The organism is Variovorax sp. SG517, from assembly GCF_013376045.1.
GTDB lineage: Bacteria > Pseudomonadota > Gammaproteobacteria > Burkholderiales > Burkholderiaceae_C > Variovorax.
Map to the genome: position 1 here is coordinate 781,232 of NZ_JABMJG010000002.1, position 55,796 is coordinate 837,027.

Consider the following 55,796-nt stretch of genomic DNA (forward strand, 5'->3'; position numbering starts at 1 on the left):
CTTGTTGCGATGGCCGAAGATGTACGGAGCCATCTTGGGGTTCCAGAAGCGGGTTTGGTGACCAAAATGGACACCTGCTTCCAGCATTTCGCGCATGGTGGTAGACATTGAAATTACTCCAAAGGTTGGGTCTAAAATCCAGCCCGTTTTGCGCTCTTTGGATCGAGTCGCAACACCTTGATTGGGCCGGTTTGCGGATGTGTCTGGCTGGGATGCAACGAAAGCCGTTGCCCGACCAGCGAAACCCAAAGAGTATAGCACGGCCGCCGCCCCCTCCCCTGAACCAAGCCGTTGCCCTGACGGCCCCTGCAGCCTCCCCATGAACGACCTTCACGCCACCCGTCTCGACCTTCTGGCAGGTGGCACCGACGCACGCACCGAAATGGAGCGCGCCATCGGCATCGCCCAGTCGCCGGCCTGCGCCCACGCATTCACCCGCACCATGTTCGACGAGGCCCGCCAAGCGGCGGCCGCGTCGGATCCGGGCAGCCGACTTGCAGGCCTCGCCTTCACCGCCAAAGACCTGTTCGACGTCGAGGGCCAGCCGACGCCCGCCGGCTCCGCCGTTCTGGGTCACGCTCCGGCCGCCAAGGCCGATTCGCCGGCCGTGGCCCGGCTGCGCGCGGCAGGCGGCGTGATGACGGGCCGCACCAACATGACGGAATTCGCCTTCTCGGGCGTCGGCGTCAATCCGCACCACGGCACGTCGGCGAACGTGAGCGACTCCGCCGTGCCGCGCATTCCGGGCGGCTCGTCGTCCGGCGCGGCGATCTCGGTGGCCAGCGGAGCCGCATTCATCGGCCTGGGCTCCGACACCGGGGGCTCGATCCGCATCCCGGCAGCCCTGAACGGCATCGTCGGCTTCAAGAACACGGCCCGGCTGACGCCCACGGCCGGCGCGCTGCCGCTCTCGACCACGCTGGACACCGTCTGCGCCATGACGCGCTCGGTGCGCGACGCCATCACCGCGCACGAGATCCTCGCCGCGCGCCGAGTAACGGCTGGCAACGCACCCCTCGCCGCCTACAGGCTGGCGGTGGTGAAGAACGTGTTCTTCGACGGCATCGAAGCCCCGGTGGCCGCCGCCTTCGAGCGCTCGCTGAAGACGCTTCGCGCCGCCGGCGCCCGCATCGTGGAAATCGAGCTGCCCGAGCTCGCCGAACTGGCAGGCATCAATGCCACCGGCGGCTTCTCGGCCGCCGAGTCGTACGCCTGGCACCGGCTGCTGCTGGAGCGCAGCGGCGCGGGCTACGACCCCCGTGTGGCCCAGCGCATCCTGCGCGGCGCCGCCATGAAGGCGCATGAATACATCGACCTGATCAATGCCCGGCGCGACTGGATCGCCCGCGTCGAAGCCGCGCTCGCGCCGTTCGACGCAGTGCTGTCACCAACCGTGCCGATCACCGCGCCGCCCATCGCCAGCGTGGCGCCGGGCGCCGAGCGCGACGAGGAGTTCTTCCGCGTCAACGCCCTTCTGCTGCGCAATCCGTCGATCGTCAACATGCTCGACGGCTGCGCCATCTCGCTGCCCTGCCACGCCCCCGGCGAACTGCCGGTCGGCCTGATGCTGTGGCACGCCGCGCTGCACGACGACGCCATCCTCGCGGTGGCGCTCCAGACCGAGCGCGCGCTGCAAGAATAAAGGCCGTCGCGTCCGCCTCTGCGGGCGCCAGCCATCTCTTATCTGAACACTCAATGAAAATCGCGATCGTGGGCGCCGGCATCATCGGCGTCACCACCGCCTGGGAACTGGTTTCCGACGGCCATGAAGTGACCGTGTTCGAGCGCCGCGGCGCCGCCGCCGAGGAAGCCAGCTTCGCCAACGCCGGCGTGGTCGCTCCCGGATACGTCACGCCATGGGCCGGTCCCGGCATGCGCGGCAAGGTGCTGCGCTCGCTGCTGTCCTCGCACGGCGCCATCAAGCTGCGCTGGCCCCTGGGCTCGCGCGACCTCGGCTGGCTCTCCCGCTGGCAGAAGGCCTGCAAGCTCGAAACCTACCTGGCCAACCGCGCGCGCATGCAGCGCCTGGCCTTCTACAGCCGCAACCGGCTGCACGAAGTGACCGAGGCGCGCGAACTCAGCTACGAACGCAGCGACGGCTACATGGTGCTGCTGCGCTCCAAGCGCGACAAGAAGCTGGTGCAGCCCGGCCTGGACGTGCTGCGCGCCGCCGGGAGCGTCTTCAAGGAAATCGACGCCGACGAAGCCCGGCTGATCGAGCCCGCCCTGAATCCCGACACCCCGCTCGTGGGCGCCATCCACCTGCCCGAGGACGAGGTGGCCAACTGCCGCCAGTTCGCGCTGCTGCTCAAGTGGGAGGCCGAGTCGTTCGGTGCGCAGTTCCATTTCAACTGCGACATCGCCCCGCTGAGCCGCGCGGCGCCCACCTCGCTGTCGCTCGCCAGCGGCTCAGACCCGGTCCGCTACGACGCCGTGGTGGTCTGCGCCGGACTGCAATCGGCCGCGCTGCTGCGCCCGCTGGGCCTGCGCATCCCGATGGCGCCGGTCTACGGGCATTCGGTGAGCGCGCCGATCCGCGAGCCGCTCAATGCGCCGCGCAGCGCGGTGATGGACGAGCGCTTCAAGGTCGCCATCTCCCGGCTGGGCCAACGCGTGCGCGTGGCCGGCAGCGCCGAGATCGGCGGCTCGTTGGAAACGATGAATCCGGCCGCCGTGCAGACGCTCTATAAGGTGCTGCACGACTGGTTTCCGGGTGCCGCCACGCTGCAGTCCGGCATCCAGCAATGGAAAGGCGCCCGGCCGATGCTGCCCGACGGTCCGCCGGTGCTGGGGGCCAGCGGCATTCCCGGCGTGTGGCTCAACCTGGGCCATGGATCGAGTGGCTGGGCGCTGTCGTGCGGCAGCGCGCGGGTGCTGGGCGACCTGATCGGCGGGCGTGAACCGGGAATCGACCTCGAAGGGCTCGGGGTCGAGCGGCTCAGTCTTTAGGACCCCATCGGCGCAAGGCCTCGGGACTTGCCGGCTTTTCGACGGGAAGCTCCGGCTCCGGAGGCGGCCGGAACCTGCCGGCCACCCAGCCCAGCAATCCGGGGCAGATCAACGCGAAGAAGACCAGGCACAAACCGGCGCCGCCCAGCAGTGCCAGGCGTTCCAGGCCGGAAGTCGCCTCGGCCGGCAGGTCGAACCAGCGCATAACGCTGATGCCGAAGCCGACATTGGCCGCCCAGGCCACGTCCCGCAGCGGAATCCATCGCCTGAACTCGGCCAGCAGGAAAACGCCCCATACGAGGCACAGCAGGCCCAGGACCCATGCGAACCCGGCGATCCACGCCAGCGTGGCGGCAAGGAACGCCACCAGCGCCGCGACGAGCAGGACAAGCACCCAACCGACGCCCTTGAAATTCATCCCGGGATCATAGGCAGGCAAGCCGCCAGGCAGGCCAGCGGCACAATGCGCCGATGCGACGCATCACCTCCGCCACCGCTGCCGATCTGTTCGACATCGCCGCCACGCGCCGCATCGAACACGCAGCGTCGGCCGCCCTGCCCGCCCACACGCTGATGCAGCGCGCGGGCCTCGCGGTGGCGCGGCTCGCGATGGCGATCGCGCCACACGCGCGCACGATCTGGGTGGCCTGCGGCCCCGGCAACAACGGCGGCGACGGCTTCGAGGCTGCCGCCCAACTGCGGCACCGGGGCTTCTTCCCGGTCGTCACCTTCCTCGGCGACGAAGGCAGGCTGCCACCCGACGCCAAGGCATCGCTGCAGCGGGCCCGCGACGCAGGCGTCACCTTTGCCGCGACGCCGCCTTCGGCCTACGAACTCGCGATCGACGCATTGCTCGGCATCGGCTCGACGCGTCCGCCCGACGGCACAATGGCCGATTGGCTCGAGCAGATGCACGCCAGCGGCCAACCCGTGCTGTGCGTCGACGTGCCCTCCGGGCTGAATGCGGATACCGGCACGCTGCCTCAGGGCGCCGGTCATGCACGGGCAGCCGCCCGCAGCTGCATCACCTTCCTCACGCTGAAGCCCGGCCTGTTCACGGCGCAAGGCCGCGATGCGGCGGGCACGGTCTGGTTCGACGACCTGGGTTGCGGCGCCTTCAGGGACCAGCCCGTGGCACGCATCGCCGGAGCGCCCGAGGCGCAGCCTCGCAACCACGCCTCGCACAAGGGCAGCTATGGCGACGTCGCGGTGATCGGGGGCGCTTCCGGCATGGCAGGCGCGGCGTTGCTGGCCGGCTCGGCGGCGCTTCACGGGGGCGCGGGCCGCGTGTTCGTCGGGCTGCTCGATCCGAGCGCGGCGCCCGTCGATGCCGCGCAGCCCGAACTGATGCTGCGCGACGCTCGGACGCTCGATCTTTCCGGCATGACGGCCGTCTGCGGCTGCGGCGGAGGAGAAGCCGTGCGCGAACTGCTGCCGCGCGTGCTCTCGACGGCGGCCGCCCTGGTGCTCGATGCCGATGCGCTCAATGTGATCGTGGCCGATGGCGCACTGCAAACGCAGCTGTCATCGCGCGGAAAAGACGGATCGCCCACGGTAATCACGCCGCATCCGCTGGAAGCGGCGCGCCTGCTGAACTGCACGGTCGGCGAAATCCAGGCCGACAGGCTGGCCGCCGCGCGCGAACTCTGCGCGCGCTTCAATGTGGTGGGGGTGCTCAAGGGCTCGGGCACCGTCATCGCCGGCGCTGCCGATACCCTGCCCGTCATCAACCTGAGCGGCAACGCCCGCCTGGCAAGCGCGGGCACAGGCGACGTGCTGGCCGGAATGATCGGCGCGGCGCTGGCGGCGGGCCGACCCGCCTTCGAAGCGGCCCGCGAATCCGTCTGGCTGCATGGCCACATCGCCGACACATGGCCGGCCGACGCGGCCACGCTCACGGCCGGCGCTCTGGCCCGCCGCGGAGCCGGCTGAAGACGCTAGCCGCGGCCGACGAAGGGCATCTTCGTCGCCATGATGGTGTGGAACAGCACGTTGGCTTCCAGCGGCAGGTTCGCCATGTAGAGCACCGACTGGCCGACGATCTTGACGTCGATCAGCGGCTCGATGGCGAGTTCACCGTTGGCCTGCGGCACGCCCTTGGCCATGCGCGCCGCCAGCTCGGTCATGGCGTTGCCCACGTCCACCTGCCCCACGGCGATGTCGTACTTGCGGCCATCGAGCGAAGCGGTCTTGGTGAGCCCTTCGACCGCATGCTTGGTCGCCGTGTAGGCGGCCGAGTTCGGACGCGGTGCCGTGGCCGAGATGGAGCCGTTGTTGATGATGCGCCCGCCCATCGGCGTCTGCGCCTTCATCGTGCGGAATGCCTGCTGGATGCAGAAGAACATGCCGGTCAGATTGATGTCGACCACGCCCTGCCACTGCTCGGGCGTCCAGTCCTCGAACGGGCCCGGCGGGTTGCCCACGCCGGCGTTGTTGAAGAGCAGGTCGACGCGGCCGAAGCGCTCGACGGTGGCGGCGAACAGGGCCTGCACCGAGGCCGCGTTCGACACGTCGGTGGGCACCGCGAAGGCGCGCGCGCCGGCGCCCGATTCTTCCGCCACCTGCTCCAGCGGCTCCAGGCGGCGGCCCGCCAGAGCGACGCTCCAGCCGTCGCCCAGCAGCGCCAGCGCGGCAGCGCGGCCGATGCCGGAGCCCGCACCCGTGACGATGGCGATGCGGCCCTTGTTGTCTTCAGCGCTCATGCTGTCTGTCTCTTTCTTTTCGGTTTGTCGATGGTTCGTTCGGTTGTGCGAGGCCAGGTCAACGGCGCGGCTTGCGCCCCTTGCCCTTCATCTTGCTGGCGGCTTTCTTCACCGCCGACTTGAAGGCCTGCATCGCCGACTGCGCCCCGGCCGTGGCCGAAGTCGGCCGATCGCCGCGCGGCTCGGCCTTGCCGGCTTCCGCCTTGTTGCGCGTGCTGCGCTTGGCCGAGGCCTTCAAGGGCACGCCCGATGATGCCGCCCCCTTGTCCTTCATGGCCCGCGTCGTCAGCTCTTCGCCTTCGCGCACGAGGCGGAAGTCGATCTTGCGGCCGTCCAGGTCGACGCGGCTCACCTGCACCCGTACCCGCGTGCCGATGGCATAGCGGATGCCGGTGCGCTCGCCGCGCAGTTCCTGGCGCATCTCGTCGAACTTGAAGTACTCGCCGCCGAGCTCGGTGATGTGCACCAGGCCCTCGACGTACATCGCATCGAGCGTGACGAAGATGCCGAAGGTGGTGGCCGCCGTGACCACGCCGCCGTATTCCTCGCCGAGATGCTCGCGCATGTACTTGCACTTGAGCCAGGCCTCGACGTCGCGGCTGGCCTCGTCGGCACGGCGCTCGTTGGCGCTGCAGTGCAGGCCCGCGGCCTCCCATGCAAGCACTTCCTTGCTGGGCGCAACGGTGGCTTTCTGCGGCTTGGCGGTGGGCGCCTTCACGCGCGATGCGAGCCGCTTGGCCAGCTTGGCATGTGCCTCGCCGGGGGTCGGCAGCATCGGCAGCTGGTAGCGCGTGTTGCCGAGGATCGCCTTGATCACGCGATGCACCAGCAGGTCCGGATAGCGCCGGATCGGGCTGGTGAAGTGCGTGTAGGCCTCGTAGGCCAGGCCGAAGTGGCCGCTGTTGATCGGCGTGTAGATCGCCTGCTGCATCGAGCGCAGCAGCATGGTGTGGATCTGCTGCGCGTCGGGGCGGTCCTTGGTGGCCTCGGCGATCGCCTGGAACTCGCCCGGCCGAGGGTCGTCGGTGATGCTCAGGCCCACGCCCATCGCCTTCAGGTAGCCGCGCAGGATCTCCTTCTTCTCGGGCGTCGGGCCTTCGTGCACGCGATACAGGCCCGGGTGCTTGCCTTCGGCGATGAAGTCGGCGCTGCAGACATTGGCGGCAAGCATCGCCTCTTCGATCAGGCGGTGCGCCTCGTTGCGCGTGCGCGGCACGATCTTCTCGATGCGGCCAGCCTCGTCGCAGATGATCTGGGTCTCGGTAGTCTCGAAGTCGACGGCGCCGCGCTTGCCGCGCTGCTTGAGCAGCGCCTTGTAGACGTCTGCAAGGTTCAGCAGGTCCTTGACACGGTCCTTGCGCTTCGCAGCCTCGGGACCGCGCGTGTTGCCCAGGATGGCGGCCACCTCGGTGTACGTGAAGCGCGCGTGGCTGAACATCACGGCCGGGTAGAACTGGTAGGCGTAGATCTCGCCATCGGCGGCGACCAGCATGTCGCACACCATGCACAGGCGCTCGACCTCGGGGTTGAGCGAGCACAGGCCGTTCGAGAGCTTCTCCGGCAGCATCGGAATGACCCGGCGCGGAAAGTAGACGCTGGTGGCGCGGTCGTAGGCGTCGATGTCGATGGGCGAACCGGTCTGCACATAGGCGCTGACGTCGGCAATGGCCACCAGCAAGCGCCAGCCTTTGCCACGGCCTACTTTCGCGGGCTCGCAGTAGACGGCGTCGTCGAAGTCGCGGGCGTCTTCGCCGTCGATGGTGACGAGCGGGATGTCGGTGAGGTCGACGCGCCCCTTCTTGTCCGCGGGGCGGACCTTCTCGGGCAATGCCTTGGCCGCTGCCAGGCACTCCGCGGAAAACTCGTGCGGCACGCCGTACTTGCGCACGGCGATCTCGATCTCCATGCCGGGGTCGTCGATCTCGCCCAGCACTTCTTTCACCCGACCCACGGGCTGGCCGAACAGGGCCGGCGGCTCGGTGAGCTGCACGACAACGACCTGCCCCACCTTCGCGGGACCGGTCGCTCCCTTGGGAATCAGGACGTCCTGGCCGTAGCGCTTGTCTTCCGGTGCGACGAGCCAGATGCCGCCTTCGTGCAACAGGCGGCCGATGATGGGCTGCTCTGGGCGCTCGACGATCTCCACCACGCGCCCTTCAGGGCGTCCGCGGCGGTCCTGGCGCACGATGCGCGCCTTGACGCGGTCCTTGTGCAGCACCGCTCGCATTTCATTCGGAGGCAGATAGATGTCCGCCTCGCCGTCGTCGCGCTGCACGAAGCCGTGCCCGTCGCGATGTCCTTGGACAGTTCCTTCGATTTCATCCAGCAGGCCGCTGGAAGTAACGTTATTTTTGATATGATCTCCTTCTTTCCTGAAATTCAAAACGCAGTTGCTTCTGCAACTACGTGGGCCCAGATGGCGGAATTGGTAGACGCACTAGTTTCAGGTACTAGCGAGTAACATCGTGGAGGTTCGAGTCCTCTTCTGGGCACCAAGTTTAAACAGACCTTTACCGGGTCAATCGATTCAAGCCACCGGTCTCCGGTGGCTTTTTTCATTGCCGATCGAATCCGCATCGAACGGCCGGCGCAACCGGACAGGCAAGAGCCGGACCAGTGCCAAATTTTTTGCGCGCGCGCCGTTTTTTCCGGGCAGCCGCGACAAATTGTGTATACTCGCAGTCTTTGCTGAAAAGCAGAGTCAGCCCAGATGGCGGAATTGGTAGACGCACTAGTTTCAGGTACTAGCGAGTAACATCGTGGAGGTTCGAGTCCTCTTCTGGGCACCAGATCCGAATTGACCCCCGCCAGGTCATCCGAAAGAAGCCACCGGTCTCCGGTGGCTTTTTTCTTGCTCATCCGGATCTGCATCAAACGGGCAGCGCGATCAGGTCGTGGCCCTCGGCACCCACGATGCGCGCGCGGGTGAACTCACCCACCTTCAGCGTCTTGCTGATCTTCTCGGGCGGCAGCAGCCGGACCGTGCCGTCGATTTCCGGTGCATCGGCATACGTGCGCCCCACTCCGCCCTTGCGACCCATGGCAGGCGCCGAGTCGACCAGCACCTGCATCGTCGAGCCGATGCGCCTTTGCAGCTTGGCAATCGACACGGCCTCGGCCACCTCCATGAAACGCGCACGGCGCGCCTCGCGCTCGGCCTCGGGCAGCATGCCCGGGATGTCGTTTGCCGTAGCGCCCTCGACGGGGCTGTAGGCGAAGCAACCGGCGCGATCGATCTCGGCCTCGCGGATGAAGTCGAGCAGATGTTCGAACTCCCGCTCAGTCTCGCCAGGGAAGCCGGCAATGAAGGTGCTGCGGATCACGAGTTCCGGACACACTTCGCGCCAACGCGCCAGCCGCTCCAGGTTCTTCTCGCCGCTCGCCGGGCGCTTCATGCGCTTCAGCACATCGGGATGGCTGTGCTGCAAGGGCACATCGAGGTACGGCAGCACCTGGCCGCTCGCCATCAGCGGGATGATCTCGTCGACGCTCGGGTACGGGTACACGTAGTGCAGGCGAACCCACGCACCATACGGCTCGGCGATTTCGCCGAGCGTGCGCACCAGTTCGAGCATGCGGGTCTTGACCGGCTTGCCGTCCCAGAACCCGGTGCGGTATTTCACGTCGACCCCATAGGCCGAAGTGTCCTGGCTGATCACCAGCAGCTCTTTCACGCCGCCTTCGAACAAGGCCTTGGCCTCGCTCAGCACGTCGCCCACGGGCCGCGACACGAGGTCGCCGCGCATCGAGGGAATGATGCAGAAGGTGCAGCGATGGTTGCAGCCCTCGCTGATCTTCAGGTACGCGTAGTGCCGCGGCGTCAGCTTAAGGCCGGCAACACCAAAGGTGTTCGGCACCAGGTCGATGAACGGATCGTGCGGCTTCGGCAGGTTGGCATGCACCGCATCCATCACCTCCTGCGTTGCGTGCGGACCGGTCACGGCAAGCACACTCGGGTGCATCTGGCGCACCAGATTGCCACCCTGGTCGCCGGTCTTGGCACCAAGGCAGCCGGTGACGATCACTCGGCCGTTCTCGGCAAGCGCTTCGCCGATGGTGTCGAGGCTTTCCTTCACGGCATCGTCGATGAAGCCGCAGGTATTGACGATCACCAGGTCAGCGCCTTCGAAAGTCTTTGCAGTTTGATAGCCCTCGGCGCTCAGCTGGGTCAGGATCAATTCGGAATCGGTCAGGGCCTTGGGGCAGCCCAGGCTCACGAAGCCGACCTTGGGGGCGGTCGACGTGGCCGTACGTTCGGGGGAGGCAACTTCGCTCATATGCCTCTATTGTCCCAGCTATCGGTGACGGTGGGGCAACCACCGCTTGCGGGCACCTGCCGCAGGTCAGGAACGCTTGATGCCAAAGGCCCCCAGCACCTGCTCGGTGTTCTTCTGCATCTGCTCCTGCATCTGCAGGAACACATTCTTCGATTGCTCGACATAGCTGCCCATCAACCCCTGCAGCATCGGCGACTGCATGGTCATGAAGCGCGCCCACATCTCGGGCGTCAGGCCTTCGGCTTTTTCCGCAAGCTGCGCCTGCACCTCGGTCATGGCCTGGATGTTCTTCTCGAGATACGGACCCATGTAGCCCTGCATCGCCTGGCCATAGAAGCGGATGATGTTGGCCAGCACCTGCTCGGTGAACATCGGCGCGCCGCCGGCCTCTTCCTCGAGGATGATCTGCAGCAGGATGCTGCGCGTGAGGTCGTCGCCCGTCTTGGCATCGCGCACCACGAACTGGGCGTTCTGGATGACCAGCTGCTTCACCTCGGTCAGCGTGATGTACGTGGATGTCTCGGTGTCGTAGAGCCTTCTGTTCGGGTACTTCTTGATCACTCGCTGCACCGGTTTCGCCCCGGACTTCTTGCTCTGCACTGCGGACTCCTTCACATGGACGCCCATGTCATCGGATGATTCTAGGGAGCGGCTTTGCTGCGCCGCGACAAGGTTTACCCTGACCGGCTGCGGCACTTCCCTCAATCTGCCGATGTCGCGTACTCCGCACCACATGCATGGCAGCCCGCAACTTCCGGCCGCTCTTCGTCGGCTCCGCGAAACCGCAGCGGATTCTTCTGCCCATAGACAACCCAGCATCGCGGGCAATGCTCCTGTCCGACAGTCGGCAGATAGGCGCGGGCGCGCTGTTCGGCGCGCTCCTCGGTCAGCGGCATGCCCTGGCGTTGGGCGCGCGCAACTTCGCGCGCTGCCATGGTGTCGGCACGACCGCTTTCGTAGTCATTGATGCCGTAGACAGCACGCGCAAACTCGATGGGCGCCTGCTTGAGCAGTGCGGCCAGGCGCCTGTCGGCATGAGCCCGATCAACGAACGTCGATCGCGTATTCATCGGATCGCTTATCAAGAAAAATGGGATGTAGTTGCAGAGCGACCAAGGTAGCACAAGAACATGCCAAGGGTCTTTGTCTGCATCACTACGAGGGGGGCGATATGTGCACCGGGGAACCCGGTGCATGCTCTGTTCGACTGAACCGGTGGTTGGCCGGGGTTGAAACAGAAATTGGTAGGCGCGATTGGACTCGAACCAACGACCCCCACCATGTCAAGGTGGTGCTCTAACCAGCTGAGCTACGCGCCTAAGGATGTGTCCGAGAAGCAGTTATTGTAGCAGGAGAAATCGCGTTTTTCAGCGACGACGTGCAGATCGCACACCAATAACTGCAGTGACCAGTCCGAGGACCTGCGTGAGACGCGCGGCATCGGCGATTTCGACGGTGAACGTCATCCACGCAGTGCCCTTGATCGACTGGGTCTGCACGCCGATCACATTCATCTTCTCGCGCGCGAACACATCGGAGATGTCGCGCAGCAGCCCCTGGCGGTCGGCTGCCTCGACCGCCACGTCCACCGCATACACAGGCGCATCGGCGCCCTTCTTCGCGGCACCCCACTCCACGTCGATGACGCGCTCGCCATCCTTCGCGGCCATCGTGCGGAAGTTGCTGCAGTCGCTGCGGTGCACGCTCACGCCGTGGCCCCGTGTGACGAAGCCGCGAATGGCATCGGGCGGCGCGGGCTTGCAGCACTTGGCGAGCTGCGTCATCAACGAAGAAACGCCCACAACCAGCACGCCGCCCTTGCCCGACTTCTCGCTGCCACGCGACTTCTTGATGAGCACGCCGTCGTCGGCTCCCTGTGCAGGCTCAGGCGGACGCAGCAGCGTCTCGATGTTGCGCAGGGAAAACTCGTCCTTGCCCACCACTTCGAACAGATGGTCCGCCGACTTGAAGCCCAGCTGCGAAGCCAGGTCCTCGAGCCGCACCGCCGTCTTGCCTTCTCGCTGCAGCAGCTTCTCGACCGCCTCGCGCCCGCGCGCCACGGTCTCGTGCGTGATCTGCGCGTTGAACCATGCACGCACCTTCGCGCGCGCACGGTGGCTGGCCAGATAGCCGAGCTCCGCATTGAGCCAGTCGCGCGAGGGGCCGCCTTCCTTGGCCGCGATGATCTCCACCGTCTGCCCATTCGACAGCGGCGTGTTCAGCGGCACCATCGCGCCGTCGACACGCGCCCCGCGGCAGCGATGGCCCAGCGTGGTGTGCACCGTGTAGGCGAAGTCCACAGGCGTCGCCCCCTGCGGAAGCTCGACGATGGCCGCATCGGGCGTCAGCACATAGATGCGGTCGTCGAAGAGGCCCTGCCCCTGCAGGCCGCCCGAGAGATCGCGCTCCCATGCCAGCAGTTGCCGCAGCACGGCGATCTTCGCGTCGTACTCGCCACTGGCCCACACGCCCGCGTAGCCCTTGTGGCCCGCTTCCTTGTAGGCCCAGTGGGCGGCCACGCCGTGCTCGGCGTGGTCGTGCATTTCTTCAGTGCGGATCTGGATCTCGATCGGCTTGCCCGCCTTGCCATCCACCAGCTCGCGCACCACCGTATGCAGCGACTGGTAGCCATTGGGCTTGGGCCGAGCGATGTAGTCGTCGAACTCTTCGTCGATGGGCTGGAAGTGCGAGTGCACCCACGCCAGCGCGGCATAGCAGTCCTTCACATCCGGCACCACCACGCGCAGCGCGAGGATGTCGAACACCTGCGCGAAGTCGAGCGACTTGCCGCGCATCTTCTTCACGATGCTGTAGATGTTCTTGGGCCGCCCCTGTACCACGGCCTTGACGCCCTCGGCCTGCAGCTCGCGCTCGAGCTTCGAGCGCAGCTGCTCGACGTGCCCTTCGCGCTCGATGCGCTTCTCGTCGAGCAGGCGCGCGATCAGCTTGTAGGTCTCGGGCTCGAGGAAGCGGAACGAGAGATCCTCGATCTCCCACTTCACCTGCCAGATGCCCAGCCGGTTGGCCAGCGGCGCGAACACTTGCAGCGATTCGCGCGCCACGCCCTCGGGCGCCGGCTGCTTGCTCGCTGCCGCATGCCTCAGCGTCTGCAGGCGCGAAGCCAGCCTCAGCATCACCACGCGCAGGTCGCGCGAGAACGCGAGCAGCATCTTGCGCACGTTCTCGGTCTGCGCGCCGGCGCCTTCTCCGTGGTGGCCCTGCGAGGCCGAGCGCGCCTGCTCCTGCACGCGAACCAGCTTGGTCGTCTCGACCGCGAGCGCCGCGAAGTTGTCGCCGAACACCTTGGCGATCACCTCCTGCGGGCGATTCAGGTGCTGACACGAATAGACCAGGTAGCTCGCGGCCTGCATGGCCTCGGAGCCGCCCATCTTCGCGACGATGGCGGCCACCGCGTCGGCATGCGCGAGCGTGTTCTCGCCGGTGTCGAGCTTCTCGTCGGCGATCAGGGGTTCTGCGAAGGCGCGCGCGCGCGCCAGCATGTTCTCCATCACCGGCGTGCGCTCGGCCGTTGCCGCGGACAGCGGATAGTCGACCATCACCGCGTCGGACGCGGATGCCGTCTGGAGACTCGAAGAATCGCGCTTCACGCTTCGCTCACTCAATCGCTCGATCGGTCGAAAAGAAAGTTGGTGACGGCGGCGATCTGTGCGGGGTCGACGAAGGTGGGTGCATGGCCCACGCCCTCGAACTCGACCAGCGTTGCATGCGGCCCGCGCTGCGTCATGGCCAGGGCCGTTTCGCGCGACAGCAGGTCCGACTCGGCGCCGCGCGTAAGCAGCGTGCGTGCCGTGATGGCGTCGTACAGGCTCCACATGATCGCGCCGCCCTGCGCCGCGGCCTCGGGCGTGATGGCACGCAGCGCAACGCCGATGGCCGGGTCGTAGTGAAGCAGCCAGCGGCCGTCTTCGTCGCCGCTCGCCTCGACCTTCGCCGAGCCGTCGGCCGTGCGCTGCGAGGCGGGCACCACCATGTACCGCGACAGCGCCAGCCACTGGGCCGGCGTGTGGGGACCGAAGGTGGTCGACAGCGCCCACATGGCATCGGCCGCAGCCTGCACGCTCTCGAAGCTGCCGTTCCTGCCGACATAAGTGCCGATGCGCTGCAGCGCGACCGGTTCGATCGTCGGGCCGACGTCGTTGGCCACGAAGCGACGGATGGGGCGCGCCAGCGGCAGCTCCTTGTGCCCGGCGAGCACGAAGCCGATCAGCCCACCCATGCTGGTGCCGAGGTAGTCGAGCGTATCGATGGGCTGCTCGCGGTGCAGCTGCGCAATCAGCGCAACCATGTCGGCCGCGTACACCGGCACCTGATAGAGGGAAGGATCGCGCAGCCAGTCGCTGCGTCCACGCCCGACCACGTCGGGGCAGACCACGCGCACGTCGCCGCCGGCGCGTTCCACGATGGCCTGGGCCAGTAGATCGAAATCGCGGCCCTGCCGGGTGAGACCGTGCACGCAGACCACGACGTGTGCGCTGCGCGCGTCGCCCCATTGCCAATAGGCCATGCGGTGGCCGCCCTGGGCGTCATCGCACGCCACGTGATGAAGCGTCGGCTCGGTCATGGAAACAATCTTGTTCTGGTGCTGATAATTGTCTCGTCGCATCCTAATTCATCCGGAGATTGATCTTCATGCTCAAAGGCAAAACCGCGCTTGTCACGGGGTCCACCAGTGGCATTGGCCTGGCCATCGCCAAGTCGCTCGCCCAGCAGGGCGCAAACATCGTGCTCAACGGCTTCGGCGATGCCGCGGCCCCCAAGGCGGAGGTGGAAGCACTCGGCGTTCGCGCCGAATACCACGGCGCCGACATGAGCAAGCCGGAACAGATCGAGGACATGATGAACTTCGCCGCGTCGAAGTTCGGCCGCGTCGACATCCTCGTGAACAACGCCGGTATCCAGCACGTGGCCAAGGTGGAGGATTTCCCCACCGAACGCTGGGACGCCATCATCGCGATCAACCTCACCAGCGCCTTCCACACCACGCGCCTTGCGATCCCCGCGATGCGCGAGGCGAACTGGGGCAGGGTCATCAACATCGCGTCGGCGCACGGCCTCGTGGCTTCGGCGCAGAAGTCGGCCTACGTGGCGGCCAAGCACGGCGTCGTCGGCCTGACCAAGGCTGTGGCGCTCGAAACCGCGACCACCGGCGTCACCGTCAATGCCATCTGCCCGGGCTGGGTGCTGACCGCGCTGGTGCAAAAGCAGATCGACGACCGCGCAGCGCGCGAAGGCATCACCGTCGCCCAGGCCCAGAACGACCTGCTGGGCGAAAAGCAGCCTTCGCTGCAGTTCACCACCGTCGAGCAGTTGGGCGGACTCGCCGTCTTCCTGTGCTCGCCGGCCGCCGACCAGGTCCGCGGCCAGGCGTGGGCCATGGACGGCGGCTGGACTGCCCAGTAGTGGGTAGCCCGCCGGTACGGGTTTCTCTTGTTTCTCTTATTTGAGCTGAACCGAGCCCGACACGGTCACCATCACGGCGGTCTTGCCGGCTTCGACCGGCACCGCCGAATCCGCCGACGAAAACGACTTGGCCTGCACCGCCATCATGCGCGGCCGGATCGGGCCGTTGTCGCTCGCGTTCACCGAAACCTCGCGCAGCGTGTAGCCGCCGAAGCCGAAGCCCTTGGCGAGTTCGTCGGCCTTCTGCTTGAAGTTCTGGATGGCGATGGTCTGCGCCTCGGTCTCGGTCTTGGCGCGCTGTTCGCGGCTCAGGCCGAAGCCCACGTTGCCCACGCTCAGCGTGGTGATGCGGCCAGCCGTCTGCGTGATGCGCGGGAAGTCGCGGCCTTCGAGAACCAGTTCGGTCGAGCCCTGCCAGCCGTTGATCTTGCCGTCCTTGGTGTAGCGCGGCGACAGGCTGAAGTTGCCGGTGCGCACGTCGAGCTGGCCCGCCTGGGCGTTCTTCTTCGCTTCGGCCAGCGCGGCGTCGAGAGCGGCCTTCAGCTGCGTCTGCACGGTGGCTGCGTCGGTCGCGTCGCGGGTGGTCACGAGCGTCATGCTCAGCATGTCCTGCTGGACTTCGACCGCACCCGATGCGGTGAGCTGCAGCACGTTCTGGGGAGCCGGCGTGGCGGCGTTCTGGGCTAGGGCGGTGCCGGCAGCGGCCAGAGCGGCGCAGGCCGCGAGCAGTTTGATTTTCTTCTTCATGGCGAGGTTCTCCCGTTTGATGTGAAAGACAGGCAGGCCCACTCCGAAGGCGGGCCGGCAGGCCGGCGCATCGCGCACTGTCTCAGCGGCGCTGGCTGCGCGGCGCGATCGGCAGTTGGCGGGCCGCGGCCGGTGGCACCGGCACGATCCGCTCGGCCGGCTGCGATTCTGCCGAATTGAGCAAAGCACCCGCGGCGGGCGGGGTCCATTGGCCACGGACCTGCTGGCGCAGTTCGAACAGCTCGGCAGGCGTGAGGCGCCGCCCGGCAATGGCCTCTCCGCGGCGGACTTCTTCGCGCTGCGCGGCCCTGTGGGCGGCAACGGCGTCCCGGACTTCATTGCGCCGGACCTCGCCCACCCTGAACAGATCGCCAGACACCGCCAGCGACGGACCGCAGGCGAATACGAGGAGGAACGGCAGGGCGAATGTAGGACGTCTCATTGAGTGGAAGTCGGCAGGAAGCGCGACTTTGCCATCACCTCGCTAACGTCGGATGACCAGACCGCGAACGTCCGCAAGTTTTGTAACTTAGTGTCAAACACTAAGTAAATCCGGCTCAACGAACCCTCAACGCCTTCAGAATCGGCCCTGTTACAAATTCGACGTTGTAGAAATGACTCAAGTTCCCGCTCGCACCGACAAGATCGTGATCGTCGACGACGACGCCCGCATCCGCGACCTGCTGCGCCGCTACCTGACGCAGGAAGGCTTCGAAGTGATCGTGGCCGAGGACGGCAAGGCGCTCAACCGCATCCTGTTGCGCGACACGGTCGACCTGATCGTGCTCGACCTGATGATGCCCGGCGAGGACGGCCTTTCCGTTTGCCGCCGCCTGCGTGCCGCCAACGACCGCACGCCGATCATCATGCTCACCGCCAAGGGTGAGGACGTGGACCGCATCGTCGGCCTCGAAGTCGGCGCCGACGACTACCTCGGTAAGCCTTTCAACCCGCGCGAACTGCTGGCCCGCGTCCACGCCGTTCTGCGCCGCCGCCCGCCGCTCGAGGCGCCCGGGGCCCCCTCCACCGAGAACGAGACCGTCACTTTCGGCCCGTTCGCCTTCGACCTCGGCTCGCGCACCCTGAAGAAGGACGGCGAAGAACTCTCGCTGACCACCGGCGAGTTCGCCATGCTGAAGGCGCTGGTGCGCCATCCGCGCCAGCCGCTGTCGCGCGAAAAACTCGCGCAACTGGCGCGCGGCCGCGAGTTCGAGCCCTTCGACCGCAGCCTGGACGTGCAGATCTCGCGCCTGCGCAAGCTCGTCGAGTCCGACGCGGCTGCGCCCCGCTACATCCAGACCGTCTGGGGCGTGGGCTACGTGTTCGTGCCGGACGGCACGGCCTGACGCCACGTTGAAAGGTGGCCGTCGGCCAACCCCCCAGACCCGGCGCTGCCCAGGAGGACGGCGCGCAGGTCACGATGCCGAGCCCGCTCGAAGCGAGCGCGCAACGTGACCGCCGCCCCGGCCTCAAGCTGGGCTTCAGCCTTTTCTGGCGCACTTTCTTCCTGCTGGCGCTGCTGCTGATCGGCTGCACGGTCGCCTGGCTGCAGACTTTCCGTTCGCTCGAATACGAGCCGCGCGCCATTCAGACGGCGCACCAGATCGCCTCGCTCGTGAACCTCACGCGCGCGGCGCTGGTGTACTCCGACGCCATCACCCGGGTGTCGCTGATCAAGACCCTGGCTGACCAGGAGGGCGTGCGCATCCTCCCGCGCGAGCCCAACGACCGCTTCCAGCCCTATACCAGCGGCGCGCTCGACCTGCGCGTGACCGAGGAGCTCATCGAACAGCTCGGCGAAGGCACGACGGTGGCCAGCCGCGTGAACGACGAGGCGGGCCTGTGGATCGGCTTCACCATCGAGAGCGACACCTACTGGCTGCTGCTCGACCCCACCCGCTTCAGCCGCGTGGGCGGGCGCACCTGGCTGGTGTGGCTGAGCACCGCCATGGCTTTGTCGCTGGCCGGCGCGGCGCTGATCACGCGGCTCATCAACCTGCCGCTCAAGCAGCTGTCGCGCGCGACCATGCAGGTGCGCGAGGGCGAGTACGAGGCGCACCGGCTCGACGAGCGCGCCCGCACCAACGAGATCCGCGCGGTCAACATCGGCTTCAACCGCATGGCCGACCAGCTCGCCAAGATCGAGCAGGACCGCGCCATCATGCTGGCCGGCATCTCGCACGACCTGCGCACGCCGCTCGCCCGGCTGCGGCTGGAAACCGAGATGAGCGTGGCCGACGAGGACGCGCGCGACCACATGGCCGCCGACATCGCCCAGCTCGACGCGATCATCGACAAGTTCCTCGACTACGCGCGGCCCGACCACGTCGACCCCAAGCCGGTGCTGCTGCGCGACGTGGTGGACGCCTGCACCTACGCTGTACAGGACTACGAGGAGATGAACATCAAGGTCGAGGTGCCGCCCGACCTGCGCGTGATGGGCGACGAGGTCGAGCTCACGCGCGTGATCTCCAACCTGGTCGAGAACGCGCGGCGCTACGGCAAGACGCCCTCCACCGGCGTGGCCGACGTGACGATCCAGGCGCAGGCCAACAACGACGCGGTGCTCATCAAGGTGCGCGACCATGGCGCGGGCGTCGAGCCGGCCCTGCTCGCGCAGCTGACCAAGCCCTTCTTCCGCGGCGATGCGGCGCGCACATCCGCGGCCGGCGCGGGGCTGGGCCTGTCGATCGTGGCGAAGAACATCGAGCGCATGGGCGGCACCTTCGCGCTCACCAGCACGCCGGGCCGCGGCCTGGCGGCGCACATCAGGATGCCGCGCGCGATGCCGCCCGGCATGAAGCCCGGCGAACCGCAGGGCGGCGGCGCCAAGAAGCCGGCCTGAAGGCCGGCAGCGCTTCTTATTTGTGGAGAAGAACGGCCGCGCGGGCCTCCATCGCGCGGCCCTCGCCCACCGGGCCCAGCTTCTCGGCCGTCTTGGCCTTCACGTTCACCTGCTCCAGCGCCACGCCCAGCGTGTCGGCAATGCGCTGGCACATCAGCGGAATGTGCGGCGCGAGCTTGGGCGCCTGCGCGACCACCGTGCTGTCGACGTTGCCGATCTCCCAGCCCGCCGCACGCACCCGGCGCGCCGCCTCGGCCAGCAGCACGGCCGAATCGGCGCCTCGGAACTGCGGATCGGTGTCCGGAAAATGCCGGCCGATGTCGCCGAGCCCCGCACCGCCCAGCAGCGCGTCGGTGATGGCGTGCAGCAGCACGTCGGCATCCGAATGTCCCAGCAGGCCGGTGGTGTGCGGCACCTCGACGCCGCCGAGGATGAGCTTGCGCCCCGCCACCAGCTGGTGGACGTCCCAGCCCTCGCCGATGCGGATGCTGAATGGCGCGGCGGTCATGCCAGCCCCTTCCTGCGGCCCAGCAGCACGGCCTCGGCCAGCGCGAAGTCTTCGGGAAAGGTCACCTTGAAGTTCTGCGCGTTGCCCGGTACCAAGAGCGGCGACAGGCCGATCGCCTCGATGGCGCTGGCCTCGTCCGTGACGGCGTCGCCGGTGCGCTCCAGCGCGTCGAGCAGCATGCCGATGCGGAACATCTGGGGGGTCTGCGCCAGCCACTTGTCGGCACGCGGCAGGGTCTGGGCCACCCGGCTTTCGGCGGTGGACGACTTCAGCGTGTCTGCCAGCCGCTGAGCCAGCAGGCCGCCGACGGCGTCGTGCTCGCAGGCGGCGATCAGCGCCTCGATCTGGCTGGAGGTGACGAGGCAGCGGGCCGCGTCGTGCACCAGCACCCAGTCGTGCGCGCCGGCGCCCTTCTGCCGCAGCGCCACCAGGCCGTTGCGCACCGTGGCCGCGCGGGTAACGCCGCCCACGCGCAGCAGGTACTCGTTTTCCGAGGGAAATCGCGGCAGCACCGCATCCACGTCGCGGTCGTCCGGCGACACCACCAGCGCCAGCCCGGCGAAGCGCCCCGACATCGCGCGGAAAGCCTCCAGCGTGTGGGCCACCATCGGCAGGCCGGCCAGGCGCCGGTACTGCTTGGGTTGCGTGGACTGCGCATGCCCCGCGCGATGGCCGGAGCCGGCGCACGGGATCAGCACGAAGAGTCGGGAAGAGGACATGGGGCCCAGCGTCGGCCGTGGCCGACAAGCGGATAAAGGGCCGCCATTCTAGAATTGACCGCTACGCACACCCCTCGCCAGCCGGCGCGGGGTGTTGTGCATTTCCATCAAGCGTTCCATGGACCTCCCCCACCTCACGGCGGGCAAGCGATTCACGCTGCCGCGTCCTCCCTTGTCGGCAGATGCCTTGCTGCTGGCGCAACTGGCCATGCGCGAGAAGGCCGCCGGGCGCGCCACCGCGATGTTCACGGCCGACGCCAACGACGCCCAGCGCCTGATCGACGAGATCAAGTTCTTCGCCCCTGACCTGCGCTGCGCCCTGTTCCCCGACTGGGAGACGCTGCCCTACGACAGCTTCTCGCCCCACCAGGACCTGATCAGCGAGCGCCTGGCCACCCTCTGGCGCATCAGCCAGAAGGAGGCCGACGTGGTGCTGGTGCCCGCCACCACCGCGCTCTACCGGCTGGCACCGCCCTCCTTCCTGGCCGGCTACACCTTCCACTTCAAGGCCAAGCAGAAGCTGGAGGAGTCCAAGCTCAAGGCCCAGCTCACGCTGGCCGGCTACACCCACGTGACGCAGGTGGTGAGCCCCGGCGAATACGCAGTGCGCGGCGGACTGATCGACCTGTTCCCCATGGGCTCGCCGGTGCCCTTCCGCGTCGACCTGTTCGACGACGAGATCGACACCATCCGCACCTTCGATCCCGACACCCAGCGCAGCCTCTACCCCGTGCCCGAGGTCCGGCTGCTGCCGGGGCGCGAGTTCCCGATGGACGACGACGCGCGCGGGCGCTTCCGCAGCCGCTGGCGCGAACTGCTCGAGGGCGACCCGACCAAGAGCCGCATCTACAAGGACATGGGCAACGGCGTGGCCACCGCCGGTATCGAGTACTACCTGCCGCTGTTCTTCGACGAGACGGCCACCGTGTTCGACTACCTGGGCGCCGACGCCACCGTGGTGCTGCACGGCGACCTGGAACCGGCCTTCCAGCACTTCTGGCAGGACACCAACGAGCGCTACCGCCTCGTGCGCGGCGACCCCGAGCGCCCCGCCCTGCCGCCCGAGGCGCTGTTCCTGAACGCCGAGCAGTTCTACCAGCGCGCCAAGCCGCATGCGCAGCTGGCCATCCGCGGCGACGTGGACACCGACACGCCCTACGCCGAGTTCGACAGGCTGCCGCCCTTCGCCGTGGTGCGCGGCGCCGAGGACCCGCTGGTCGGCCTGAAGGCCCACATCGCGAAGACGCCGCACCGCGTGCTGCTGATCGCCGAGAGCGAAGGCCGCCGCGAGAGCCTGCTCGACTTCCTGCGCGCCAGCGGCGTGAACCCGCCGGCCTTCGATTCGCTGGCCGAGTTCGAGTCCTCCGGCGACGAGAAGACAGGCATCGCCACCGCCGCGCTGGCCTCGGGCTTCGCATGGCGCGAACAGGGCATCGACTTCGTCACCGAAACCGAGCTCTTCGCCACCGCGCCCACCACGCGCCGGCGCAACAAGAAGCAGGAGCAGGTCAGCGACGTCGAGGCGCTCATCAAGGACCTGTCGGAGCTCAACGTGGGCGATCCGGTGGTCCACAGCGCGCACGGCATCGGACGCTACCGCGGCCTGATCCACATGGACCTGGGCCAGGGCAACGGCCCCGACGGCAAGCCGCTGCTGCAGGAAATGCTGCACCTGGAGTACGCCGACAAGGCCACGCTCTACGTGCCCGTGTCGCAGCTGCACCAGATCAGCCGCTACACCGGCGTCAGCGCCGACGAGGCCCCGCTGCACAAGCTGGGCTCCGGCCAGTGGGAAAAGGCCAAGCGCAAGGCGGCCGAGCAGGTGCGCGACTCCGCCGCCGAGCTGCTCAACATCTATGCCCGCCGCGCGGCGCGCGAGGGCCATGCCTTCCGCTACTCGCCGGCCGACTACGAGGTGTTCGCCAACGACTTCGGCTTCCAGGAAACGGCCGACCAGAAGGCGGCCATCCATGCCGTGGTGCAGGACATGATCTCGCCCCAGCCCATGGACCGCCTCGTGTGCGGCGACGTGGGCTTCGGCAAGACCGAGGTCGCCCTGCGCGCGGCCTTCATCGCCGTTACCGGCGGCAAGCAGGTGGCGTTTCTCGCGCCCACCACGCTCCTGGCCGAGCAGCACTATCAGACGCTGGTCGATCGCTTCGCCAAGTGGCCGGTGAAGGTGGCGGAAATGAGCCGCTTCCGCTCGGCCAAGGAAATCACCGCCGCCGCGAAGGGCTTGGCCGACGGTCAGGTCGACATCGTGGTCGGCACGCACAAGCTGCTCTCGCAGTCGGTCAAGTTCAAGAACCTGGGCCTGCTCATCATCGACGAGGAACATCGCTTCGGCGTGCGTCACAAAGAAGCGATGAAGGCCATGCGCGCCGAAGTCGACGTGCTCACGCTCACCGCCACGCCGATTCCTCGCACGCTGGGCATGGCGCTGGAAGGCCTGCGCGACCTGAGCGTGATCGCCACCGCGCCGCAGCGGCGCCTGGCCATCAAGACCTTCGTGCGCAACGAGGGCACCGGCGTGATCCGCGAAGCCGTGCTGCGCGAGTTGAAGCGCGGCGGGCAGGTCTACTTCCTGCACAACGAAGTCGAGACCATCGAGAACCGCCGCCAGAAGCTTGAAGAAATACTGCCCGAGGCCCGCATCGCCGTGGCCCACGGCCAGATGCCCGAGCGCGAGCTGGAGCGCGTCATGCGCGACTTCGTGGCGCAGCGCTACAACCTGCTGCTGTGCTCGACCATCATCGAGACCGGCATCGACGTGCCGACCGCCAACACCATCGTGATCAGCCGCGCCGACAAGTTCGGCCTGGCGCAGTTGCACCAGCTGCGCGGGCGCGTCGGCCGCTCGCACCACCAGGCGTACGCCTATCTCATGGTGCCCGACACCGAGGGCCTGACCAAGCAGGCGGCGCAGCGGCTGGACGCCATCCAGCAGATGGAAGAGCTCGGCTCCGGCTTCTACCTGGCCATGCACGACCTGGAGATCCGCGGCACCGGCGAGGTGCTGGGCGAGAACCAGAGCGGCAACATGATGGAGATCGGCTTCCAGCTCTACAACGAGATGCTGAGCGAGGCCGTGCGCGCACTGAAGGCCGGGCAGGAGCCCGACCTGCTGTCGCCGCTGTCGGTTACGACCGAGATCAACCTGCACGCCCCCGCCCTGCTGCCCGACGACTACTGCGGCGACGTGCACCTGCGGCTGTCGTTCTACAAGAAGCTGGCCACGGCGAAGACGCCCGACCAAATCGACACGCTGCTAGAGGAAATCGTCGACCGCTTCGGCAAGCTGCCGCCGCAGGCGCAGACGCTGATCGACACCCACCGCCTGCGCGTGCTGGCTCGGCCCTACGGCGTGGTGAAGGTCGATGCGGCGCCGGGCATCATCAACATCACATTCAAGAAAGATCCGCCGGTGGATGGCATGGCCATCATCCAGCTGATCCAGAAGAACAGGCACATCAAGCTCGCCGGCAACGAGAAGCTGCGCATCGAGCGCGAACTGAAAGAACCCAAGGACCGGGCCCAGATGGTGCGCGACGTGCTGCGCAGTCTGGGCCAGCCCACCGTCAAGGAAAACGCCACCGCATGAGCGCTACTGAAATCTACCCCGGCCTGGTCATCCAGCGCGTGAAGCCGCCGCTGAAGCTCGCCGACTTCAAGCTGATCGCGTTCGACATGGACTCGACACTGATCAATATCGAGTGCATCGACGAGATCGCCGATGCCGTCGGCAAGAAGGCGGAGGTGGCCGCGATCACCGAAGCCACCATGCGCGGCGAGATCAAGGACTTCAAGGAAAGCCTGCGCCGCCGCGTGGCGCTGCTCAAGGGCGTGCCGGTCGAGGCGCTGCAGCAGGTTTACGACGAGCGCCTGAAGCTCAACCCTGGCGCGAGCGAACTGGTGGCTGCGTGCAAGGCGGCCGGCCTCAAGGTGCTGCTGGTGTCGGGCGGCTTCACCTTCTTCGCCAACCGCGTGAAGGACCGGCTGGGCATCGATTTCGCACGCTCCAACCTGCTCGACGAGGCCGGCGGCAAGCTCACCGGCGAAGTGGTCACGCAGAGCTGGGGCGACATCTGCGACGGCGCCGAGAAGCGCCGCACGCTGTTGGAGGTGGCCTCGCTCATGGGCATCTCGCCGCAGGAGACGATCGCCGTGGGCGACGGCGCGAACGACCTGCCAATGATGGGCGAAGCCGGGCTCTCGGTGGCCTATCACGCCAAGCCGAAGGTGCGCGAGCAGGCCATGGTGGCCATCAACGAAGGCGGCCTCGACCGCGTGCTGGAAATCCTGAAATGACCGACGCCGCCGCGCCTGCTCCATCCGCTCCCCTCTATCGGGCCGATGCGCTCGTCGCCTACGCCGACGCACTGCTGCAGAAGGCCGGCCTTGCCGCGCCCAAGGCGGCCGTGGTCGCGCGCACGCTGGTCGAAGGCGACCTGCTGGGCCACGACACCCACGGCCTCGCGCTGCTGGCGGGGTACGTCAAGGAACTTGAATCCGGCGGCATGACCCGCGACGGCGCGCCCGAGGTGCTGTCCGACCGCCCCGCTGCCGTGCTGTGGGACGGCAGGCGGCTGCCCGGCCCGTGGCTCATGGACCAGGGCATGAACCTGCTGGTGCCGCGTGCGCGCGAACTGGGCACGGCCTCGCTGGTCATCCGGCGCAGCCACCACATCGCCTGCCTCGCCGTCTACATGCTGCGCGCGCTCCAGGAAGACATGCTGATGCTGCTGGCCTGCTCCGACCCCAACGCGGCCAGCGTCGCGCCCTTCGGCGGCACGCAGGCGGTGTTCACGCCGAATCCGCTGGCGATGGGTTTTCCGCTGTCGCAGGGCGGCGTGATGGTCGACATCTCGGCCTCCATTACCACCAACGGCATGAGCAACCGCAAGCGCGCGGCCGGCGAGACCTTCGCCGAAGAGTGGCTGATCGACGCCGCCGGCAAGCCATCGAACGACCCTCAGGTGCTCTTCGACCAGCCGTCCGGCACGCTGCTGCCGGTGGGCGGACTGAGCCACGGGCACAAGGGCTACGGCATGGCGCTGCTGGTTGAGACACTCACGGCCGGCCTCGCAGGCCACGGCCGCGCCGACCCGCCCGAGGGCTGGGGTGCGACGGTGCACGTCACGCTGCACGACCTGAACGCCTTCGGCGGCAAGGAAGCCTTCCTGCGCCAGATGGACCACGTGGCCGAACGCTGCCGCGCCAATGCGCCCATCGACCCGGCGAAGCCTGTGCGGCTGCCGGGCGAAGGCGGATTGAAGCGTCGGGAGTTGCAGTCGAAGAACGGGGTGCGGCTGCACCCCTCGATTGCGCGCTCGCTGCAGGATGCGGAGCAGCGCCACGGCCTGCGGCTGGCGCAGGCGCTGGTCTGAGCGGGGCTCAGCTTTCGGGCGATTCGGGTTCGGGCGAGCCCGCCGGGCGTGCCTTGCGCTTTGCCGGCTTGGCCAGGATCTCGATGTAGAACTGCTTGCCGCCCTCCTTCGCCACGCCGTCGATCAGGCCGGTGATGGCGGAAAGGTGGATGACTTCGGCCGATTCCTGCGAAGCGCCGAAGCGGCAGTCGAAGTCCCAATAGTCCATGCCCTCGGGCAGTTCGCGGCGCCGCTCACGCTTGATGTACTTGCGGATCTCGTGCTTGATGGCTTCGAGTAGACGGTCGGGGTGCTTGCCCTCGACCTGAAGCTGGAAGGTTTTTCTCATGGGTGATCGTAACCAATGTGGCATGGGCACCGAACTTGCTCGCTACGATGACCGCCGGGCCCATTCCGCGGCCGCCACGCCGAACCGTCCATGCTGACCTTTTTCCATCCGGAGCAACTGCTGCACCATCCGCGCAGCTACCTGTCGCGCGGGCAGATGCGCACCCCGCAGGAAGTCCCCGAGCGTGCGCTGCGGCTCGTCGAAGCCGCGCGATCGCTGGGCTTCGACCTGCAGACGCCGCCCGATGCCGGCACGGCGCCCCTTGCCGCAGTGCACGGCGCCGACTACCTGCGCTTCCTCGAGGAAGCCCATGCCGAATGGAAGCGGATGCCGGCCGACTGGGGCGACGAGGTGATGTCGAACATCTTCGTGCGCGAGCCCAACCGCCTACGCGGCATCCTCGCCAAGGCGGCGCGCTATTTGGCCGACGGCAGTTGTCCGGTAGGTGCCCAGACGTGGCGATCGGCGTACTGGTCGGCCCAGAGCGCGGTGGCGGGCGCGGAGGCCATCGCCGGCGGAGCGCGCGCGGCCTATGCGCTGTGCCGTCCACCCGGCCACCATGCGCGCGCCGATGCCGCCGGCGGCTTCTGCTACCTCAACAACGCCGCCATCGCCGCCCAGGCGCTGCGCGGGCGCTTCGCGCGCGTGGCGGTGCTCGACACCGACATGCACCACGGCCAGGGCGTGCAGGAAATCTTCTACGGCCGCAGCGACGTGCTGTACGTGTCGATCCACGGCGACCCGACCAACTTCTACCCGGCGGTGGCCGGCTACGAGGACGAGTGCGGGGCCGACGACGGCGAGGGCTTCAACGTCAACTTCCCGATGCCGCACGGCGCGCCGGAACCGGTCTTCTTCGAGCGGCTCGACGACGCGGCGCAGGTGCTGCGGCGCTTCGCGCCCGAAGCGCTGGTGCTGGCGCTGGGCTTCGACATCTACAAGGACGATCCGCAATCGCAGGTCGCCGTGACGACCGAGGGCTTCGGCCGGCTGGGCAATGCCATCGGCGCGCTCGGCCTGCCGACATTGATCGTCCAGGAAGGCGGCTACCACCTCGAGAGCCTGGAAGCCAACGCGCGCGCCTTCTTCGGCGGATTCGCGGCCGCCGGATGACAGCCTGCCCCGGCGGCTACCGCCGCCGCGCTGTGTACAGTCGGTGCCTCGAACGAAAGCAGGTGAAAGACATGGCGCGCGCAAACGACTGGGCAAGCAAGGTAATGGCATTGATCAACGGCGGCAACCCCACCGCCGCCATCGCGCAGATCAAGGTCGCGCCCTCGGTCAAGGACCTGAAGGCGCTGCAGACCATCATGACGCTGTCGAAGATGAAGGGCCGCTATCCGAACGTGGATGCGGCCATTGCGGACAACCTGGACCTGCTTGCGGCGCCCAGGCTGCACCGGTCGCCCTGAGCATCCAGGCGGCTGTGCGAAATCCGGAGCCAAATCTCCACAAATGAGAACCATTCTCGCCAATAATCTGGAGAACGATACCTACGTACTCACTCCAGATGTCCGCCCGACTCTCCCCCACCCCTCTGCTACGCGCCTTCCAGGACAGTTACCAGGAGTTGGTGCGGTTCATTGCGCGTCGCACGGGCAGCACGCACGACGCCCGCGAGTTGGCGCATGACACCTGGTTGCGCCTGGCCGAGCGTGCCAAAAGCCCGCAACACGGAGGCGAGACCACGCCGGAGCCCGCCGCACGCGCCTATGTGTACGCAGTGGCCGAGAACATCGCCATCGACCACCTGCGCCGCCGCCGGCGCGGCATGGAGCGCTTTGCCGCGGCGCCGCACGACCACGCCGACGAAAGCGCCGCACGCGAACATGGCACGCACGACGTCGCCGATCTCTGTGCCCACCGGCAAGCGCTCGACGCAGTCGACGCCGCGCTGAGGCGGCTGCCGCAGCGCAGCCGTGACATCTTCCTGGCCGACCGGCTCGAAGGCATCGGCCACGCCGCGCTGGCCGAACGTTACGGCGTCTCCATCAAGACCGTCGAGCGCGACGTGATGCGCGCGCTCGACAGCATAGAAGCCGCGCTGCACCGGTGGCGCGGCGACGCCGTGCCGTTACGCACCGGACGCCGCAGGGCCCTGTCGACGCTGCTCGGCATCGCCGGCTTGAGCATCGGCAGCGCCGTGCTTTGGCAGGCCTGGCGTGAATGGATGCCGGGCTACCAAGGGAGCCTGTCCACCGCCATCGGCCGCATCCGCAGCCAGACCCTGCCGGACGGCAGCCGCCTCACGCTCGACGCGGACAGCCGCGCCGAAGTGACCTACTACGCCGCTCGCCGAACCGTGCAGTTGCTCGCGGGCAGCGTGTTCTTCGACGTGGCGCGCGACGAAGCACGCCCCTTCGTCGTCACCGCGCTGGGTCACGAGATCACCGTGCTCGGCACCCGTTTCGAAGCCGCACTGCAAGATGGCAGCCTGTGCGTCGCGGTCGAGTCGGGCCGGGTGCGGGTTCGCAACAGCAACGGCGAAGAGCGTTTCCTCGGCGCCGGCGACGGCGCGCGCATCGATGCGTCGCGTCAGTTCACCACGGCGCACCCCGGCGAGGCCGCCGCAGTGGCGTCCTGGCGTGAAGGCTGGCTCGACTTCCACCACGTGCCGCTGGGCGAGGTCGTCTCCCGTCTCGCGCGCTACAGCCCGCGCCCGCTGCGCGTCGAGCCCGATGCCGCTTCGTTGCCGGTGTTCGGCCGTGTGAACATCGCACAGGCCGGAACCTGGCTGCGCCTGCTGCCCGGGAGCCTGCCGGTCCAGGTGCGGGAAGACCAGGGCAACCCGCAAGCCATCGTCATCGCGCGCCGCTCACCGCCCTGACATCGCACTTCTTTTGCAAATCGCGTGAGGGATTTGCGCCGCTCGGTCGTATCAGCCTGCAGAGCCCGGAAAAATTCCGTTCAGCGGACGGTCCGGGATTTCCATGGCCCAGAAAAGAACCGACTTCATCGCATGCCTTCCCGCACCATCATTCCACGCCGCGCCTCGCGCCATCTGATCTCCGCCGCCACCCTGGCCTGTGTCGCCCAAGCGGGCCAGAGCGCGATGGCGCAAGGCACCCATACGCCGCCGACTTCGCAGGCGACGCCGACCGCTTCGGGCGCGGTCATCGGCATTGCCATCCCTTCCCAGCCGCTGGACCAGGCGCTGAACCAACTGGCCCGCCAGGCCGGCCTGCAGTTGCTGGCGCCGCCTGCCTTGCTGAACGGCCTGCGCAGCCGGGCAATACCGGCCAACCTGAGCGTGGGCGCTGCCGTCGCCCAACTGCTGGAAGGCACCGGCCTGACCGGGCAGACGACGAACAACACGCTGGTCATCGAACGGGCCGCGCAGGCCTCCGGCAACACGCTGCCGGCCGTGACGGTCAGCGCCTCGGCGCAGCACGAAGACGCCATGGGCCCCGTGCCCGGCTATGTGGCCCGGCGCAGCCAGACCGCCACCAAGACCGACACGCCGCTGCTCGAAGTGCCGCAGTCGATCTCTGTCATCGGTCGCGACGAAATGGAGGCGCGCGGCGTCCAGGACATCATGGAAGCCGTGCGCTACGCGCCCGGCGTTGCGGTCGGCAACTGGGGCTTCGACCCCCGTGGCATCGATTGGATCCTGATGCGCGGCTTCGACACCACGTCGGGCATAGCCGGCTACCGCGACGGCCTCGTCATGCCAGCCTACGCCGTGACCGAGCCTTACGGCCTCGAGCGCATCGAAGTGCTGCGCGGCCCCTCCTCCGTCGTCTTCGGCCAGGGTGATGCCGGCGGCATCATCAACCGCGTGAGCAAGATGCCGAGCAACACGCCAGTGCGCGAAATCGAGGTGAAGTACGGCAACTTCCAGCGCAAGCAACTGGCCTTCGATCTGGGTGGCGTCGCCAGCGATACGCTCAGCTACCGCCTGGTGGGCCTCGGCCTGGACACCAATTCGCAGGTGCGCTACGGAGATGGCACGCCGTTCGCAAACAAGCGCACCTACCTGGCCCCCTCGCTGCGCTGGCAGCCCTCGGCCCACACGTCTTTCACGCTGCTCGGCGAGTTTCTCGACAACAAGGCCAGTGACGACGTCTTCTATGTCATGGACAACGCAGGCCGCAACACCGGCATCGTCCGCGGCGACCCCGGGTTCAGCCGTATCCGCAACCGCCAGGAATCGCTGGGCTACCTGTTCGAGCACCACGTGAACGACAGCTGGACGGTGCGCCACAACCTGCGCTACTCCAACGCCCGCGTCGACAAGCACATCCTGCGCGACGCCCTGCTGCCGGACGACTACACGCTCACGCGCAGCGCGCGCTCCTTCCCGGAAAGGTTCAGCCAGTGGACCTCCGACGCGCAACTGCAGGGCCGTGTCCGTACGGGGATCGCCGAGCACACGCTGCTGTTCGGCTTCGACGCGACCCGTGTCCGCTACACGTCCAAAGAGTTCTCGGGGCCGGCCCCCAGCCTCGACCTGCGCGCCCCCATCAACGTCGTGCCGGTGCAAGAGCCCCTCACCCCGGAGAGCAACAGCACTCAAGTCACCCAGCAGGTGGGCTTCTACGCGCAGGACCAGATCAAGTTCGACGATCGCTGGGTGCTGACGCTCAGCGGCCGCCAGGATCGTGTGAAATCGGAGACCACCGATCGCATCAACAACTCCCGCAAAGGCCAGACCGACAACAAGTTCAGCGGCCGTGTGGGCCTGAGCTACCTGAACGGCAACGGCTGGGCGCCGTATGTCAGCTATGCCACGTCGTTCATGCCGACCAGCGGTGCAGACCCGCGCGGCAACCCGCTGCTGCCGACCCGCGGCGAGCAGTTCGAGGCCGGGATCAAGTACCAGCCCGAAAGGTCGCGCACTTCATTCACCGCAGCAGTGTTCGACCTGCGCAAGTCGAACGTGGTCACCTACGACCAAGCCACCTTCGAGGCCCGCCAGATCGGCCGCATCCGTTCGCGTGGCCTTGAACTGGAAGCCAAGGCCGAACTGGCGCGTAACCTGAACCTCACGGCCGCCTACACCTTTCTCGACATGAAGGTGCTGGCCAGCGCCAACACGGACGAAATCGGCAACATGCCGATCCAGGTGCCCAGGCACTCGGCCTCGGTGTGGCTCGACTACACCATGAACAACGGCTTTGGCTTCGGCGGCGGCGTGCGCTATATCGGCAAGCGCTGGAACGACGTGACCAACACTTCGGCGGAAGGCGGCGTTGCACTGCTCGACGCCACGGTGCACTACAAGACCGGCCCCTGGCGCTTTGCGCTGACCGCGACCAATCTGGCCAATCGCAAGTACGCAGCTTCGCGCGCGTACAAGAACTTCTATCCAGGCAACGAGCGCACGCTAGTCGCGAGCGCGAAATACCAGTTCTGACCAGCCAGCCATCGCAGCGCGAATCGCGCGGCGATGGCCCGGCATTGCTTCAGAGCGCCTGTCCCAGGCGCTTCACGCCCTCTTCGATCTTCGCCACGTCGGCCGTCGCGAAGCTCAGGCGCAGTGTCGCCACGTCGGGCTTCTCCGCGAAGAACGGCGCGCCGGGCACGAAGGCCACGAGCTTCTCGATCGCGCGCTTGGCCAGTTCGTTCGCGTCGGCCAGCTTGCCGTTGGCGCCCGTGAGGCGGGCCCAGAAGAACAGGCCGCCGTTGGGCTGGGTGAAACTCACCGCGTCGCCCAGTTCACGCTTGAGTGCCGTGCCCATGGCCTGCGCGCGCTGGCCGTAGACCTCGCGCACGTGCGCCAGCGTGGCGGGCATGCGGCCGCTCTTGAGGTACTGGGCGGCCGTGGCCTGCGAGAAGGTGCTGGTGTGCGCGTCGCTGAACTGCTTGCACATGGTGGCCTTGGCGAGCAGCTCGGGCGGGGCGATCATCCAGCCGATGCGCAGGCCGGGGCTGAGCACCTTGCTCAGGCTGCCGCAGTGCGCCAACAACTCGCGGCTGCCGGGCACGTCCTTGCTCAGCGACATGATCGACGGCGGCGGCGCTTCGCCGAAGTAGAGGTCGCCGTAGGGGTCGTCCTCGACGATCAGCGTCTGGTACTTCACGGCCAGCTCCAGCACCTTCTTGCGGCGTTCCAGGCTCAGCATGGCGCCGCTGGGGTTGCCGAAGGTGGGAATCAGGTAGACGAACTTGGGCTTGTGCTCGGCGATGAGCTTCTCGAGCTCGTCGGTCTTCACGCCGTTGGCGTCGATGGGCGCGCTGATGAGCTGGGCGCCGTAGAGGCGGAAGCACTGGATGGTGGCCAGGAAGGTCGGGCCCTCGACGATCACCTTGTCGCCCGGCGAGATCATGGTCTTGCCCAGCAGGTCCAGCGCCTGCTGGCTGCCGGTGGTGACGATCAGGCCGCTGGGCTCGACGTCGACGCCCTTGGTCTTCATGAACGAGCTGAGCTGGCTGCGCAGGGGCTCGTAGCCTTCGGTGGCGCCGTATTGCAGGGCGCCGCCGGGTTCCTCGGTGAGTGCCTTCTGGCTCGCCTCCTTGAGGCCCTCGACGTCGAACATGGCGCTGTCGGGGAAGCCGCCCGCGAAGCTGATGATGCCGGGCTTGCCCAGCAGCTTGAAGAGTTCGCGGATGGCGGAGGTCTCGACGTTGTCGAGGCGGGAGGCGAATTGCATGGTCGGTCTCACTTTCTGGATGGCATTGTCGCCAAAGCGCAGGCAATAAAGCTGCGTAAGGCCATCTGCTTTCGACGATATATTGCGGCTGCCGGCCTTGCCTGCCCTCTTTCGAGCCCCATGAAAAAAGACAACATCCCCCTCTTCTTCGCCACCCTGCAGGCGGCCAACCCCGAACCCGAGACCGAGCTGGAGTACAGCACCCCCTTCGAGCTGCTGGCCGCCGTGCTGCTGTCGGCCCAGGCCACCGACGTGGGCGTGAACAAGGCCACCCGCAAGCTCTTTCCGGTGGCGAACACGCCGCAGGCCATCCTCGACCTGGGCGTGGAAGGGCTGGAGGAATACATCAAGACCATCGGCTTGTACCGCAGCAAGGCCAGGCACCTGATCGAGGCCTGCCGCATGCTGGTGGAACAGCACGGCGGCGAGGTGCCGCGCACCCGCGCCGAGCTGGAAGCCCTGCCGGGCGTGGGCCGCAAGACGGCGAACGTGGTGCTCAACGTGGCCTTCGGCGAGGCCACCATCGCGGTCGACACGCACATCTTCCGGGTTGGCAACCGCACCGGCCTCGCGCCCGGCAAGACCCCGCTGGAAGTGGAACTGAAGCTCGAGAAACGCGTCCCTCTGGAGTACCGTCTTCATGCGCATCACTGGCTGATCCTGCACGGCCGCTACATCTGCGTGGCGCGCAAGCCGCGCTGCTGGGAGTGCGCCGTGTCCCACTTGTGCGACTACAAGCCCAAGACGCCCGCGCCGAAGACGGCCTGAGAGACCAAGAGACGAGACAGAACAGAAGAAAGAACACGACGACGGATGACCAGAAGCAAGACCACATCGACGAACACCCGCACGCTGCTGGGCGCGGCCCTGCTCGCCGCGCTGCTGCCGGCCGCGGCATGGTCGCAGCAGCAGGCCGGCACGCAGTTTCCCAACAACGTCGGGCAGTACACGGGCCGCTGGTCCGCCAACTGCGCAGACAACTCGGCGCCCACGCTGCAGGTACGGCAGGACACGCTGATCGCCGAGAGCGGCAAGCGCCGCGTGGTCGCCCGCGAGCCGCAGACGGTCTACAGCCTCTTCGGCAACAGCCCGCCGCCCGCGGGCTTCGACGTGGCGCTGGTGGGCGAGACGGGCAAGGCCGGCGCGCTGACCTTCCTCGTCCACCGCGTATCGCGCGGCCAGTTGCGCGGCCAGTACATCACGCTGGACACCGACAAGCCGCTGGCCGGCCAGCTCGGCCCCGAGATGATGAAGCTGCGCTACTGGCGCTGCAACGGCGCCGAGCGGGCGCTGCCGCCGCCCTCCGAGCCCGCCGCCAAGGTGCCGCCCCCGCCCACCGGAAGCCCCGCCGCGCTGGCGCAGGGCCCCGCCATGCAGAAGGCCTGGCGCGCCGCACTGGGCTCGCGCGAGAACGAGCGCTGGCTGGTGCGCCGCGAAGGCCCGGCGCCGGAGCCGCAATGGGTGACCATCGACGGCACGCGCTACCTGCTGCACGCCTTCTGCAAGCCGCACGACTGCTACGACAACAACGCGATCGCGCTCTACGACCAGGGCTCCGGCCGCATCTACGGCCTGGTGCAGCGCAACGGCGGCAACCGCCTGGTGGGCTCGCCCCCAGCGGCGCTCGCGCCCCAGCTCGACAAGCTCTGGCGCGAGCAGTGGCGCAAGTCGAACTGACCGCGGCCGGCCCGCTCAGGCCAGCTTGAACATCCGCACCGCGTGCACCAGCCCCGCGGCCTGGTCGTTCATCGACTGAGCCGCGGCCGAGGCCTGCTCGACCAGCGCCGCGTTCTGCTGGGTGGCGCGGTCCATCTGCTTGATGGCGTCGTTGACCTGGCCGATGCCGGCGGCCTGCTCCTGGCTGGCCGCGGTGATCTCCGCCATGATGTCCGTCACGCGCCGCACGCTGCCCATGATTTCTTCCATGGTCTTGCCGGCCTGGTTGACCAGCGTGCTGCCCGCCTCCACCTCGCCCACCGAGTCGCCGATCAGCGCCTTGATTTCCTTGGCCGCCGCGGCCGAGCGCTGCGCCAGGCTGCGCACTTCCGAGGCGACCACCGCGAACCCGCGCCCCTGCTCGCCGGCGCGCGCAGCCTCCACCGCCGCGTTGAGCGCGAGGATGTTGGTCTGGAACGAGATGCCGTCGATCACGCCGATGATTTCCACCACCTTCCTCGACGAGGCGTTGATGGACGCCATCTTCTCCACCACCTGATCGACCACCGCCCCGCCGCGCGACGCCACCTGCGAGGCCGAGTCGGCCAGCTGGTTGGCCAGCCGCGCGTTGTCGGCGTTCTGCCTGACGGTGCCGGTGAGTTCCTGCATGGCGGCGGCCGTCTGCTCCAGTGAACTGGCCTGCGCCTCGGTGCGCGACGAGAGGTCGCGGTTGCCCGAGGCGATCTGTCCCGATGCCGAGGCGATGGAGTCGGTGCCGTCGCGCACCTGCCCCACCACCTTGGCGAGCTCGTCGTTCATCGAGCGCAGGGCGCGCATCAGCATGCCCGACTCCGACGCGTCGGCCACCTCGATCCGTGCCGTCAGGTCGCCCGAGGCCACCTGCTGCGCCACGTTCACCGCCTGCCCCAGCGGCCGCGTGATGGAGCGCGTCATGACGAAGGCCAGCAGCAGCCCGCCGGCCAGCGAGGCGCAGCTGATCCCCAGGATCATCCACTTGGCGCGCCGGTATGCGGCCTGGGTGGACGCGGTGCCCTCGTCCGCGCTCGTCCTCAGCTGCGCCTGGAAGGCCGAGACATGCGCCAGCACTTGGTTGAGCAGCGGCATGCACTCCTGCGTCAGCACCTTGACGGCCGCCTCGGTCTGGCGCGACGTGGCCAGGGCGACGACGTTCCCGGCGATGGGCAGGTACTGGGCTTCGAGCGCGCGGAGCTTCTCGAGCATCCGGCGCTCCTCGGGGCTCGCGGCGGCCTGGTCGGCCATCACCGCCGCAAGGCCCTGCAGGCCCTTGTCGATCTCACGCTGGGAGCTTCCCACCAGTTCGATGTCGCCTTTCTGCAAGGCCGGCTCCGTCACCAGCGCCAGGTTGCGCGCCGCAATGGCCCGCTTGCCGATGGCGGACTGCACGTTGTTGAGCTCGTCGAGCTTGCGCGCCCCGATATCGGTCGCGAAGGCCACGCGCTCCGAGAGATTCGCCATCTCGTGCAGCCCGATGCCCGTGATGAGAAGCTGCAACAGCAGCAACAGCGCAAAGCCCAGTCCGAGGCGGGCTCCGATCTTGAGGTTCGAAAGACCGAACATGTGGCGTTCTCCAATTTGATTGCGGGGGCTTCCCGCCCTCATCGGCAAGACCGCGATGCGCCACCCCACCCTCGAAGGGTGGGGATGGGCAAACCCTTGAATATGGGATCCGATCCGCGCGCGAGATGACCCAGAATCCTCACGGATGCAACCTGCCTCAATCCTCGGCACACCCGCCCTGAGAACCCGCAGCCGCCGCCTGCTGGTCCGGCAGGGCCTGCTCGACCGGCTCGACGGCTCCGGCGGCCGACGCTGCGTGGTGCTGCAGGCGCCGGCAGGCTTCGGCAAGAGCTCGCTGCTGCTCACCTGGCAGCGCGAACTCGTCTCGGCCGACGCCGGCATCGCGTGGCTCAGGCTCGCCGACCTTCCCGAGGGCGACCTGCACTTCATGACCGCCCTGATGACGGCCCTGGCCGGCATCGACTCCGCCATCCCGAAGGGCGCCGTGGCGCATGCCCGCCCCGACGCGCTTGCGATGGAGCGGCTGGTCATCGCGCTCGTGCGCGGCATTGCGGCGCACGGCCGCAGGGTCGTGCTGATCGTGGACGACGTGCAGTGCGCGCACAGCGGCCACGTGCTGAACGCGCTGCGCCTGCTCGTCGAGTACGCGCCGTCCAACCTGCTGTGCGTCTTCGCCAGCCAGGACGAACTGCCGATGACGCTGGGCCACACGCCAGCCTCGAAGACGGTGCTCGAGCTGCGCAACGACGACCTGCGATTCAGCCTGCCGGAGTCGATCGACTACCTCGGCATGCGACTGCCCCAGCTCGACGAGCGCGCCGCCGCCGCGATCCACCGGCTGACCGAGGGATGGCCGGCACTGCTGCGGCTGGCAAGCGCCGACGTGCGACGCCGGCGCGGCGTGCAGTCGCCGCTGATCCACGGCGTGCCCGACCCCGAGCCGTTTGCCGCGTACTTCCACGCGCACGTCTTCCCTCGCCTCTCGGCGACGCAGCTGCGCCTGCTCACCTGCTGCGCGGCCTGCACCCGCTTCAGCGCGCCGCTGTGCGCCGACCTGGCGGGCGACGGATACACGCCGGCCCAGTGCGCCGAGCTGCTGGAGCCGCTGGCGCGCGAAGGACTGCTGTCCTCCGCCGCGCCGGAGGCGCCCGCCACGCGGGACGTTTCCATGCCGATGCAGGAGCGCTGGTGGCACATGCACACGCTGCTTCGCAGCGTGCTGCTCGTGCGCTTCTCGGCCTGGCCCGAAGCCGCGCGCCTGAAGATCCACGCCACCGCCTGCCACTCGTTCACGGCCCGCGGCATGCACCACCAGGCCGTGCGGCACGCGCTGGCAGCCGGCAGCCGCGACACCGCCGCCCGCCTGGCCGAGCACGGCGCGCAGGCGCTCTTCGTCCAGGGCAGGATGAGCGAGACGATCGCGCTGCTGCGCCAGCTCGACGCCGAGACGGTCGGCGACAACGCCAATCTCGGTCTCTGGATTGCCTGGGTGGAACTGGCCGACTACCGGCTCGACGACTGCGCCCGCAGCATCGAAAGGCTGCGTGCAAAGCCCGGCGCACTCGAGCCGGCCATGCGCTACCGGCTGACGCTGCTGGACTGCCTGCTCGCCATCCGCAACGACGACAACGACGCGCTCTCGCGGCTGCTGCCCGAACTGCTGGCCCCGCCGCCCGCGGCCGACGAGTTCGCGGTGGCCGGCCGGCGCAACGTGCTGACCTGGCTGCACCTGCACCGCGGCGAGTTCGAGCAGGCGCGCCGCATCCAGCGCGACGAGCCGACGCCGCGCATCGACGGCGAGCCCGTCGCCGGCACCCTGTTCGGCTCGCTGGTGGGCCAGTGCCTGGTCGGCCTGTCGTATGCGGTCGAGGGCCATATGAACCGCGCGGAGCGCATCTACCGCCAGGTGCTGGACGAGGCGCAGGAGCGCGGCGAGCGCTGCGCCGAGGCGGCGCGACTCACCGCACAGCTGCTGGTCGAGGTGCTCTACGAACAGCACGGCCCGCTGGTGGCGGCGCGCTTCATCCAGGAACAGCTCGGCACGCACGACGGCCTGATTCCCGACACCACTCTGCGCATGATCCTCGTGGCAAACCGCGCGCAGCAGGCGGCCGGCCGCTGGCGCGAGGCGCTGGAGCACCTGGCGCAGACCGGGTGCTTCCTGCGGCGCTTCGGCATGGACCGCACGCTGGCCTGCGTGCTGCTGGAGCAGCTCGGCATCCAGCTCGCCAACGACGAGGTCGACGCGGCGCGGGCTTCGCTGCAGGAGCTTGAAGCGCTGCACGTCCGGCACCCGGGTGTGGAGCCCGGCACCCTCCGGCGCATTGCCGACATCGTGGAGCGGGCGCGCATCTGCATGGCGGTGCACGACGGCGATCTGCAGCCCGCGCTGGGGCGGCTCGAAGCCCTGTCGCAGTGCTACGAGGAACGCGGGCAGCTCAGCCTTTCCGTCACGCTCCAGCTCCAGGCCGCCGAGGTCGAGCGCAGGCTGGGGCGCACCGAGGCGTCGAACACGCGCGTGTGCAAGTCCCTGCGCCTGGGCCACAGGCTGGGGCTGCTGCAGACCTTGCTGGGCGCGCATGGCAACGCTCTCCAGCTGATCCACAAGGCCGGCGAAACACCCAGGCTCGACCCGGTGCTGGGCTTCTTCATAGAGCGCATCGAGGCGCTGGCGCAATCGCAGTGCGGTACGCGCTCCGAAGCGCCGCCGGTGCCCCGCTTCCGCGACGACCAGCGCCTGACCCGCCTGCTCACGCTGCGCGAAGCCGAGATCGCCGAGCTGCTGCTGCAGTCGCTTCCGAACAAGAAGATCGCGCTCACGCTCGGCCTGTCGCTCGACACGGTCAAGTGGCACCTCAAGAACATCTACATGAAGCTGGACGCCCACGGACGCGGCGCCGTAGCCGAGCGCATCCGGCACGAGCTGGAACGCGACGACGGCGGCGGGGACGGCAGGCGCGGAAGATAGCCGCGCCGGGCCTGTCAGGCACCGGTCATTTGTCGAAAACCAGCCATCCGCCGAACGGCATCTCGCCGGCGGGCCAGTCGCCAGCACTCGCCGGGCAGCGGATGCCGCGCCGCAGCAAGGTCACCGCGCGCAGCACGCCGGCATGCGTGACCCAGAGCGTGTCGCGGCCCTGCGCCCGCCATTCGTCGTGCGCCTGCGCGATGCGCGACATGAAGGCACGCACGCTCTCGCCGTGCACGCCGGCCTGCAGGTCGGCGAAGTCGGCGGTCCAGGCATCGAAGTCTTCGCGGGGAACGCTGGCCCAGGGCCTGCCCTCCCAGGCGCCGAAATCCATCTCGGCCAGCCGCGCGTCGCGTTGCACCGTCAGGTCGGGGCGCAGCACGACGATGGCCTCTGCCAGTGCGACGCAGCGCTTCAGCGGCGAACTGCACAACACGATGCCCGCCGGCAGCAGCGGCGCGATCCGCCCGGCGGCGGCCAGCGTGGCGTCCGCATGGGCTTCGAGGTCCGTCGCCCCGTAGCAGAGGCCGGGTTCGGCCACCACCGGGGCGTGACGCTGGAGCCAGAGCATGCTCATGCGTGCCAGGCCAGCGCGAGGTAGATCGCGAGCTCGCAGACCTGCTGCGTCGCGCCCAGCCCGTCGCCGGTGAAGCCCTGCAGCCTGCGCAGGAAGAGGCGCGCCATCCAGCCCGCGGCGAGAACAGCCGCGAGCACGGCAGCCGCGACGTGGACCGCGTCGTGCGCCTGCAGAAGCAACACCACGGCAGGCGCCGTCCACACGATGGCGATGATCAGCGCCCCCCGGCTGATCGCATCCGCGAGCGGCTTGGCCTTGCTCGCGCCGCTGTCGCCCACATAGGGCAGCCAGCGGATCAGGAACAGCGGCATCAGCCGCGACAGCACATGCGCGCCCACGATGGCGATCGCCGCCGCCTGCAGCCCCTGCCCCACCAGTGCGGCGAGCAGCGCGAACTTGAGTCCGAGCGCCAGCACCAGCGCCACGGCACCGAAGGCGCCGATGCGCGAGTCCTTCATGATCTCCAGCGCCCGCTCGCGGCTGGCCGAGCCGCCCAGGCCGTCGGCCACGTCGGCCAGCCCGTCTTCATGGAAGGCGCCGGTCAGCATCACGGTGGCGACAGTGCTCAGCACGGCCGCCGCCAGCGCGCCGCCGACGCCGGGCAGCCCGATGGCCACGCCCGTGAACACCAGCGCCGCCAACCCGCCCGCCAGCCACCCGATGCCGGGCAGGTGCGCCGCGCTCGCGCGCAGCATCTGCGGGCTGAAGCCCACCCATTCGGCCAGTCGTCCCGTCACCGGCACACGGGTGAAGAACTGCAGCGCGAGCAGGAAATGGCGAATGCCGCTCATGCGTCCTTGCGCGACACGCCGGCCGACTCGAAGCTGGCCATCTCGCGCAGGATGCGACAGGCCGATTCGAGCAGCGGCCAGGCCAGCGCGCCGCCCGATCCCTCGCCGAGCCGCAGGTCGAGCTGCAGCAGCGGATCGAGCCCCAGCCGCTCCAGCATCAGCGCATGTCCCGGCTCGGCCGAGCGGTGCGCCGCCACGCAGCGCTGCACCACGTGAGGCTGCAGCGCCTGCGCCACCAGCACTGCCGCGCTGGCGATGTAGCCGTCGACCACGATCACCCGCCGCTCCGCGGCCGCCTGCAGCACCGCGCCGACAAGCGTTGCCAGCTCGAATCCGCCGAAGGCTGCCAGCGCATCGAGCGGCGCGGTGGCGCCGGCGTGCAGCGCCAGCACCTGCCGCAGCACCTCACGCTTGCGCGCCAGCCCGGCCGCGTCCAGCCCGGTGCCGATGCCGATGCAGGCGTCGATGTCCAGCCCGCCCAGCCGCGAGAGCAGCAGCGCGGCCGACGAGCTGTTGCCGATGCCCATCTCGCCGAGCAGCAGCGCGTTGCCCGGCAGCGCCTTCACGACTTCGCGCCCGTTGGCTATTGCCTGGGCGCACTGCTCGGCGGTCATGGCCGGCCCTGCGGAAGCGTCGGCCGTGCCGGCGGCGATGCGGCGCGACACCAGCCCGGGGCGGGGCTGGAAGTCTTGCCGCACGCCGCAGTCGACCACGGTGAGCGCCAGCCCGTGCTGGCGCGCGAGCACGCTCACGGCCGCACCTCCGGCCAGGAAGTTCTCGACCATCTGCCAGGTCACCTCGCTCGGGTAGGCCGAGACGCCGCGCGCCGCCAGGCCGTGGTCGCCGGCGCAGACCAGCATCTGCGGGGCCTCCAGCACCGGCTTGTCGGTGTCGAGGATGCTGCCGATGCGCAGCGCCAGCGCCTCCAGCCGGCCTAGCGCACCGAGCGGCTTGGTCTTGTTGTCGAGCGCACTTTGCAGGCGGGCGGCGAGCGCGGCGTCGGAGATGTCGGTGATGGTGGGAACGAGGTCGGTCATGCAATCAGTCCGGCGAGAACACCGGGTTCGAAATGGGTGTCGATGAAATCGGCCAGGCCGTCGAAGGTGGATTCCAGCGTGGGCGCCGAGGCGCCGAAGAGCGCGTGCAGCGCGCCCGGGTCCTCGAACAGGCCGTGAAGATAGATGCCGAGCACGTTGCCCTGCGAGTTCTGCCAAGCCAGCCCGTCGGGCATGACCGACCGGCCGGCCTGCGCCATCTGCGGATGCTCGGCGGTCTGGCCGTGATGGATCTCGTAGCCGGCAACGGGCACGCCGGACAGCGCGGCCCAGGCGCCGGTCAGCTCGCCGAACCCGACCGTGCGATGCCGCACCGTCTTCTCGCGCTCGAACACCGTCACCAGCGGCAGCAGGCCCAGGCCCGGCGCATTGCCGTCGATGCCGTGCGGATCGACCAGAGCCTCGCCCAGCATCTGCAGGCCGCCGCAGATGCCCAGCACCGCACCGCCGCGTTCGGCATGCGCTGCCACCGCGCGGTCCAGCCCTTGGGCGCGCAGCCAGGCCAGGTCGCCGCTGGTGTGCTTGGAGCCGGGCAGCACGATCCAGTCGGCCGCGGCCACGTCGGCGGGCGTGCGCGCCCAGACCAGCCGCACGCCGGGCACGTTCTTGAGCGCCTGGAATTCGTCGAGGTTGCTGATGCGCGGATAGGCCACGACGGCCACCGTGCGCGTGACGGTGCCGCTGGCGCGGCTGCGGTCGTCGAACACGCCGTCTTCCTCGGGCAGGCCGTGCTGCCACCACATGGGCAGCGTCGCCACCGTGGGCACGCCGGTCAGCTCCTGCAGCTGCTGCGGGGCCGGCGCGAGCAGCGAGGCGTCGCCGCGGAACTTGTTGAGCACGAAGCCGCGCAGCAGCGCCCGGTCGGCCTCGGGCAGCAGCGCCCAGGTGCCGTAGAGGTGGGCGAAGGCGCCGCCGCGGTCGATGTCGGTCGCCAGCAGGCAGCGCGCCTGCGCGTGGCGGGCGATGCGCATGTTGACGATGTCGCTGGCCATCAGGTTGATCTCGGCCGGCGAGCCGGCGCCTTCGATCACGACCACGTCGTTTTCGGCGCGCAACTCGTCGAGCGCCTGCGCGATCTGCGGCCAGACGCGCTCGCTGCGGCCGCGCCAGGGCAAGGCCGAGAGCGCCTCGCTCACCTGCCCCATCAGCACCACCTGGCTGTGGGTGTCGCGCTCGGGCTTGAGCAGCAGCGGGTTCATGCGCACCTCGGGCAGCGCATTCGCGGCCAGGGCCTGGAAATACTGGGCGCTGCCGATCTCGCCGCCATCGACCACGCGGGCGTTGTTGCTCATGTTCTGCGCCTTGAATGGGGCCACCTTCAGGCCCCGGCGGGCATACCAGCGGCACAGCGCGGTGGCCAGCCAGCTCTTGCCGGCGCCGCTGGTGGTGCCCAGGACCATGACGCAGCGCGCCGGCCCGCTATTCGCCTTTGAACTCATCGGCGGATTGTCGTTGAGCGCCGCGCCTCCCTCGCCGGACCGCGACATCTTTCACACTCCGGCGCTGCAAGCGGGGCCGGTGAATCCAGGCGGCACTTTCCCGCGTACACCCGGGCGGCGCACACTGTCGCAAAAACGCACCCAGGGAATCCATGCCAGCCTTGAACGATTTGGCGCTGACCGTCGAGGAACCCGAGCCGGGCCAGTTCTTCTGGACCCTGCTAGAGGCCCACCACGGCGACGCAAGCACCGAGACCCTCGACTACCGGGTCTTTCGGCGAGCGCCCAGGGCGCAGGCCAGCTATTCCAACGCCATGGCCATGGGCGTTCTTGAACTCAAAAAAATAAGCGCCGCCACAGACACAGCCGGCGAAACCGACTGAACCTGTGACGGCGCAAGACCGCCTTGCGGCGTTCAGGCTGTCAATCTTTTCCGCTGCGTCGACCGCGCCTCAGCGCGCGGCCACGGTCGTCCGTGCGGCACCGGCCGCAGCCACGGGCGCCGGCACTTCCCAGCCCCCGCCGATGGCGCGGATCAGCCCCACGGCCGCCTGGTATTGCGCCGACTTCACCTGCAGCGCCTGGCGACGGTTGCGCAGTTCGCTGCGGCGGGCGTCGAGCAGGTCGAGCTGGCTGATGTAGCCGTTGCGGTAGCGCGTATCCGACAGGCTGGTTGCGCGCGCCGCCGAGGTGACGGCCTGCGCCTGCACCACCGACTGCTCCTGCAGCGTGCGGATGGCGGCCAGCTGGTCTTCGACCTCCTGGAAGGCCACCAGCACCTGGGTGCGGTAGCTTGCGAGCGCGCCGTCGAGCTGGGCATTGGCGCCCTGCACGCCGGCTTCGCGGCGGCCGCCGTCGAAGATCGGCAGCGACAGCAGTGCGCCCACGCCCCACGAGCGGGCCGACCACTTGAAGAGGTCGCCGATCTCGGGCGAGGCGTAGCCGGCGGCGCCGGTCAGCGAGATGTTCGGGAACCACGCGGCCTGTGCCACGCCCACGCGGGCCTGCGCGGCCAGCACGGCGCTCTGCGCGGCCGACACGTCGGGCCGGCGCGTGAGCACCGTGCCCGGCACGCCCGCCGGGATCGAAGGCAGCGCCGTCGTCCAGTCGTCGGAGCGCAGGCCGAAGCTGGAAGCCGAATCGCCCACCAGCACCGCGAGCGCATGCTCTACCTGGGCACGCTGGCGGTCGAGCGCGAGCGCATCAGATTCAGTGGACGACACCTCGGTCTGCACGCGCGCCACGTCGAGCTCGGCGATGTCGCCGGCCTGCTCGCGGCGCTGCGACAGGCGCAGCGTGTCGCGGTAGGCCTCGACCTGCTCGCGCACCAGCACGCGTTCGGCATCCAGCGCGCGCAGCTGCAGGTAGGTCTGTGCCACCTCGGCCTGCACCGCCAGGCGCGTGCTCTGCAGCAGCGCCTCGCGGCCGGCTGCGTCGAGATTGGCCGCGTTGCTCGCGCCCGAGAGCCGCCCGAACAGGTCGACCTCGTACGAGAAGGTGGCGCCGATGTTGGTCATGGTGGCCGGCCGGGTGCTGGCAGTGGCCTTGTCCAGGCCCGCACCGCGGTTGGCACCGGCGCCCAGGCCGATCTGCGGCAGGCGGTCGGCGTTGGCGCTGCGCGCCAGCGCGCGGGCTTCGGCCAGCCGCGCCGCCGCGGCCTGGATGTTGCCGTTGTTGACGTCGGCCTTCTCGACCAGCGCGTTCAGCACCGGATCGTTGAACACCAGCCACCAGGCGCCGCGCGACTGCGCCTCGGAAGGCACGGCACGCGTGAAGCCGGCGGGCGGCGTGGGCCCCTGTTCCTTGAACTGGGCCGTGGTCGTGATCTCGGGCAGGCCCGAGGGCACGGTGGCACAGCCGGCCAGCACCAGGGCCGCCATCAGAGGCAGCAAGGCGGTCCGGACGGGCTTCACCAAGGGTTGTACTGAGAATTTCATGATCAGCTTTCTTCTTCTCGATCGATCAGTCATGCGAGCCGTGCGAGGGGCGCGGCGACGCAGGCACCGGGTGCAGTCCGCCGCCGCCCGAGCCGCCGTGCGATGCAGGCGCCACGGGATGCTCGGCCGACACGAAGTCGTCGCCGTGCGGAACCTGGCCGTGCAGCTTGAGCGGCCGGTTGCCCGCGAGGCGGCGCAGCAGCACGTAGAACACCGGCGTCAGGAACAGGCCGAAGGCCGTCACGCCGATCATCCCGGCGAACACCGCCACGCCCATGGCCTTGCGCATCTCCGAGCCCGCGCCGGTGGACAGCACGAGGGGCAGCACGCCCATCACGAAGGCCAGCGAGGTCATGAGAATCGGGCGCAGGCGCAGGCGGCTGGCTTCGATGGCCGCCTGAACGGGCGTGCGGCCGGCAAATTCGAGCTCCCGTGCGAACTCCACGATGAGAATCGCGTTCTTCGCACTCAACCCGACAAGCACGATCAGCCCGATCTGCGTGAAGACGTTGTTGTCACCCCCCGATATCCATACGCCGGTCATCGCGGCCAGGATGCCCATCGGCACGATCAGGATGATCGCGATCGGCAGCGTCAGGCTCTCGTACTGGGCAGCCAGCACCAGGAACACCAGCAGGATGGCCAGCGGGAACACCAGGAAGGCGGAGTTGCCGGCCAGGATCTCCTGGTAGGTCAGCTCGGTCCATTCGAAGGTCACGCCCTTGGGCAGCGTCTCGGCCGCGATCTTCACGATCGCGTCCTGCGCCTGGCCCGAGGAATAGCCCGGCGCCGGGCCGCCGTTGATGTCGGCGGCGAGGTAGCCGTTGTAGCGCATGGCGCGTTCGGGGCCGAAGGTCGAATTCACCTTCATCAGCGCCGACAGCGGCACCATCTCGCCCGAGCTCGAGCGCACCTTCAGCAGGCCCACGTCCTCGGCACGGGCGCGGTAAGGCGCATCGGCCTGGACGCGCACGGAGTACGTGCGGCCGAACTTGTTGAAGTCGTTCGCATACAGGCTGCCGAGGTAGATCTGCATGGTGTCGAAGATGTCCGTCACCGGCACGCCGAGCTGGCGGGCCTTGGTGCGGTCGATGTCGGCATACAGCTGCGGCACGTTGACCTGCCAGCTGGTGAACATGCCGGCCAGCTCGGGCGCCTGGTAGGCCTTGGCCATGAAGGCCTTCACCGCCGCGTCCATCTGGTCGTAGCCCACCGAGCCGCGGTCTTCCAGCTGCAGCTTGAAGCCACCCGTGGTGCCCAGGCCCGCCACCGGCGGCGGCGGGAACATCACGATGAAGGCGTCCTGGATGCCGGCGAAGGCACCGTTGAGCTGTCCGGCCACCGCGCCGCCGCTCTGGTCGGCGCGCTTGCGCTGGTCGAAGGGCTTGAGCGTGGCGAACACGATGCCCGAGTTGGAGCTGTTGGTGAAGCCGTTGATCGACAGGCCCGGGAAGGCGATGGCGTCTTCCACGTTCGGGTTCTTCTTCATGATCTCGCCCATGCGCTGGATCACCTCGTCGGTGCGGTCCAGCGTGGCGCCGTCGGGCAGTTGGGCGAAGCCGATGAGGTACTGCTTGTCCTGCGCCGGCACGAAGCCGCTGGGCACCGCCTTGAACAGGCCGAAGGTCACGCCGATCAGCGCGAGGTAGATCGCCAGCATCAGCGCCTTGCGCGAGATGACGCGCTTGACGCCGCCGCTGTAGGCCTCGGAGCCACGGTGGAAGAAGCGGTTGAAGCCGCGGAACAGCCAGCCGAAGACGCGGTCCATGCCGCGCGTCAGCGCGTCCTTGGGAGCATCGTGGCCGCGCAGCAGCAAGGCAGCGAGCGCGGGCGACAGCGTCAGCGAGTTGATGGCCGAGATCACCGTCGAGATCGCGATGGTCACCGCGAACTGGCGGTAGAACTGGCCCGTGAGGCCGCTGATGAAGGCCAGCGGCACAAACACGGCCACCAGCACCAGCGCGATGGCGATGATCGGGCCCGACACTTCGCGCATCGCGCGGTAGGTGGCTTCACGCGGCGTGAGCCCCGCCTCGATGTTGCGCTCGACGTTCTCCACCACCACGATGGCGTCGTCCACCACGATGCCGATGGCCAGCACCAGCCCGAACAGGCTCAGCGCGTTGATCGAGAAACCGAGCACGTGCAGCACCGCGAAGGTACCGATCACCGACACCGGCACGGCCAGCAGCGGAATGATGGAAGCGCGCCAGGTCTGCAGGAACAGGATCACGACCAGCACCACCAGCATGATGGCTTCGAGCAGCGTGTGGATCACCGATTCGATGGACGCACGCACGAACTGCGTCGGGTCGTAGGCAATGCGGTATTCCAGGCCCTCGGGCATGTTCTTGTTGAGCTCGGCCATCGTCTTGCGCACGTTGGCAGAGATGTCGAGCGCGTTGGAGCCCGGCGCCTGGAACACGCCCATGCCGACGGCCGGGTCGTTATTCAGCAGCGAGCGCAGCGAGTAGTCGGCGGCGCCCATCTCCAGGCGGCCGATGTCGCGAAGACGCGTGACGGCGCCGTCGGTGCCGCTCTTGACGATGATGTCGCCGAACTCTTCCTCGCTCTGCAGGCGGCCCTGCGCATTGATCGACAGCTGCATGTCCACGCCCGACAGGCCCGGCGAAGCGCCGACCACGCCGGCCGCGGCCTGCACGTTCTGGCCGCGGATGGCGGCCACCACGTCGGAAGCCGACAGGCCGCGCTGCGCGACCTTCTGCGGGTCGAGCCACACGCGCATGGAGTAGTCGCCGCCGCCGAAGATCTGGACCTGGCCCACGCCTTCGATGCGCGCCAGCGGGTCCTTCACGTTCAGCACCGCGTAGTTGCGCAGGTAGTTGATGTCGTAGCGGTTGTTCGGCGAGACGAGGTGGACCACCATCGTCAGGTCGGGCGCGCTCTTGACGGTCGTGATGCCGAGCCGGCGCACTTCCTCGGGCAGACGCGGCTCGGCTTGCGAGACGCGGTTCTGCACGAGCTGCTGCGCCTTGTCGGGATCGGTGCCCAGGCGGAAGGTGACGGTGAGCGTCAGCACGCCGTCGGTGGTCGCCTGGCTGCCCATGTAGAGCATGCCTTCGACGCCGTTGATCTGTTCTTCCAGCGGGGTGGCCACCGTTTCGGCGATCACCTTGGGATTGGCACCGGGGTACTGGGCGCGCACCACCACCGAAGGCGGCGCGACTTCCGGGTACTCCGAGATCGGCAGACCGCGCAACGCGATCAGGCCCGCTATCAGCATCAGGAGCGACAGCACGCCGGCAAAGATCGGCCGGTCGATGAAGAATTTTGAGAGATTCATGTTGGTTCTCCGGCGGGCGCAGATGCGCCCTCCTCCGAAATCAGGACTTGGCCGCCTCGGCGACGCGTTCCGGTTGTTGTTGCTTGGAGTCCGCCTTGGCGTCCATCGTCACTTGCTGCGGCGCCACCAGCGCACCCGGGCGGATGTGCTGCAGGCCATTGACGATCACGCGATCGCCCGCCTTCAGGCCCTTGCTCACGACGCGCAGGCCGTTGACCGAGGCGCCCAGCGTCACTTCGCGGTAGGCGGCCTTGCTGTCCTCGCCCACGACCATCACGAACTTCTTGTTCTGGTCGGTGCCGATGGCACGTTCGCTGACCAGCAGCGCGGTGTCGTTGCGGGCCTGGCCCATGCGGATGCGGGCGAACTGGCCGGGGATCAGGGCGCCGTCCTTGTTGTCGAAGGAAGCACGGACACGCACGGTGCCGCTGCGGGCGTCGACCTGGTTGTCGATCAGCTGCAGCTTGCCGGTGAAGGGCGTGCCGTCCATGCCGGCGGTGCCCATCTGCACAGGAATGCTCTCGATCTGGCCGCGGGCGCTGGAGCCGCTGGGCAGTTCCTTCAGCGCGCGGGTGATGACTTGTTCGTCAGCGTCGAAGCTCGCGTAGATCGGGCTCACCGACACCAGCGTGGTCAGCACCGGGGCGCCCGGGCCGGCCGCCACCAGGTTGCCCACCGTCACCTCGATGCGCCCGATACGGCCCGACACCGGTGCGCGCACCTGGGTGTAGCCCAGGTTCAGGCGCGCCGACTGCAACGAGGCCTGGGCCGCACGCAGGTTGGCTTCGGCTTCGCGGCCGGCGTTCACGCGCTCGTCGTACTCGCGCTGGGCGATGGCCTTGTCGTCCCACAGGCGCTTGGCACGCTCCTGCTCGCTGCGGCTGAAGGACTGGCGGGCCTGCGCGGAAGCCACCTGCGCCTCGGCGCGCTCGACCTCGGCCGCGTACGGCGCGGGGTCGATGGTGACCAGCAGGTCGCCCTGCTTCACCAGCGCGCCTTCGCGGAAGTGCACCGCCTGCACGGCGCCCGCGACGCGGGAGCGCACATCGACGCGCTGGACGGCTTCGAGCCGGCCCGAGAACTCGTCCCAGGCGTTGATCTCGCTCGAGGCCACGGTGGCGACCGACACCGGCGTGGCCTGGGGCGCCGCCGGCGCGTTGTTGGCTTCGGCCTTGAAGCTGTACATGCCGACCACCGCGGCAGCCACTGCCAGCAATGCGGTGAGGCCGGTCACGGCGGGCCAGAGGCCCTTGCGGGCGGCGGAAGACAGCTTTTTCTCGTTGTTCGACATGATGATGAGTCCTTCTCGATGACTTTGGGATGCAACAAGCCACCCCGGCGCTTTTGGCACCAGGAGGCGGGATTTCAGGGAAAAAGGGGCCCCGGCACGCGGCCGCGCTGGCAGCGTGTCGATCAGGCAGCCGGTGACCGGCGGGAACTAGCTGGGGTGATCAGCCGTCGCGGGCGGCGGCGTGGTCGCGCTGAAGAACTCGCGGAAGTGCTGCTGCACCGCCGCTTCGCAGGCCACACAGCCCGTGTTCTCGGTGTCGTACAGCGCCTTGGGCCAGTTCGAGGCGCTGGGCAGCACGCTGCTCGTGACCTCGATACCGGCCGCGCGCAGGCGGCCCGCGAAGGTCAGCGCCTCGTCGCGCATCGCGTCGTCCGCGCCCACCAGCACCAGGGCCGGGGCCAGCGACGACAGCCGCAGCGAGCCGCTGGGCACCGCATAGGGGTGCATGGCGTTCGAGGGGCAGCTCAGGTACTTCTCCCAGCCGCTGGCCCAGCGGCACTCGGCCGCGTCGCTGGTGGCATTGCGCAGCGAGGCGGTGCCGGCGCAGGGGTCGAGCATGGGCGACAGCAGGATCTGGCCCGCGAGCGGCGGATGGGCCCGGTCGCGGGCGATCAGCGCCACCGCGGCCGCCAGGTTGCCGCCGGCTTCCTCGCCGGCCAGGTAGACCTGGGAGCCCTTGCCGCCGAGCTTGGTGCGCTGCTTGTAGAGCCATTCGAGTGCGGCATAGCCCACTTCGATGGGCTCCGGGAACGGCGACTGCGGCGCCAGCGGATAGGCCAGCGAAACCACCACCGCGCCCGCGCCGGCCAGCAGCCGCGCCACGTTGCGGCCGTTGTCCAGGTCGCCGCAGACGAAGGTGCCGCCGTGGAAATGCAGCACCAGCGGCGCCACCTCGCCCTTGGCGCGCTGGCCGTACACGCGCGCTCCCACCGGTTCGCGGCCGGGCAGCTCGATCGACAGATCGGCTTCCACGCCTTGCGCCGCAGCACGGGCGGCGGCTTCGGCGGAGCGGGACGATGGAACGGGTGACATGGGCGACCTCGGGGATTTGGGCGATGGTTGAAATATAAGTCGCCCGATGCGGCGTTAAACAGGAAACATGCCCCCACTCTGTTTCCAAACCGACAACAATCAGGGCGCTCCGCAAAGGTTGGACGGCTTGTGTGAGAATCCGCGTCCCCCGGTGTGGGCCGGGTACCAAGAACAGGCATTCAATGGATCAGATCCAGGCCATGCGGATCTTCGTCCGCGTCGTGGAAGCCGGCACTTTCACCCGGGCGGCAGACTCGCTCGCCCTGCCCAAGGGCACAGTCACCAAGCAGATCCAGGCGCTGGAATCGCGCCTGCGCGTGAAGCTGCTCAACCGCACCACGCGCCGCGTCACGGTCACGCCCGACGGCGCCGCCTACTTCGAGCGGGCCGCCCGCCTGCTCAACGACTTCGACGACATGGAAGCCAGCATGACGAATGCGCAGGCCAACCCCACGGGGCGGCTGCGCATCGACGTCGGCACCTCGGTGGCCAGGCTGATCATCCTGCCCGCGCTGGCCGGCTTCTGCGACCGCTACCCCGACATCCAGGTCGACCTGGGCGTGAGCGACCGCACCATCGACCTGATCAGCGACAACGTCGACTGCGTGATCCGCGCGGGCGAGCTCAGCGACCAGTCGCTGGTCGCGCGGCGCATCGGCACGCTGGACTTCGTCACCGTGGCGTCGCCGGCCTATGTCAAGCGCTACGGCATGCCGCAGCACCCGAACGACATCGAGAAGCGCCACCACGTGGTGAGCTATTTCTCGGGCACCACCCGGCGCGTGTACCCGCACGAGTTCAGGAAGGGCGACGAGCATATCGAGCTGAACGGCCCCTACCGCGTGGCGGTGAACGAGAGCAACGCCCACATCACGGCGGTACAGGGCGGTTTCGGCATCTCGCAGTGCATCACCTTCATGGCCGAGCCGCTGATCGAGAGCGGCGAGCTGATCCAGCTGTTGCCCGACTGGCACCGCGACCCACTGCCGATCCACGTGGTGTACCCGCCCAACCGCCACCTGAGCGCCAAGGTGCGCGCCTTCGTGGACTGGGCCGCCGAGCTCTTCGCGAAGAACCCGAGGCTCCAGCGGCGCTGATCGCGCCGAGCCCCCAACAAACAATTCGTGCCGGCGCCCTAAATTCTGGCCGTCCGATGCCGTTATTCAGTTCAGCCCGATACCGGAAAGCCGCTGCGTTTTCCGGTTGAACGCGCGTACCGCGGCCTCGACCCAGGCCGTTCAGGGGCCCGGGAGGAGCCCTGGCACGCGTCCGCTAGAACATACGAACCGGCAAGCTCATGGATAAAGACCCGTCGAACGGCAAGGCCGAAGCGCCCGATCAGCCGCACGCAACGCCAGACGAACGCGCAAGCGAAGAATTCGGCCGCCGCGCGCCGGTGGAAATCGGCGTTCATTTGCGCAACCTCGCCAGCCGCCGCGACAACCTCACCGTCCAGTACGCGGGCGGCCATCTGGTGACCCAGCTGCTCGACGTGGACATGCGCAACCGCGTCTTCACCTTCGACTGGGGCGCGTCGCCCGAGCAGAACCGGGCCCTGCTGGCGGCGCCGCGCTGCCATTTCGAGGCCCAGCAGGACGGCGTGCGCGTCGAGTTCTCCATCGCCTCGCCGCGCGAGACTCGGTACGAGGGCCTGCCGGCGTTCGAGGCCGACTTTCCCGAGGTGCTCGTCTACCTGCAGCGGCGCGAGTACTTCCGCGTGGACGCGCCGATCGCCGATTCGTACACCTGTTCGGGCACCCTGCCCCAGGGCGATGCGTTCTCCTTCGAGGTGCAGGACCTGTCGCTCGGCGGCGTCGGCCTTCGCACCCGTGACGAACGCGCGGCCATGCTGCCGGTCGGCACCTTCCTGAAGGACTGCGAACTGTCGCTGGGCGCGCTCGGCCGGCTCATGCTCGACATGGAACTCGTATCGATCCGCCCCGCCGCGCAGCCTAACGGCACGGTGCGCTACCAGCTGGGCTTCCGCTTCCTGGCGCTGCCGCCCGGCGCGGAAAGCGCGCTGCAGCGCCTGGTCACCCGGCTGGAGATGAAGAGCCGCTCGCTGGTCGGCTGAACCCGCCCGGCCGGCTCAGAACACCGGCTCGCAGCGCACCTCGGTCTTGACCGAGTTGGCGATGAAGCATTCCTCGTGCGCCCGGTGGTGCATCTGCTCGATCTGCTCGCGCGTGGGCAGGTTCTCGCCAGAGAAACTCACCTGCGGCCGCAGCGTGACCACCGTCATCGCCGTCTTTCCTTCGGCGTTCTTCTCCATCACGCCCACGGCCGCATCGAAGTAACGGTCGACCACGAACTTGCGCTTCACCGCCATCGTGAGGAACCACAGCATGTGGCAGTTCGACAGCGAGGCCACGAACATCTCCTCGGGGTCGACGGCCGAGGCGTCGGACATCGGCAGCGGCACCACGTGCGGCGAGGAAGACGCGGCCACTTCGGCGCCGCCATCGAAGCGCAGCGTATGCCGCCGGCTGTAGGTGTTCGCGAGAAAGTCCTGCTCGCCACGAAGCCAGAGGACTTCCGCTGTGTACTGGGCCATGTGATTCTTCTCCGGCACGGTTTGCGGGAGTGCGATTCTGCGCCAGGCAGGCCGCGCGACCGTCAGAGATCGATCCGGTAACGGTACTTCGTCAGGCTGCCCTGGCTCGGCAGGGTGATGAAGGTCTCGACCAGCACACCGCCATTCGCCGCGATCACCTTCTGCGAGGCGAAGTTGTCGGGGCTGGTGGTGATTTCCACGCGCTTGAGCCCCTCGCCCGCGGCCAGTTTCAGCATCGAGCCCAGCGCGCGCGTCGCGTAGCCCTTGCGCTGCTTCCAGGGCACCACGTTGTAGCCGATGTGGCCCAGGCAGTAGAGCGGCAAGGCGTCGGTGCCGGGCTGCCAGCGCAGGTCGATGCTGCCGCAGAACTCGCCGTCCCACATCCAGCACTTGTAGCCCGGCAGCCGCCGCACCTTGGAGCCGTCGGGCATGACGATGCGCCCGCCCCTGGCCTCGCGGTCCACGAGGCTGGCCAGGAAGCGCTCGGGGTCGGCCTTGATGGCGGCGCGCTCCTCCGCGCCCGACTCGGGCCGCGTCTCGTCGCGCGCCCAGCCGCGGTTCAGCGCCGAGACGTAGCTCGGCAGGTAGGCCTTCGCGGGCCAGACCAGCTCCATCGGGCGCGACCCCGGCGCGGGCTTCGCCATCCTGCCTAGGCCCCCATCAGCCTGACGATAAGCGGCACCAGCAGCGCCGTGGCGATGCCGTTGAGCCCCATCGCCAGCGCCGAGAACGCACCCGCCGTCTCGTTCACCTGGATGGCGCGCGCCGTGCCGATGCCGTGCGCCGCCATGCCCACCGCGAAGCCGCGCACCGCAGGCTCCCTGATGCGCAGCAGGTTCAGCAGGCCGGTGGCCATGATCGCGCCCGAGATGCCCGCCACGGCCGCCGCCACCGCCGCCAGCGAAGGCAGCCCGCCGATCTTCTCGGCCACGCCCATCGCGATGGGCATGGTGGCCGACTTGGGCGCGAGCGACATCATCAGCTCGTGCGAGCCGCCCAGCACCCAGGCGATGCCCACGGCCGAGACGATGGCCGCGACCGAACCCACGATCAGCGCCACCCCGATGGGCAGCCACAGCCGGCGCAGCCGGTCGATCTGCCCGTACAGCGGCACAGCCAGCGCCACCGTGGCGGGGCCGATCAGGAAGTGCACGAACTTCGCGCCCTCGAAGTACGTGTCGTAGGGCGTGCGCGTGAACAGCAGCACCGAGACGATCACGATCACCGAGATCAGCACCGGGTTGACCATCGGATTGCGCCCGCTGCGCGTGTGCAGCCACAGCGCACCCAGGTACGCCAGCAGCGTGAGCGACAGCCACAGCAGCGGCGACTGGGCCAGGAACACCCAGATCTCGAAGAGCTTCGCGGGCGCGGTCATCTACTGGGCGTCCTTGCCGGTGATGCGGATCATCCAGCGGAAGGTGAGCGCGGTGACCGTCATCGTGAAGGCGGCCCCCACGATGCCGGCCGCGAGGAACGGCAGCCACTCGCGCCCCACCCGCTCGAAATGCAGCATCACGCCCGTCACCGCCGGAATGAACAGCAGCATCAGGTTGCGCAGCAGATGGCCCGAGGTATCGGTCAGCACCTGCGGCACGCTGCCGCGCACCAGCAGGCCGATGAACAGGAACACCATGCCGATCAGCGGGCCGGGAATGGGCAGGCCCAGCCACTGCACGAGCAGTTCACCGGCAAGCTGGCAGAGAAAAAGTGTGGTGATGGCGTAGAGCATCTTTTCTTCTGTTCTTCAATCAGGGTGGGTATGTATGCGTTCAGGCCGCGCTTGTCCAGGCTTGCTTCAGCGCCTGCTGGCTGGCGGGCGGGAGCACGCCCATGCGCACGTGGCCCGGCAGGCCGAAGGAGGCGCAGTCGCGCAGTTTGATGCCCGAAGCGCGCAGCGCGGCGGCCACATCGGGATACGGCCGGTCGGTGCGGGCGCAGAAGAAATTGGCATCGCCCGGGAGGCACTGCCAGCCGAGCGATTCGCACATCGCGCGTTGGCTGGCTTTCCAGTCCCTCAGCGTCTGGAGGCTTTGCGCAAGCCAGCGCTGCGCCTCTTCGCCGGTCCAGGTCTCGAGCAGCGTCACGCCGTGGGTGCCCAGCGGCCAGGACGGGGCCAGCCCTTCGATGCGCGCCGTGAACAGCCCGTCGACGTTCTCGGGTGCGATCGCGTAGGCGGCGCGGATGCCCGTCAGGCCCATCGCCTTGTTCGGCGTCCACAGCTGCCAGACGCGGCCGAGCTGCGCGGCATCGAGCGACGGCCGGCCTTCGAGGCGCAGCGGCTCGTAGGCCAGGTCGAGCACGCAGGTACCGCTGGTGCTCGTCGCGTGCAACGGCAGATCGGCCTGCAGTTGTCCCAGCGGGCTCGACGGCTCGCAGCACCAGCGAAGCACGGCATCGGCATGCGGCTGCGGCGCGCGCAGCACCCGCAGGCCCCAGGCTTGCGCGGCGCGCTCGTAGTCGCCGTAGCTGTGCGCCGGCAGCCAGACCTGCCCGCGGCCGCCCTGCGCCACTGCTGCGCTGATGCGGTGAATGAACTCGCTCGCGCTGGCCGCGACCACGATTCGATCGGCCGCCACGCCATGAAAGGCCGCAAGCCGGCCGCGCAGCGCGGTGTAGTGCGGGTCCGGGTAGTGGGCCGCGTCGGCATTGCGCAGCGCCGACACGGCGGCCGGGCACGAGCCCACCGCGTTGCCGTTGGTCGAGAAGTCGTGCGGCGCCACACCAGTCGCGTCGGGGCCGCCATGAACCACCGGGCTCATGCCATCCTCCAGCCAGCGACAGCCACAACGGCCATCGTCGCGACCAAGCCCAGCGCCAATGCGGCCCGCCCGCCGAGTTGCGCGGTGCGCTGCATGTCGTCGGCGGAAGGCGCGCGGCCTTCCGCGTTCAGCGCATACACGCCCGGCTTCGCGAGCCGCACACCGAGCAGCAAGGCCACCGTCGCCATCGGCCAGCCGCTGTTGGGCGACGGCGTGCGGCGGGCTTCTTCAGACAGCCCCGAAGGCCAGCGCCATGCCGCCAGTGCGAGCAACGCCACGGTGATGCGCGCCGGGATCCACGAGAGCACGTCGTCCGCACGCGCGGCCCATTTGCCGAACCAGGTCCAGTCGCGGCTGTTGCGCTCGCCACGATAGCCCCACATCGCATCGGCGG

49 protein-coding genes and 3 tRNA genes (2 of these 52 running past the window's edge) are annotated in these 55,796 nt (G+C 68.4%); 21 read left to right on the forward strand and 31 right to left on the reverse strand.

What is annotated here, in order from left to right; translation table 11 throughout:
* A protein-coding gene (gene rpsB, locus FHT32_RS09130; protein WP_176664290.1) for a 30S ribosomal protein S2 crosses the window boundary here: on the reverse strand, window positions 1-108 show its 5' portion. It extends 645 nt beyond the left edge of the window; only the first 108 of its 753 coding nucleotides appear in the window; its start codon is at window positions 106-108; its stop codon lies off the left edge, out of view.
* 211 nt (window positions 109-319) lie between these two features.
* On the opposite strand from rpsB, the gene FHT32_RS09135 reads away from it, so the two are divergent.
* Entirely contained in the window at window positions 320-1,642 is a 1,323-nt protein-coding gene (locus FHT32_RS09135; RefSeq protein ID WP_176664291.1) for an amidase, read from the forward strand.
* Window positions 1,643-1,695: 53 nt separating this feature from the next.
* On the forward strand, window positions 1,696-2,949 hold the full coding sequence (locus tag FHT32_RS09140) for a D-amino acid dehydrogenase (protein ID WP_176664292.1): 1,254 nt from the start codon (window positions 1,696-1,698) through the stop codon (window positions 2,947-2,949).
* Here FHT32_RS09140 and FHT32_RS09145 read toward each other — a convergent pair.
* Window positions 2,939-3,367: a hypothetical protein gene (locus tag FHT32_RS09145; protein ID WP_176664293.1), complete on the reverse strand. Its 429-nt coding sequence runs from the start codon at window positions 3,365-3,367 to the stop codon at window positions 2,939-2,941. The two genes, FHT32_RS09140 and FHT32_RS09145, sit on opposite strands and share 11 nt — an antisense overlap.
* A gap of 53 nt (window positions 3,368-3,420) precedes the next feature.
* Here FHT32_RS09145 and FHT32_RS09150 point away from each other — a divergent pair, with 53 nt between their 5' ends.
* Entirely contained in the window at window positions 3,421-4,881 is a 1,461-nt protein-coding gene (locus tag FHT32_RS09150; RefSeq protein WP_176664294.1) for an NAD(P)H-hydrate dehydratase, read from the forward strand.
* 5 nt (window positions 4,882-4,886) lie between these two features.
* Here the strand turns inward: FHT32_RS09150 and FHT32_RS09155 are convergent, their stop codons facing one another.
* The gene (locus FHT32_RS09155) at window positions 4,887-5,651 is read right to left on the reverse strand and encodes an SDR family oxidoreductase (protein WP_176664295.1); all 765 of its coding nucleotides are present in this window, start codon (window positions 5,649-5,651) and stop codon (window positions 4,887-4,889) included.
* Window positions 5,652-5,709: 58 nt separating this feature from the next.
* On the reverse strand, window positions 5,710-7,980 hold the full coding sequence (rnr, locus tag FHT32_RS09160; RefSeq protein ID WP_371132159.1) for a ribonuclease R: 2,271 nt from the start codon (window positions 7,978-7,980) through the stop codon (window positions 5,710-5,712).
* Window positions 7,981-8,061: 81 nt separating this feature from the next.
* Here rnr and FHT32_RS09165 point away from each other — a divergent pair.
* Window positions 8,062-8,146: transfer RNA gene (locus FHT32_RS09165), tRNA-Leu, on the forward strand.
* 209 nt (window positions 8,147-8,355) lie between these two features.
* Window positions 8,356-8,440: transfer RNA gene (locus FHT32_RS09170), tRNA-Leu, on the forward strand.
* Window positions 8,441-8,521: 81 nt separating this feature from the next.
* Here the strand turns inward: FHT32_RS09170 and rimO are convergent.
* The 6 genes from rimO to FHT32_RS09200 form a co-directional block, all read right to left on the reverse strand.
* Entirely contained in the window at window positions 8,522-9,928 is a 1,407-nt protein-coding gene (gene rimO, locus FHT32_RS09175) for a 30S ribosomal protein S12 methylthiotransferase RimO (RefSeq protein ID WP_176664296.1), read from the reverse strand.
* Window positions 9,929-9,994: 66 nt separating this feature from the next.
* The gene (gene phaR, locus FHT32_RS09180) at window positions 9,995-10,555 is read right to left on the reverse strand and encodes a polyhydroxyalkanoate synthesis repressor PhaR (protein ID WP_093202373.1); all 561 of its coding nucleotides are present in this window, start codon (window positions 10,553-10,555) and stop codon (window positions 9,995-9,997) included.
* Between the two features lie 74 nt (window positions 10,556-10,629).
* Window positions 10,630-10,998, reverse strand: coding sequence for a hypothetical protein (locus FHT32_RS09185; protein WP_176664297.1), 369 nt, complete (start codon window positions 10,996-10,998; stop codon window positions 10,630-10,632).
* Window positions 10,999-11,170: 172 nt separating this feature from the next.
* Window positions 11,171-11,247, reverse strand: a tRNA-Val gene (locus tag FHT32_RS09190).
* Between the two features lie 48 nt (window positions 11,248-11,295).
* Window positions 11,296-13,485, reverse strand: coding sequence for a bifunctional (p)ppGpp synthetase/guanosine-3',5'-bis(diphosphate) 3'-pyrophosphohydrolase (locus tag FHT32_RS09195; RefSeq protein ID WP_218088168.1), 2,190 nt, complete (start codon window positions 13,483-13,485; stop codon window positions 11,296-11,298).
* 62 nt (window positions 13,486-13,547) lie between these two features.
* A complete protein-coding gene (locus FHT32_RS09200; RefSeq protein ID WP_176664299.1) occupies window positions 13,548-14,552 on the reverse strand; it encodes an alpha/beta fold hydrolase in 1,005 nt (334 codons plus the stop codon).
* A 26-nt stretch (window positions 14,553-14,578) separates the two neighbouring features.
* On the opposite strand from FHT32_RS09200, the gene FHT32_RS09205 reads away from it, so the two are divergent.
* Window positions 14,579-15,349, forward strand: coding sequence for a 3-hydroxybutyrate dehydrogenase (locus FHT32_RS09205; RefSeq protein ID WP_176664300.1), 771 nt, complete (start codon window positions 14,579-14,581; stop codon window positions 15,347-15,349).
* 36 nt (window positions 15,350-15,385) lie between these two features.
* Here FHT32_RS09205 and FHT32_RS09210 read toward each other — a convergent pair whose 3' ends face one another.
* Both FHT32_RS09210 and FHT32_RS09215 read right to left on the reverse strand, forming a co-directional pair.
* The gene (locus tag FHT32_RS09210) at window positions 15,386-16,096 is read right to left on the reverse strand and encodes an SIMPL domain-containing protein (RefSeq protein ID WP_176664301.1); all 711 of its coding nucleotides are present in this window, start codon (window positions 16,094-16,096) and stop codon (window positions 15,386-15,388) included.
* Between the two features lie 82 nt (window positions 16,097-16,178).
* Window positions 16,179-16,538: a hypothetical protein gene (locus tag FHT32_RS09215; protein WP_176664302.1), complete on the reverse strand. Its 360-nt coding sequence runs from the start codon at window positions 16,536-16,538 to the stop codon at window positions 16,179-16,181.
* 172 nt (window positions 16,539-16,710) lie between these two features.
* On the opposite strand from FHT32_RS09215, the gene ompR reads away from it, so the two are divergent.
* On the forward strand, window positions 16,711-17,442 hold the full coding sequence (gene ompR / locus FHT32_RS09220) for a two-component system response regulator OmpR (RefSeq protein WP_007837017.1): 732 nt from the start codon (window positions 16,711-16,713) through the stop codon (window positions 17,440-17,442).
* A gap of 74 nt (window positions 17,443-17,516) precedes the next feature.
* Window positions 17,517-18,941, forward strand: a complete 1,425-nt coding sequence (locus FHT32_RS09225) for a sensor histidine kinase (RefSeq protein ID WP_176664303.1) — start codon at window positions 17,517-17,519, stop codon at window positions 18,939-18,941.
* Window positions 18,942-18,957: 16 nt separating this feature from the next.
* Here the strand turns inward: FHT32_RS09225 and ispF are convergent, their stop codons facing one another.
* Both ispF and ispD read right to left on the reverse strand, forming a co-directional pair.
* Window positions 18,958-19,449: a 2-C-methyl-D-erythritol 2,4-cyclodiphosphate synthase gene (gene ispF, locus FHT32_RS09230; protein WP_176664304.1), complete on the reverse strand. Its 492-nt coding sequence runs from the start codon at window positions 19,447-19,449 to the stop codon at window positions 18,958-18,960.
* Complete coding sequence (gene ispD / locus FHT32_RS09235) at window positions 19,446-20,168, reverse strand: 2-C-methyl-D-erythritol 4-phosphate cytidylyltransferase (RefSeq protein WP_176664305.1); 723 nt, start codon at window positions 20,166-20,168, stop codon at window positions 19,446-19,448. The genes ispF and ispD overlap by 4 nt, the downstream gene beginning before the upstream one ends.
* Before the next feature lie 118 nt (window positions 20,169-20,286).
* Here ispD and mfd point away from each other — a divergent pair, with 118 nt between their 5' ends.
* Genes mfd through FHT32_RS09250 form a run of 3 tightly spaced genes read left to right on the forward strand, consistent with a single transcriptional unit; the run spans window position 20,287 to window position 25,555 of the window.
* Window positions 20,287-23,769 carry a transcription-repair coupling factor gene (mfd, locus tag FHT32_RS09240; RefSeq protein ID WP_176664306.1) on the forward strand — a complete coding sequence of 1,161 codons (3,483 nt, stop codon included), beginning with the start codon at window positions 20,287-20,289 and terminating at the stop codon, window positions 23,767-23,769.
* The gene (gene serB, locus FHT32_RS09245) at window positions 23,766-24,476 is read left to right on the forward strand and encodes a phosphoserine phosphatase SerB (protein WP_176664307.1); all 711 of its coding nucleotides are present in this window, start codon (window positions 23,766-23,768) and stop codon (window positions 24,474-24,476) included. Before mfd ends, serB begins: the two co-directional genes overlap by 4 nt.
* Window positions 24,473-25,555: an Ldh family oxidoreductase gene (locus FHT32_RS09250; RefSeq protein ID WP_176664308.1), complete on the forward strand. Its 1,083-nt coding sequence runs from the start codon at window positions 24,473-24,475 to the stop codon at window positions 25,553-25,555. Before serB ends, FHT32_RS09250 begins: the two co-directional genes overlap by 4 nt.
* A 7-nt stretch (window positions 25,556-25,562) precedes the next feature.
* On the opposite strand, the gene FHT32_RS09255 is transcribed toward FHT32_RS09250, so the two are convergent.
* Window positions 25,563-25,883, reverse strand: a complete 321-nt coding sequence (locus FHT32_RS09255) for a DUF6172 family protein (protein ID WP_176664309.1) — start codon at window positions 25,881-25,883, stop codon at window positions 25,563-25,565.
* Between the two features lie 90 nt (window positions 25,884-25,973).
* Here FHT32_RS09255 and FHT32_RS09260 point away from each other — a divergent pair, with 90 nt between their 5' ends.
* The 4 genes from FHT32_RS09260 to FHT32_RS09275 all read left to right on the forward strand — a co-directional run bounded on the left by FHT32_RS09260 (window position 25,974) and on the right by FHT32_RS09275 (window position 31,239).
* Entirely contained in the window at window positions 25,974-26,996 is a 1,023-nt protein-coding gene (locus FHT32_RS09260; protein ID WP_176664310.1) for a histone deacetylase family protein, read from the forward strand.
* Between the two features lie 71 nt (window positions 26,997-27,067).
* Entirely contained in the window at window positions 27,068-27,295 is a 228-nt protein-coding gene (locus FHT32_RS09265) for a hypothetical protein (protein ID WP_176664311.1), read from the forward strand.
* A gap of 98 nt (window positions 27,296-27,393) precedes the next feature.
* Window positions 27,394-28,710, forward strand: coding sequence for a sigma-70 family RNA polymerase sigma factor (locus FHT32_RS09270; RefSeq protein ID WP_176664312.1), 1,317 nt, complete (start codon window positions 27,394-27,396; stop codon window positions 28,708-28,710).
* Between the two features lie 132 nt (window positions 28,711-28,842).
* On the forward strand, window positions 28,843-31,239 hold the full coding sequence (locus tag FHT32_RS09275; protein WP_176664313.1) for a TonB-dependent siderophore receptor: 2,397 nt from the start codon (window positions 28,843-28,845) through the stop codon (window positions 31,237-31,239).
* A gap of 49 nt (window positions 31,240-31,288) precedes the next feature.
* On the opposite strand, the gene FHT32_RS09280 is transcribed toward FHT32_RS09275, so the two are convergent.
* Complete coding sequence (locus FHT32_RS09280) at window positions 31,289-32,476, reverse strand: PLP-dependent aminotransferase family protein (protein WP_176664314.1); 1,188 nt, start codon at window positions 32,474-32,476, stop codon at window positions 31,289-31,291.
* 120 nt (window positions 32,477-32,596) lie between these two features.
* Between FHT32_RS09280 and nth the strand changes: the two genes are divergently transcribed.
* Complete coding sequence (nth, locus tag FHT32_RS09285; protein ID WP_176664315.1) at window positions 32,597-33,244, forward strand: endonuclease III; 648 nt, start codon at window positions 32,597-32,599, stop codon at window positions 33,242-33,244.
* A 45-nt stretch (window positions 33,245-33,289) separates the two neighbouring features.
* A complete protein-coding gene (locus FHT32_RS09290) occupies window positions 33,290-34,153 on the forward strand; it encodes an Ivy family c-type lysozyme inhibitor (protein ID WP_176664316.1) in 864 nt (287 codons plus the stop codon).
* A 15-nt stretch (window positions 34,154-34,168) separates the two neighbouring features.
* On the opposite strand, the gene FHT32_RS09295 is transcribed toward FHT32_RS09290, so the two are convergent.
* Window positions 34,169-35,731, reverse strand: a complete 1,563-nt coding sequence (locus FHT32_RS09295) for a methyl-accepting chemotaxis protein (RefSeq protein ID WP_176664317.1) — start codon at window positions 35,729-35,731, stop codon at window positions 34,169-34,171.
* A gap of 145 nt (window positions 35,732-35,876) precedes the next feature.
* Between FHT32_RS09295 and FHT32_RS09300 the strand changes: the two genes are divergently transcribed.
* The gene (locus tag FHT32_RS09300; protein WP_176664318.1) at window positions 35,877-38,660 is read left to right on the forward strand and encodes a LuxR C-terminal-related transcriptional regulator; all 2,784 of its coding nucleotides are present in this window, start codon (window positions 35,877-35,879) and stop codon (window positions 38,658-38,660) included.
* Window positions 38,661-38,685: 25 nt separating this feature from the next.
* Here the strand turns inward: FHT32_RS09300 and FHT32_RS09305 are convergent, their stop codons facing one another.
* Genes FHT32_RS09305 through FHT32_RS09320 form a run of 4 tightly spaced genes read right to left on the reverse strand, consistent with a single transcriptional unit; the run spans window position 38,686 to window position 42,522 of the window.
* Complete coding sequence (locus FHT32_RS09305; RefSeq protein WP_176664319.1) at window positions 38,686-39,237, reverse strand: histidine phosphatase family protein; 552 nt, start codon at window positions 39,235-39,237, stop codon at window positions 38,686-38,688.
* Window positions 39,234-40,028 (reverse strand): adenosylcobinamide-GDP ribazoletransferase, encoded by a 795-nt coding sequence (locus FHT32_RS09310; protein ID WP_176664320.1) that lies wholly within the window; start codon window positions 40,026-40,028, stop codon window positions 39,234-39,236. Before FHT32_RS09310 ends, FHT32_RS09305 begins: the two co-directional genes overlap by 4 nt.
* A complete protein-coding gene (gene cobT / locus FHT32_RS09315; protein WP_176664321.1) occupies window positions 40,025-41,065 on the reverse strand; it encodes a nicotinate-nucleotide--dimethylbenzimidazole phosphoribosyltransferase in 1,041 nt (346 codons plus the stop codon). Before cobT ends, FHT32_RS09310 begins: the two co-directional genes overlap by 4 nt.
* A complete protein-coding gene (locus FHT32_RS09320) occupies window positions 41,062-42,522 on the reverse strand; it encodes a cobyric acid synthase (protein WP_176664322.1) in 1,461 nt (486 codons plus the stop codon). The genes cobT and FHT32_RS09320 overlap by 4 nt, the downstream gene beginning before the upstream one ends.
* Before the next feature lie 152 nt (window positions 42,523-42,674).
* Here FHT32_RS09320 and FHT32_RS09325 point away from each other — a divergent pair, with 152 nt between their 5' ends.
* Window positions 42,675-42,905 carry a hypothetical protein gene (locus FHT32_RS09325; protein WP_176664323.1) on the forward strand — a complete coding sequence of 77 codons (231 nt, stop codon included), beginning with the start codon at window positions 42,675-42,677 and terminating at the stop codon, window positions 42,903-42,905.
* Window positions 42,906-42,974: 69 nt separating this feature from the next.
* Here the strand turns inward: FHT32_RS09325 and FHT32_RS09330 are convergent, their stop codons facing one another.
* The 4 genes from FHT32_RS09330 to FHT32_RS09345 form a co-directional block, all read right to left on the reverse strand.
* The gene (locus tag FHT32_RS09330) at window positions 42,975-44,459 is read right to left on the reverse strand and encodes an efflux transporter outer membrane subunit (RefSeq protein WP_176664324.1); all 1,485 of its coding nucleotides are present in this window, start codon (window positions 44,457-44,459) and stop codon (window positions 42,975-42,977) included.
* Window positions 44,460-44,484: 25 nt separating this feature from the next.
* Window positions 44,485-47,763 carry an efflux RND transporter permease subunit gene (locus FHT32_RS09335; protein WP_176664325.1) on the reverse strand — a complete coding sequence of 1,093 codons (3,279 nt, stop codon included), beginning with the start codon at window positions 47,761-47,763 and terminating at the stop codon, window positions 44,485-44,487.
* A gap of 40 nt (window positions 47,764-47,803) precedes the next feature.
* Window positions 47,804-49,054, reverse strand: a complete 1,251-nt coding sequence (locus tag FHT32_RS09340; RefSeq protein ID WP_176664326.1) for an efflux RND transporter periplasmic adaptor subunit — start codon at window positions 49,052-49,054, stop codon at window positions 47,804-47,806.
* A 147-nt stretch (window positions 49,055-49,201) separates the two neighbouring features.
* Entirely contained in the window at window positions 49,202-50,086 is an 885-nt protein-coding gene (locus tag FHT32_RS09345; RefSeq protein WP_176664327.1) for an alpha/beta hydrolase, read from the reverse strand.
* A gap of 182 nt (window positions 50,087-50,268) precedes the next feature.
* Here FHT32_RS09345 and FHT32_RS09350 point away from each other — a divergent pair, with 182 nt between their 5' ends.
* Window positions 50,269-51,183 carry a LysR family transcriptional regulator gene (locus FHT32_RS09350; protein WP_176664328.1) on the forward strand — a complete coding sequence of 305 codons (915 nt, stop codon included), beginning with the start codon at window positions 50,269-50,271 and terminating at the stop codon, window positions 51,181-51,183.
* Window positions 51,184-51,383: 200 nt separating this feature from the next.
* Window positions 51,384-52,160, forward strand: coding sequence for a flagellar brake protein (locus FHT32_RS09355; protein WP_176664329.1), 777 nt, complete (start codon window positions 51,384-51,386; stop codon window positions 52,158-52,160).
* A 15-nt stretch (window positions 52,161-52,175) separates the two neighbouring features.
* On the opposite strand, the gene FHT32_RS09360 is transcribed toward FHT32_RS09355, so the two are convergent.
* The 6 genes from FHT32_RS09360 to cbiB all read right to left on the reverse strand — a co-directional run.
* Window positions 52,176-52,640, reverse strand: coding sequence for an OsmC family protein (locus tag FHT32_RS09360; RefSeq protein WP_176664330.1), 465 nt, complete (start codon window positions 52,638-52,640; stop codon window positions 52,176-52,178).
* 62 nt (window positions 52,641-52,702) lie between these two features.
* On the reverse strand, window positions 52,703-53,284 hold the full coding sequence (locus tag FHT32_RS09365; RefSeq protein WP_256098927.1) for a GNAT family N-acetyltransferase: 582 nt from the start codon (window positions 53,282-53,284) through the stop codon (window positions 52,703-52,705).
* A gap of 5 nt (window positions 53,285-53,289) precedes the next feature.
* Window positions 53,290-54,018 (reverse strand): LrgB family protein, encoded by a 729-nt coding sequence (locus FHT32_RS09370; RefSeq protein WP_176664331.1) that lies wholly within the window; start codon window positions 54,016-54,018, stop codon window positions 53,290-53,292.
* Window positions 54,019-54,372: a CidA/LrgA family protein gene (locus FHT32_RS09375; RefSeq protein ID WP_176664332.1), complete on the reverse strand. Its 354-nt coding sequence runs from the start codon at window positions 54,370-54,372 to the stop codon at window positions 54,019-54,021.
* Window positions 54,373-54,412: 40 nt separating this feature from the next.
* Window positions 54,413-55,402, reverse strand: coding sequence for an aminotransferase class I/II-fold pyridoxal phosphate-dependent enzyme (locus FHT32_RS09380; protein WP_176664333.1), 990 nt, complete (start codon window positions 55,400-55,402; stop codon window positions 54,413-54,415).
* A protein-coding gene (gene cbiB / locus FHT32_RS09385) for an adenosylcobinamide-phosphate synthase CbiB (RefSeq protein WP_176664334.1) crosses the window boundary here: on the reverse strand, window positions 55,399-55,796 show its 3' portion. It continues 574 nt past the right edge of the window; 398 of the gene's 972 nt are visible here — the last part of the coding sequence; its start codon lies off the right edge, out of view — the gene reads right to left on this strand; the stop codon is at window positions 55,399-55,401. The genes FHT32_RS09380 and cbiB overlap by 4 nt, the downstream gene beginning before the upstream one ends.

What these genes read in the sequence shown, in the direction of transcription:
- FHT32_RS09205 (WP_176664300.1), top strand. Translation starts at nt 14,579, where the DNA reads ATGCTCAAAGGCAAAACCGCGCTTGTCACGGGGTCCACCAGTGGCATT.
- FHT32_RS09370 (WP_176664331.1), bottom strand. Translation starts at nt 54,018, where the DNA reads ATGACCGCGCCCGCGAAGCTCTTCGAGATCTGGGTGTTCCTGGCCCAG.
- FHT32_RS09360 (WP_176664330.1), bottom strand. Translation starts at nt 52,640, where the DNA reads ATGGCCCAGTACACAGCGGAAGTCCTCTGGCTTCGTGGCGAGCAGGAC.
- nth (WP_176664315.1), top strand. Translation starts at nt 32,597, where the DNA reads ATGAAAAAAGACAACATCCCCCTCTTCTTCGCCACCCTGCAGGCGGCC.
- FHT32_RS09340 (WP_176664326.1), bottom strand. Translation starts at nt 49,054, where the DNA reads ATGTCGAACAACGAGAAAAAGCTGTCTTCCGCCGCCCGCAAGGGCCTC.
- FHT32_RS09380 (WP_176664333.1), bottom strand. Translation starts at nt 55,402, where the DNA reads ATGAGCCCGGTGGTTCATGGCGGCCCCGACGCGACTGGTGTGGCGCCG.
- FHT32_RS09310 (WP_176664320.1), bottom strand. Translation starts at nt 40,028, where the DNA reads ATGAGCGGCATTCGCCATTTCCTGCTCGCGCTGCAGTTCTTCACCCGT.
- FHT32_RS09330 (WP_176664324.1), bottom strand. Translation starts at nt 44,459, where the DNA reads ATGAAATTCTCAGTACAACCCTTGGTGAAGCCCGTCCGGACCGCCTTG.
- FHT32_RS09155 (WP_176664295.1), bottom strand. Translation starts at nt 5,651, where the DNA reads ATGAGCGCTGAAGACAACAAGGGCCGCATCGCCATCGTCACGGGTGCG.
- serB (WP_176664307.1), top strand. Translation starts at nt 23,766, where the DNA reads ATGAGCGCTACTGAAATCTACCCCGGCCTGGTCATCCAGCGCGTGAAG.
- FHT32_RS09250 (WP_176664308.1), top strand. Translation starts at nt 24,473, where the DNA reads ATGACCGACGCCGCCGCGCCTGCTCCATCCGCTCCCCTCTATCGGGCC.
- cobT (WP_176664321.1), bottom strand. Translation starts at nt 41,065, where the DNA reads ATGACCGACCTCGTTCCCACCATCACCGACATCTCCGACGCCGCGCTC.
- FHT32_RS09255 (WP_176664309.1), bottom strand. Translation starts at nt 25,883, where the DNA reads ATGAGAAAAACCTTCCAGCTTCAGGTCGAGGGCAAGCACCCCGACCGT.
- FHT32_RS09275 (WP_176664313.1), top strand. Translation starts at nt 28,843, where the DNA reads ATGCCTTCCCGCACCATCATTCCACGCCGCGCCTCGCGCCATCTGATC.
- FHT32_RS09215 (WP_176664302.1), bottom strand. Translation starts at nt 16,538, where the DNA reads ATGAGACGTCCTACATTCGCCCTGCCGTTCCTCCTCGTATTCGCCTGC.
- FHT32_RS09300 (WP_176664318.1), top strand. Translation starts at nt 35,877, where the DNA reads ATGCAACCTGCCTCAATCCTCGGCACACCCGCCCTGAGAACCCGCAGC.
- mfd (WP_176664306.1), top strand. Translation starts at nt 20,287, where the DNA reads ATGGACCTCCCCCACCTCACGGCGGGCAAGCGATTCACGCTGCCGCGT.
- FHT32_RS09210 (WP_176664301.1), bottom strand. Translation starts at nt 16,096, where the DNA reads ATGAAGAAGAAAATCAAACTGCTCGCGGCCTGCGCCGCTCTGGCCGCT.
- FHT32_RS09270 (WP_176664312.1), top strand. Translation starts at nt 27,394, where the DNA reads ATGTCCGCCCGACTCTCCCCCACCCCTCTGCTACGCGCCTTCCAGGAC.
- FHT32_RS09260 (WP_176664310.1), top strand. Translation starts at nt 25,974, where the DNA reads ATGCTGACCTTTTTCCATCCGGAGCAACTGCTGCACCATCCGCGCAGC.
- rimO (WP_176664296.1), bottom strand. Translation starts at nt 9,928, where the DNA reads ATGAGCGAAGTTGCCTCCCCCGAACGTACGGCCACGTCGACCGCCCCC.
- FHT32_RS09355 (WP_176664329.1), top strand. Translation starts at nt 51,384, where the DNA reads ATGGATAAAGACCCGTCGAACGGCAAGGCCGAAGCGCCCGATCAGCCG.
- FHT32_RS09345 (WP_176664327.1), bottom strand. Translation starts at nt 50,086, where the DNA reads ATGTCACCCGTTCCATCGTCCCGCTCCGCCGAAGCCGCCGCCCGTGCT.
- FHT32_RS09335 (WP_176664325.1), bottom strand. Translation starts at nt 47,763, where the DNA reads ATGAATCTCTCAAAATTCTTCATCGACCGGCCGATCTTTGCCGGCGTG.
- FHT32_RS09265 (WP_176664311.1), top strand. Translation starts at nt 27,068, where the DNA reads ATGGCGCGCGCAAACGACTGGGCAAGCAAGGTAATGGCATTGATCAAC.
- phaR (WP_093202373.1), bottom strand. Translation starts at nt 10,555, where the DNA reads ATGGGCGTCCATGTGAAGGAGTCCGCAGTGCAGAGCAAGAAGTCCGGG.
- FHT32_RS09305 (WP_176664319.1), bottom strand. Translation starts at nt 39,237, where the DNA reads ATGAGCATGCTCTGGCTCCAGCGTCACGCCCCGGTGGTGGCCGAACCC.
- FHT32_RS09135 (WP_176664291.1), top strand. Translation starts at nt 320, where the DNA reads ATGAACGACCTTCACGCCACCCGTCTCGACCTTCTGGCAGGTGGCACC.
- ompR (WP_007837017.1), top strand. Translation starts at nt 16,711, where the DNA reads ATGACTCAAGTTCCCGCTCGCACCGACAAGATCGTGATCGTCGACGAC.
- FHT32_RS09295 (WP_176664317.1), bottom strand. Translation starts at nt 35,731, where the DNA reads ATGTTCGGTCTTTCGAACCTCAAGATCGGAGCCCGCCTCGGACTGGGC.
- FHT32_RS09350 (WP_176664328.1), top strand. Translation starts at nt 50,269, where the DNA reads ATGGATCAGATCCAGGCCATGCGGATCTTCGTCCGCGTCGTGGAAGCC.
- FHT32_RS09185 (WP_176664297.1), bottom strand. Translation starts at nt 10,998, where the DNA reads ATGAATACGCGATCGACGTTCGTTGATCGGGCTCATGCCGACAGGCGC.
- FHT32_RS09365 (WP_256098927.1), bottom strand. Translation starts at nt 53,284, where the DNA reads ATGGCGAAGCCCGCGCCGGGGTCGCGCCCGATGGAGCTGGTCTGGCCC.
- FHT32_RS09280 (WP_176664314.1), bottom strand. Translation starts at nt 32,476, where the DNA reads ATGCAATTCGCCTCCCGCCTCGACAACGTCGAGACCTCCGCCATCCGC.
- FHT32_RS09145 (WP_176664293.1), bottom strand. Translation starts at nt 3,367, where the DNA reads ATGAATTTCAAGGGCGTCGGTTGGGTGCTTGTCCTGCTCGTCGCGGCG.
- FHT32_RS09140 (WP_176664292.1), top strand. Translation starts at nt 1,696, where the DNA reads ATGAAAATCGCGATCGTGGGCGCCGGCATCATCGGCGTCACCACCGCC.
- FHT32_RS09290 (WP_176664316.1), top strand. Translation starts at nt 33,290, where the DNA reads ATGACCAGAAGCAAGACCACATCGACGAACACCCGCACGCTGCTGGGC.
- FHT32_RS09195 (WP_218088168.1), bottom strand. Translation starts at nt 13,485, where the DNA reads ATGGTCGACTATCCGCTGTCCGCGGCAACGGCCGAGCGCACGCCGGTG.
- ispD (WP_176664305.1), bottom strand. Translation starts at nt 20,168, where the DNA reads ATGTCCTCTTCCCGACTCTTCGTGCTGATCCCGTGCGCCGGCTCCGGC.
- FHT32_RS09375 (WP_176664332.1), bottom strand. Translation starts at nt 54,372, where the DNA reads ATGCTCTACGCCATCACCACACTTTTTCTCTGCCAGCTTGCCGGTGAA.
- FHT32_RS09200 (WP_176664299.1), bottom strand. Translation starts at nt 14,552, where the DNA reads ATGCGACGAGACAATTATCAGCACCAGAACAAGATTGTTTCCATGACC.
- FHT32_RS09225 (WP_176664303.1), top strand. Translation starts at nt 17,517, where the DNA reads ATGCCGAGCCCGCTCGAAGCGAGCGCGCAACGTGACCGCCGCCCCGGC.
- FHT32_RS09150 (WP_176664294.1), top strand. Translation starts at nt 3,421, where the DNA reads ATGCGACGCATCACCTCCGCCACCGCTGCCGATCTGTTCGACATCGCC.
- FHT32_RS09320 (WP_176664322.1), bottom strand. Translation starts at nt 42,522, where the DNA reads ATGAGTTCAAAGGCGAATAGCGGGCCGGCGCGCTGCGTCATGGTCCTG.
- ispF (WP_176664304.1), bottom strand. Translation starts at nt 19,449, where the DNA reads ATGACCGCCGCGCCATTCAGCATCCGCATCGGCGAGGGCTGGGACGTC.
- FHT32_RS09325 (WP_176664323.1), top strand. Translation starts at nt 42,675, where the DNA reads ATGCCAGCCTTGAACGATTTGGCGCTGACCGTCGAGGAACCCGAGCCG.